General features: G+C 63.5%; 47 protein-coding genes (1 of these 47 running past the window's edge). 15 read left to right on the forward strand and 32 right to left on the reverse strand.

Features of this window, described 5'->3' with window-relative positions; genetic code table 11:
• Positions 1-7: 7 nt before the first annotated feature.
• Complete coding sequence (locus A6B35_RS36700; RefSeq protein ID WP_244425993.1) at positions 8-232, forward strand: methyltransferase family protein; 225 nt, start codon at positions 8-10, stop codon at positions 230-232.
• Position 233: 1 nt separating this feature from the next.
• Here the strand turns inward: A6B35_RS36700 and A6B35_RS23185 are convergent, their stop codons facing one another.
• From A6B35_RS23185 to ettA, 3 genes are all read right to left on the reverse strand, one after another.
• A complete protein-coding gene (locus A6B35_RS23185; protein WP_006204179.1) occupies positions 234-1,355 on the reverse strand; it encodes a beta-ketoacyl-ACP synthase III in 1,122 nt (373 codons plus the stop codon).
• 145 nt (positions 1,356-1,500) lie between these two features.
• A complete protein-coding gene (tam, locus tag A6B35_RS23190; protein ID WP_006204178.1) occupies positions 1,501-2,268 on the reverse strand; it encodes a trans-aconitate 2-methyltransferase in 768 nt (255 codons plus the stop codon).
• A gap of 46 nt (positions 2,269-2,314) precedes the next feature.
• Entirely contained in the window at positions 2,315-3,964 is a 1,650-nt protein-coding gene (gene ettA / locus A6B35_RS23195) for an energy-dependent translational throttle protein EttA (RefSeq protein ID WP_006204177.1), read from the reverse strand.
• Between the two features lie 40 nt (positions 3,965-4,004).
• Here ettA and A6B35_RS36275 point away from each other — a divergent pair, with 40 nt between their 5' ends.
• Positions 4,005-4,238 carry a hypothetical protein gene (locus A6B35_RS36275; RefSeq protein ID WP_006204176.1) on the forward strand — a complete coding sequence of 78 codons (234 nt, stop codon included), beginning with the start codon at positions 4,005-4,007 and terminating at the stop codon, positions 4,236-4,238.
• Positions 4,232-5,512, forward strand: a complete 1,281-nt coding sequence (locus A6B35_RS37215; RefSeq protein ID WP_006204175.1) for a GGDEF domain-containing protein — start codon at positions 4,232-4,234, stop codon at positions 5,510-5,512. Before A6B35_RS36275 ends, A6B35_RS37215 begins: the two co-directional genes overlap by 7 nt.
• Before the next feature lie 42 nt (positions 5,513-5,554).
• Here A6B35_RS37215 and A6B35_RS23210 read toward each other — a convergent pair whose 3' ends face one another.
• The gene (locus A6B35_RS23210) at positions 5,555-6,565 is read right to left on the reverse strand and encodes a ribonuclease T2 family protein (RefSeq protein WP_006204174.1); all 1,011 of its coding nucleotides are present in this window, start codon (positions 6,563-6,565) and stop codon (positions 5,555-5,557) included.
• 185 nt (positions 6,566-6,750) lie between these two features.
• Here A6B35_RS23210 and A6B35_RS23215 point away from each other — a divergent pair, with 185 nt between their 5' ends.
• The 3 genes from A6B35_RS23215 to A6B35_RS23225 all read left to right on the forward strand — a co-directional run bounded on the left by A6B35_RS23215 (position 6,751) and on the right by A6B35_RS23225 (position 10,585).
• Positions 6,751-7,683, forward strand: a complete 933-nt coding sequence (locus A6B35_RS23215) for an alpha/beta fold hydrolase (RefSeq protein ID WP_006204173.1) — start codon at positions 6,751-6,753, stop codon at positions 7,681-7,683.
• Positions 7,684-7,763: 80 nt separating this feature from the next.
• The gene (locus A6B35_RS23220; protein ID WP_006204172.1) at positions 7,764-8,939 is read left to right on the forward strand and encodes a CaiB/BaiF CoA transferase family protein; all 1,176 of its coding nucleotides are present in this window, start codon (positions 7,764-7,766) and stop codon (positions 8,937-8,939) included.
• Positions 8,936-10,585, forward strand: coding sequence for a thiamine pyrophosphate-binding protein (locus tag A6B35_RS23225; RefSeq protein WP_006204171.1), 1,650 nt, complete (start codon positions 8,936-8,938; stop codon positions 10,583-10,585). Before A6B35_RS23220 ends, A6B35_RS23225 begins: the two co-directional genes overlap by 4 nt.
• Before the next feature lie 36 nt (positions 10,586-10,621).
• Here the strand turns inward: A6B35_RS23225 and A6B35_RS23230 are convergent, their stop codons facing one another.
• Positions 10,622-11,074 (reverse strand): CHRD domain-containing protein, encoded by a 453-nt coding sequence (locus A6B35_RS23230; protein ID WP_006204170.1) that lies wholly within the window; start codon positions 11,072-11,074, stop codon positions 10,622-10,624.
• 151 nt (positions 11,075-11,225) lie between these two features.
• Positions 11,226-12,509, reverse strand: a complete 1,284-nt coding sequence (locus A6B35_RS23235; RefSeq protein ID WP_006204169.1) for a cystathionine gamma-synthase family protein — start codon at positions 12,507-12,509, stop codon at positions 11,226-11,228.
• 121 nt (positions 12,510-12,630) lie between these two features.
• Between A6B35_RS23235 and A6B35_RS23240 the strand changes: the two genes are divergently transcribed.
• Entirely contained in the window at positions 12,631-13,089 is a 459-nt protein-coding gene (locus A6B35_RS23240; protein ID WP_006204168.1) for an Lrp/AsnC family transcriptional regulator, read from the forward strand.
• Positions 13,090-13,140: 51 nt separating this feature from the next.
• Here A6B35_RS23240 and A6B35_RS23245 read toward each other — a convergent pair whose 3' ends face one another.
• From A6B35_RS23245 to A6B35_RS23260, 4 genes are read right to left on the reverse strand one after another with little or no spacing between them, the layout of a single operon-like run.
• Positions 13,141-14,112 carry an ABC transporter substrate-binding protein gene (locus A6B35_RS23245; protein ID WP_006204167.1) on the reverse strand — a complete coding sequence of 324 codons (972 nt, stop codon included), beginning with the start codon at positions 14,110-14,112 and terminating at the stop codon, positions 13,141-13,143.
• A gap of 41 nt (positions 14,113-14,153) precedes the next feature.
• Positions 14,154-15,308 carry an ABC transporter permease gene (locus tag A6B35_RS23250; protein ID WP_006204166.1) on the reverse strand — a complete coding sequence of 385 codons (1,155 nt, stop codon included), beginning with the start codon at positions 15,306-15,308 and terminating at the stop codon, positions 14,154-14,156.
• Positions 15,305-16,183: an ABC transporter permease gene (locus A6B35_RS23255; protein WP_006204165.1), complete on the reverse strand. Its 879-nt coding sequence runs from the start codon at positions 16,181-16,183 to the stop codon at positions 15,305-15,307. Before A6B35_RS23255 ends, A6B35_RS23250 begins: the two co-directional genes overlap by 4 nt.
• Positions 16,184-16,209: 26 nt before the next feature.
• Complete coding sequence (locus tag A6B35_RS23260) at positions 16,210-17,001, reverse strand: ABC transporter ATP-binding protein (protein ID WP_006204164.1); 792 nt, start codon at positions 16,999-17,001, stop codon at positions 16,210-16,212.
• A gap of 116 nt (positions 17,002-17,117) precedes the next feature.
• Between A6B35_RS23260 and A6B35_RS23265 the strand changes: the two genes are divergently transcribed.
• A complete protein-coding gene (locus tag A6B35_RS23265; RefSeq protein WP_006204163.1) occupies positions 17,118-17,522 on the forward strand; it encodes a cupin domain-containing protein in 405 nt (134 codons plus the stop codon).
• Between the two features lie 23 nt (positions 17,523-17,545).
• On the opposite strand, the gene A6B35_RS23270 is transcribed toward A6B35_RS23265, so the two are convergent.
• The 5 genes from A6B35_RS23270 to aptA all read right to left on the reverse strand — a co-directional run bounded on the left by A6B35_RS23270 (position 17,546) and on the right by aptA (position 22,471).
• Complete coding sequence (locus A6B35_RS23270) at positions 17,546-17,914, reverse strand: hypothetical protein (protein WP_006204162.1); 369 nt, start codon at positions 17,912-17,914, stop codon at positions 17,546-17,548.
• A gap of 20 nt (positions 17,915-17,934) precedes the next feature.
• Positions 17,935-18,306, reverse strand: a complete 372-nt coding sequence (locus A6B35_RS23275) for a hypothetical protein (RefSeq protein ID WP_040583356.1) — start codon at positions 18,304-18,306, stop codon at positions 17,935-17,937.
• A gap of 2 nt (positions 18,307-18,308) precedes the next feature.
• Positions 18,309-19,760, reverse strand: coding sequence for a dihydropyrimidinase (gene hydA, locus A6B35_RS23280; RefSeq protein ID WP_006204160.1), 1,452 nt, complete (start codon positions 19,758-19,760; stop codon positions 18,309-18,311).
• Positions 19,761-19,822: 62 nt separating this feature from the next.
• Positions 19,823-21,073, reverse strand: coding sequence for a Zn-dependent hydrolase (locus A6B35_RS23285; protein WP_006204159.1), 1,251 nt, complete (start codon positions 21,071-21,073; stop codon positions 19,823-19,825).
• A gap of 69 nt (positions 21,074-21,142) precedes the next feature.
• Positions 21,143-22,471, reverse strand: coding sequence for an omega-aminotransferase AptA (gene aptA, locus A6B35_RS23290; protein WP_006204158.1), 1,329 nt, complete (start codon positions 22,469-22,471; stop codon positions 21,143-21,145).
• A gap of 239 nt (positions 22,472-22,710) precedes the next feature.
• On the opposite strand from aptA, the gene A6B35_RS23295 reads away from it, so the two are divergent.
• Positions 22,711-23,340 carry a TetR family transcriptional regulator C-terminal domain-containing protein gene (locus tag A6B35_RS23295; protein WP_006204157.1) on the forward strand — a complete coding sequence of 210 codons (630 nt, stop codon included), beginning with the start codon at positions 22,711-22,713 and terminating at the stop codon, positions 23,338-23,340.
• 13 nt (positions 23,341-23,353) lie between these two features.
• On the opposite strand, the gene A6B35_RS23300 is transcribed toward A6B35_RS23295, so the two are convergent.
• Complete coding sequence (locus A6B35_RS23300) at positions 23,354-24,229, reverse strand: helix-turn-helix transcriptional regulator (protein ID WP_006204156.1); 876 nt, start codon at positions 24,227-24,229, stop codon at positions 23,354-23,356.
• A gap of 101 nt (positions 24,230-24,330) precedes the next feature.
• On the opposite strand from A6B35_RS23300, the gene A6B35_RS23305 reads away from it, so the two are divergent.
• Together A6B35_RS23305 and A6B35_RS23310 are read left to right on the forward strand one after the other, a co-directional pair.
• Positions 24,331-25,170 (forward strand): SDR family NAD(P)-dependent oxidoreductase, encoded by an 840-nt coding sequence (locus A6B35_RS23305; protein WP_006204155.1) that lies wholly within the window; start codon positions 24,331-24,333, stop codon positions 25,168-25,170.
• Positions 25,167-25,889, forward strand: coding sequence for an SDR family oxidoreductase (locus A6B35_RS23310; protein WP_006204154.1), 723 nt, complete (start codon positions 25,167-25,169; stop codon positions 25,887-25,889). Before A6B35_RS23305 ends, A6B35_RS23310 begins: the two co-directional genes overlap by 4 nt.
• A gap of 34 nt (positions 25,890-25,923) precedes the next feature.
• On the opposite strand, the gene A6B35_RS23315 is transcribed toward A6B35_RS23310, so the two are convergent.
• The 7 genes from A6B35_RS23315 to A6B35_RS23345 all read right to left on the reverse strand — a co-directional run bounded on the left by A6B35_RS23315 (position 25,924) and on the right by A6B35_RS23345 (position 31,696).
• The gene (locus A6B35_RS23315; RefSeq protein ID WP_006204153.1) at positions 25,924-26,418 is read right to left on the reverse strand and encodes a DUF3592 domain-containing protein; all 495 of its coding nucleotides are present in this window, start codon (positions 26,416-26,418) and stop codon (positions 25,924-25,926) included.
• 197 nt (positions 26,419-26,615) lie between these two features.
• A complete protein-coding gene (locus A6B35_RS23320; RefSeq protein ID WP_006204152.1) occupies positions 26,616-26,993 on the reverse strand; it encodes a DoxX family protein in 378 nt (125 codons plus the stop codon).
• Positions 26,994-27,052: 59 nt separating this feature from the next.
• Positions 27,053-27,511 carry a carboxymuconolactone decarboxylase family protein gene (locus tag A6B35_RS23325; protein WP_006204151.1) on the reverse strand — a complete coding sequence of 153 codons (459 nt, stop codon included), beginning with the start codon at positions 27,509-27,511 and terminating at the stop codon, positions 27,053-27,055.
• Positions 27,512-27,523: 12 nt separating this feature from the next.
• Positions 27,524-28,042, reverse strand: a complete 519-nt coding sequence (locus A6B35_RS23330; RefSeq protein ID WP_006204150.1) for an RrF2 family transcriptional regulator — start codon at positions 28,040-28,042, stop codon at positions 27,524-27,526.
• Positions 28,043-28,172: 130 nt separating this feature from the next.
• Positions 28,173-29,486, reverse strand: a complete 1,314-nt coding sequence (preA, locus tag A6B35_RS23335; RefSeq protein ID WP_006204149.1) for an NAD-dependent dihydropyrimidine dehydrogenase subunit PreA — start codon at positions 29,484-29,486, stop codon at positions 28,173-28,175.
• A 2-nt stretch (positions 29,487-29,488) separates the two neighbouring features.
• Positions 29,489-30,853 carry an NAD(P)-dependent oxidoreductase gene (locus A6B35_RS23340; protein ID WP_006204148.1) on the reverse strand — a complete coding sequence of 455 codons (1,365 nt, stop codon included), beginning with the start codon at positions 30,851-30,853 and terminating at the stop codon, positions 29,489-29,491.
• Between the two features lie 114 nt (positions 30,854-30,967).
• Positions 30,968-31,696: a gamma-glutamylcyclotransferase gene (locus A6B35_RS23345; RefSeq protein ID WP_006204147.1), complete on the reverse strand. Its 729-nt coding sequence runs from the start codon at positions 31,694-31,696 to the stop codon at positions 30,968-30,970.
• 174 nt (positions 31,697-31,870) lie between these two features.
• On the opposite strand from A6B35_RS23345, the gene A6B35_RS23350 reads away from it, so the two are divergent.
• Positions 31,871-32,647, forward strand: coding sequence for a VOC family protein (locus A6B35_RS23350; protein WP_006204146.1), 777 nt, complete (start codon positions 31,871-31,873; stop codon positions 32,645-32,647).
• Between the two features lie 115 nt (positions 32,648-32,762).
• Here the strand turns inward: A6B35_RS23350 and A6B35_RS23355 are convergent, their stop codons facing one another.
• Entirely contained in the window at positions 32,763-33,251 is a 489-nt protein-coding gene (locus tag A6B35_RS23355) for a hypothetical protein (protein WP_040583788.1), read from the reverse strand.
• Between the two features lie 205 nt (positions 33,252-33,456).
• Here A6B35_RS23355 and A6B35_RS23360 point away from each other — a divergent pair, with 205 nt between their 5' ends.
• Positions 33,457-33,849 (forward strand): DoxX family protein, encoded by a 393-nt coding sequence (locus A6B35_RS23360; protein WP_006205477.1) that lies wholly within the window; start codon positions 33,457-33,459, stop codon positions 33,847-33,849.
• 21 nt (positions 33,850-33,870) lie between these two features.
• On the opposite strand, the gene A6B35_RS23365 is transcribed toward A6B35_RS23360, so the two are convergent.
• Positions 33,871-36,312 carry a GcvT family protein gene (locus A6B35_RS23365; RefSeq protein WP_065518262.1) on the reverse strand — a complete coding sequence of 814 codons (2,442 nt, stop codon included), beginning with the start codon at positions 36,310-36,312 and terminating at the stop codon, positions 33,871-33,873.
• Between the two features lie 62 nt (positions 36,313-36,374).
• Complete coding sequence (locus tag A6B35_RS23370) at positions 36,375-37,913, reverse strand: trimethylamine methyltransferase family protein (protein ID WP_006202831.1); 1,539 nt, start codon at positions 37,911-37,913, stop codon at positions 36,375-36,377.
• 216 nt (positions 37,914-38,129) lie between these two features.
• On the opposite strand from A6B35_RS23370, the gene A6B35_RS23375 reads away from it, so the two are divergent.
• Positions 38,130-38,720 (forward strand): transglycosylase SLT domain-containing protein, encoded by a 591-nt coding sequence (locus tag A6B35_RS23375; protein WP_040582940.1) that lies wholly within the window; start codon positions 38,130-38,132, stop codon positions 38,718-38,720.
• A 114-nt stretch (positions 38,721-38,834) separates the two neighbouring features.
• Here A6B35_RS23375 and A6B35_RS23380 read toward each other — a convergent pair whose 3' ends face one another.
• The 6 genes from A6B35_RS23380 to A6B35_RS23405 all read right to left on the reverse strand — a co-directional run bounded on the left by A6B35_RS23380 (position 38,835) and on the right by A6B35_RS23405 (position 53,570).
• Positions 38,835-41,165 carry a dipeptide ABC transporter ATP-binding protein gene (locus A6B35_RS23380; protein ID WP_006202829.1) on the reverse strand — a complete coding sequence of 777 codons (2,331 nt, stop codon included), beginning with the start codon at positions 41,163-41,165 and terminating at the stop codon, positions 38,835-38,837.
• Positions 41,166-41,217: 52 nt separating this feature from the next.
• Positions 41,218-42,375 (reverse strand): ABC transporter permease, encoded by a 1,158-nt coding sequence (locus tag A6B35_RS23385; protein ID WP_006202828.1) that lies wholly within the window; start codon positions 42,373-42,375, stop codon positions 41,218-41,220.
• 12 nt (positions 42,376-42,387) lie between these two features.
• Complete coding sequence (locus A6B35_RS23390) at positions 42,388-43,422, reverse strand: ABC transporter permease (protein ID WP_081482161.1); 1,035 nt, start codon at positions 43,420-43,422, stop codon at positions 42,388-42,390.
• 226 nt (positions 43,423-43,648) lie between these two features.
• Positions 43,649-45,301, reverse strand: coding sequence for an ABC transporter substrate-binding protein (locus A6B35_RS23395; protein ID WP_006202826.1), 1,653 nt, complete (start codon positions 45,299-45,301; stop codon positions 43,649-43,651).
• 286 nt (positions 45,302-45,587) lie between these two features.
• Positions 45,588-51,638, reverse strand: a complete 6,051-nt coding sequence (locus tag A6B35_RS23400; protein ID WP_006202825.1) for a translocation/assembly module TamB domain-containing protein — start codon at positions 51,636-51,638, stop codon at positions 45,588-45,590.
• 3 nt (positions 51,639-51,641) lie between these two features.
• Positions 51,642-53,570 (reverse strand): autotransporter assembly complex protein TamA, encoded by a 1,929-nt coding sequence (locus tag A6B35_RS23405; protein WP_040582939.1) that lies wholly within the window; start codon positions 53,568-53,570, stop codon positions 51,642-51,644.
• A 280-nt stretch (positions 53,571-53,850) separates the two neighbouring features.
• Here A6B35_RS23405 and A6B35_RS23410 point away from each other — a divergent pair, with 280 nt between their 5' ends.
• Positions 53,851-57,671: the 5' portion of an alpha-2-macroglobulin family protein gene (locus A6B35_RS23410; protein WP_006202823.1), read on the forward strand. It continues 1,660 nt past the right edge of the window; only the first 3,821 of its 5,481 coding nucleotides appear in the window; its start codon is at positions 53,851-53,853; the stop codon falls past the right edge of the window.

Genomic DNA, 57,671 nt, shown 5'->3' on the forward strand with positions numbered 1-57,671 from the left:
GGTCCCTATGGACTGGTCCGCCCACCCGATCTATACCGGCCTGTTGCTGGCCGTCTTCGCCACCATGGCGGCCAAGGGGACGGTCTGGGGCATTGCCGGTGCCGCCCTGCTCACCATCGGTGTAGTCGTCAAGGCAAGGATGGAGGAGACCTTCCTGCGTGGAGAACTCGGAACGGCCTATGACGACTATGCCACGCGCGTTCCAATGCTGGTGCCGTTCGCGCCCGCCTAGATCACAGCATGCGCAGCAGCGCGCCGCCGATCGAATATCCCGCGCCGAAGGCGCAGAGCAGGCCGTAGTCGCCGGGCTTCATGTCGGCGTGGTTCTCGGATAGCGCGATGATGGCGCCGGCGCCGGCGGTGTTGCCGAGGCGCTCCAGCACCATCGGCGCGCGATCATGGTCGACCTCGTGGCCGAAGGCGAGTTTCAGGATCATGGCGTTCATGCGCGCATTGGCCTGATGCAGCCAGAAGCGGCGGATGCCTTGCGGCGTCTGCCCGTGCTCGGCGAGGAATTCGACGATGAATTTGTGGCCGGCGACGGTGACTTCCTTGAACACCTTGTTGCCGACCTGCTTGATCAGATTGCCTTCCAGGTTGATCATATAGGGATCGTCCTGGGCGGTGCGGGTATGGTAGCCGAGATTGGTGCGGATGTTGTTCGACATCTGCGTCCAGGTTCGCGTGTCGAGCACCTGGAAACGCCCCGGCCGCTTCTCGCCCTGCTCGAGCCCCTCGACCACCATCGACACCGAAGCGTCGCCGAAGATGAAATGCGTCTGCCGGTCGCGGAAGTTGAGATGACCCGTGATGATCTCCGGCGTCGTCACCAGCACGCGCTTGTGCGCGCCGGCCCGCACCAGATTGACCGCGATGTGCAGCGCCGCCGCGGCCGACGAGCAGCCAAGCCCCATATCGAAGCCGGCGCCCCTGGTGCCCAGGGCCTGCTGCATTTCGATGGCGATCGCCGGATAGGGCCGCTGGTGGTGCGAGGCCGAGCAGATCACCAGGTCGATATCGGACGGCTTCAACCCGGCATGGTCGAGCGCCTTCCTGGCCGAAGCGACGCCGAACTCGGCCTGCAGCGACAGGGCGTCGTCGGGCCGCGCCGGTATGCGTGGCGCCATCCGCGTCGGATCAAGGATGCCTTCCCGCTCGATCACATGGCGGGTCTGGACGCCCGAGGCATGGACGATGAAGGCGCTGTCCGACTTCTGCAGCAGCGTCTCGCCCGTAACGGAACGGCGCGCATTCTCCATGTCGACCCAGGCGTTGAAGCTGGCGACCAACTCTTCATTGGTGATCTTGGGTCCAGGGATTTCGACGCCGATGCCGCTGATGATGACGCGATGCATTTCCAATCCGTCCCATGCGCGGGCGTTGCGGGCTTGATGTGGGCGCATAGACGGCCCGGTGCAACCCTTTGTCGCATTTAGCCGGTTTATGCCAGCTTAAACCGCCATTTCCTGTTGCTATCGCGGTGAGTTGACCGACGCTCGGTCAGGCCCGCTTGGCGACGATGAAGATGCGCGGGAAGCGCAGCAGGACCTTGCCGTTCGCCGTCCTCGGATAGGCCTCTGCGATCTTGGCCGTGTAGTGGTCGAGGAACATGGTCTTCTCGTCCGCGTCGAGCGGATCGAGGAACGGCTTCAAGCCCGTCGACTTCACCCATTCGACGATCGCTTCAGCGTCGGCCAGCGGATGGTTGTAGATCGTGTGCCAGATATCGAGCCGGTCCGCGAGCGGCGACAGAAGATCGTAGTAGAACGAAACCGGCGGCAGTTGCCCGCGCGCCGCTCCTTTGATCTTTGCGGCAAACGGCATCTCGGCGGCCGTCTCCCGCATCAGGCGATGCGAGTCCTCGCCGAGATTGTCCGGCATCTGAATGGCAAGCGCGCCGCCCGGCGCCAGGAAACCCATCAGCCGCTGGAAGACGGCCGGATGCTCCGGCAGCCACTGGAACACCGCATTGGCGAAAATCACGTCGACCGGTTGCGCCGGTTGCCATGTTGCCGCGTCCGACAGTTCGAAGGTGGCATCGGGCAGCCGCGCCCTCGCCTTCTCGATCATGTCGGGCGAAGTGTCGAAGCCGCTGACTTGCGCGTCCGGCCAGCGCTCGACCAGAAGCTCGGTCGAATTGCCCGGCCCGCAGCCGATGTCGACCACACGGCGCGGGAAATCCACCGGAACCTGCTGGACGAGATCGCGCGCGGGCCGCGTGCGCTCGTCCTCGAATTTCAGATATTGGGCGGCGGACCAGTCAGCCATGTCAGCTCCTCAGATCATCTTGAGAATTCGCCGCCCCGACAATATCCTATCGCGTCAGCCTCTTATACGTCATCCGGTGCGGGTTGACGGCATCCGGTCCGAGGCGACGGATCTTGTCCTGCTCGTAATCCTCGAAATTGCCCTCGAACCATTCGACATGGCTGTCGCCCTCGAAGGCGAGGATGTGCGTCGCCAAGCGATCGAGGAACATACGATCGTGGGAGATGATGACGGCGCAGCCGGCGAAGCTTTCCAGCGCGTCTTCGAGCGCAGCCAGCGTTTCGGTGTCGAGGTCGTTGGTCGGTTCGTCGAGCAGCAGCACGTTGCCGCCGGTCTTCAGCATCTTGGCCAGATGCACGCGGTTGCGCTGACCGCCGGAGAGGTTGCCGACCTTCTGCTGCTGGTCCTGGCCGCGGAAGTTGAACGACGAGCAGTAGGCGCGCGTATTGGCTTCGTATTTGCCGAGCTTGACCACTTCGGCGCCGCCCGAAATCTCTTCCCACACGGTCTTCGACGGATCGAGCGCGTCGCGGCTCTGGTCGACATAGCCGAGCTTGACCGTCTCGCCGACGCGGATCGTGCCGGCGTCCGGCTTTTCCTGACCGGTGATCATCTTGAACAGCGTCGTCTTGCCGGCGCCGTTCGGGCCGATCACGCCGACGATGCCGCCCGGCGGCAGCTTGAACTCCAGGCCCTCGATCAACAGCGTGTCGCCAAAGCCCTTCGACAGGTCGGCGACCTCGATCACCACATTGCCGAGGCGCTCGCCATGCGGGATGACGATCTGCGTGTCGGTCGGGCGACGGCTGTCGGCGGCGACCAGCAGATCCTCGAACGCCTTGATACGCGCCTTGGACTTGGTCTGGCGGGCCTTCGGGCTGGACTGGATCCACTCGCGCTCGCGCCCGATGGCGCGCTGGCGGGCGTCGTCCTCGCGGCCTTCCTGCTTGAGCCGCTTGGCCTTGGCTTCGAGGTATTTGGTGTAGTTGCCCTCATAGGGAATGCCGCGGCCGCGATCGAGCTCGAGGATCCAGCCGGTGACATTGTCCAGGAAGTAACGGTCGTGGGTGATGATCATTACGGCGCCCGGATAGGCGCGCAGATGCTTTTCCAGCCACGCCGTGGTTTCGGCGTCGAGATGGTTGGTCGGTTCGTCGAGCAGCAGAAGGTCGGGCTGGCGCAGCAGAAGCTGGCAGAGCGCGACGCGGCGGCGCTCGCCGCCCGACAGCTTGGTGACTTCGGAATCCTTGGGCGGGCAGCCCAGCGCTTCCATCGCCATCTCGACCTGCTGTTCGAGGTCCCAGAGGTTCAGCCGGTCCATCTCGTCCTGGAGCTTGGCGGACTCGTCCGCCGTCTCGTCGGAATAGTTCATCATCAATTCGTTGTAGCGCTCGATGATGGCGGTCTTGGCGGCAACGCCTTCCATGACGTTCTCGAACACGGTCTTCTTCGCGTCGAGAGCCGGCTCCTGCGCCAGATAGCCGACGGTGGCACCTTCGGCCAGCCAGGCCTCGCCGTTCCAGTCCTTGTCGATGCCGGCCATGATCTTGAGGATCGTCGACTTGCCGGCGCCGTTGGGGCCGAGGATGCCGATCTTGGCGTCGGGATAGAAGGACAGATGGATATTCTCGAGCACCTTCTTGGTGCCGTAGGCCTTGTTGAGGCCGGCCATGTGATAGATGAACTGGCGTGCCACGCGCGCTTTCCCTGATAATTGACCGAAAATGTCGGATTGAATGGAGGTTGCGCGCTATGTAGGCGATGCCGGGCCGAACGGCAATCGCTTTCGGTGGCTTCAGACCGTTCCCGAAGCTTTCGCCAAGCCGGCGAACTCACCGGGCATCGACGTTTCGGTGCGTTGCACCACCTCACGAAAGCACCGGTTAATCATTCCGCGTCAAAACGGTATCGAATGGAAATCGCCAGAAAGTCGCGATTTCCAAAGCGAGATCGGATCGACGGATTGCTGAACGGTTTCCTGCTCCTTACCGAGGCGGTTCTCTACTTCGGCGTCATGGTCACGCTGTTCCGCTTGCGGCATCGCATCGGCCTCGGCGTCTTCGTCTGCGCGCTCGGCGTCATGCACTTCCTCGAGACCTATCTCGCCAGCGTCTTCTACGTCGCCCTGCCCTTCGGCATGGTTTCACCGGGTTCGGCCGTGCTGTTTTCCGGCAAGCTGGTGATGCTGCTTCTGCTCTACATCAAGGAAGACGCGGCTACGGTGCGGCAGCCCATCTATGGCCTGCTGCTCGGCAACGCGCTGATGATCGGCCTGGTGCTGATCCTGCGCCTGCATGCGATTTCACCGCTTCCCGACGGCAAGCTTCCCGACATCGGCTTCATCGACCAGATGGGCTGGCTGATGGTGTGGGGCACGTCGCTTTTGTTCGTCGACGCCATATTGATCATCCTGCTCTACGAAAAGCTCGGCCGCTATCTGCGCAATGCGCCCTTTGCCCGCATCCTGGTCTGCGTCGCCTGCGTGCTGACCTTCGACCAGGCGGGTTTCTTCACCGCGCTGCATTTCGTCGCCGGCGCGCCGATCGCGGTCTTCTTCGGCGGCTGGTTCGCCAAGATGGGCGCCGCCCTTGTCTACAGCGTGATGCTGGTTGCCTATCTCAAATGGTTTGAGGCGCGCCCGATCGCCGTGCCGCGCGGCCTGTCCGACATCTTCGACACGCTGACCTATCGCGAGCGCTACGAAGCCCTGGTCAAGCATGTCGGCCGTGACGGGCTGACCGGTCTCCTACATCGCGGCAGCTTCGAAACCGATGGCGAAGCCGCCATCGCGGCCAGTCTGCCAACCGCCAGGCCGCTCAGCCTGCTGATCGTCGATGTCGACCATTTCAAATCGATCAACGACCGCTTCGGCCATGCCGAGGGCGACAAGGTGCTGAAGTCGATCGCCGCCGTGCTGACCGAGGCCGCCGGCGCCGAACACAAGGTGTTCCGCATCGGCGGCGAGGAATTCGCCATCCTTTGCGCGCAGCCGCATGCTGTCGCAAGGCTGCTCGGCGAAAGCATCCGGCATGCCGTCAAGGCCTCGGCCGGCACCAGCAAGTTCGACCTTACCGTCAGCGTCGGTATCTCCAGCCTGAGCGAGACGACCCGCTGCCTTGCCGATGTCTTCGCCCTGGCCGACCAGCGTCTCTACAAGGCGAAAGCGACCGGTCGCGATCGCGTCGTCGGCGGGCTGGGCGACGCTCAAGTCGAAAGCCTCGACGCCTGGACACGGTCGGCGTAGCGCATCAGTCGCTGTCGCCAGCGCCGGCGAAAGCCCGCGCGCTTACTGGAACCCGATCGGGTCGACGGTGCCTTTCGGGCAGCCGGCCTTGGTCGTTGGCGCCGAAGCCTGCATCAGATCGCCGAGCGAGCTGGTCGCGCCGATCGGGCCCGCCAGGCCGAGCGTCAGCTCGCCGATCAGGCGCCTGCCGCTCGACGGGTCGACCAGGCAGGACACCCGGACCCGTTCGCCTGCTCCGGCGCCGAAGGCGCTGTCGAAGGCTTTGCGGATCTGGTCTGACGTCACCTGCTTGCCGACATTCTTGGTGAAGAGCTCGCGCACCGGCGAGGCATTCACCGCGCGCATCAGGTTCAACGCATCGGTAAAATACTCCTGCTGGCTCTTGCCGTAGCAGGTGCCATGCTTGATCCATTCATGTCTATCGAGATCGGACTTGGTGCCCGGCATCACCCGATCGAGTTCCGATCGCGTATCCGCATCGAGATTGACCGGCGGCAGATCCCGCCAATGGGCCGGATTGTCGTTGGCCTTGTCGCTGGCCGCCACCTGACAATAGAAATTGCCGTTCGGCTGCGGCCACAAGCCATGCAAGGTGAAATGCGTCGCTTCGAACCCGGCCGGCGCCTGCGCCTGGCATTCGGTCTTGTTGGACTTGGTTTCGCAGAAGGCCGGCTGCCAGCTCAGCGCGAAGACATATTCAGGCTTTCCCGAGGCCGGCGCCGGCGGCTTGGTCTGATCGGCCGGTGCGGGCGCGGTGGCGGCACTGCCGCCGGTGACGTGGCCGCAGCTGATCTTCACCCAGCGGCGTTCCGGGTCGGCGCCCGGCACCAGGATGAGATAATGCGTCGGGGTATCCTTGTTGCCGGCAAGCAGCTGGTAGCTTTGCCCGGCCTCGGTCGAGACATTGCCGGGGTTCTTGCCGCTCTTGATTGCTTGCGTCGCCGGACAGGCGGCGTCGGACACGAAGGCGCCGCTCATCTTCACGTCGGCTCGCGCCGCACCGGCCACCGAGGCGACCAAGAGCGCCAAAACGAAAGCAAAAACTGTCCGCATACCCTTGCCCCGGCTGGAAGATACTGCGCCACACACTGCATTGGTCTCCGTGTCAGAATTGCGATAGCGCGCCACAAGATCAGAAACATTCACAACTCGGAATCGTCGTGCCGGATTGACGCAAAACCGGCGCCGGCGCAAACAAAACTCTTGTGAGCGCGCAAGCGCGGGGGGACCAAGAGACAATGCCGTTCAGCCAACAGCGCATGGTCAAATCGCCGACCGGCGCGGAGCTCAACCTTTATGTGAAGCACGCTGGCGGCCATCCGCGCGCCGTCATCCAGATCAACCATGGGCTGGCCGAGCACGCCGCGCGCTACGCCCGCTTCGCCGATTTCCTCAGCGAGCGCGGTTTTCACGTCTACGCCCACGACCATCGCGGCCACGGCGCCACCAGGGCGCCCGATGCCCCGCTGGGCCGGTTCGCGGACAGGGATGGCGTTGCCAAGGTCGTCGCCGATGTCAACGCCATCCACGACCTCATCGCCACAGAGCAACCCGGCCTGCCGGTCATCGTCTTTGGCCATTCGATGGGCGCCTCGGTGGCGCTCAATTTTGTCCTGGCGCACTCAGCCCGTATCCATGCCGCCGCGATCTGGAACGGCAATTTCTCGCAAGGCCTGCTCGGCCAGCTGGCGCTCGCCATCCTGGCCTGGGAGCGGTTCCGGCTCGGTTCCGACGTGCCGTCGCGCCTGTTGCCGAGGCTGACCTTCCAGGCCTGGGGCAAGGCGGTGCCCAATCACAAGACACCGTTCGACTGGCTGTCGCGCGACGAAGCCGAGGTGGCGAAATACATCGCCGACCCACTGTGCGGCTGGGACGCGTCGGTGTCGATGTGGCGCGACTTGGTCAACATGACGCAGCACGGCGGCAAGGACTCGAGCTTTGCCGGCGTGCGCCGCGACCTCTTTGTAAACCTGGTCGGCGGCGAGAAAGATCCTGCATCCGACTACGGCAAGGCGGTCGGCCACCTCGCGAAACGCATGCGCGCGATGGGTTTTTCGAATCTGGTTTCAAAGGTTTACACCGGGACCCGCCACGAAAGCCTGAACGAGATAAATCGGGACATCGTCATGAATGACTTCGCGGCATGGGCCGAAACTGTCCTGAAGCGATGAAGGCTTGGCCCAGCGCAAGGCTCGTGACAGCGGCGATAGGGGTTGATAGAGGCTGCGGTTCCGACCAATTCTGGTGATCCATGACTGAGCCTCCCCTGAAAGGCATCCGCGTAATCGAACTCGCCCGCATCCTTGCCGGGCCGTGGGCCGGGCAATTGCTGGCCGATCTCGGCGCCGATGTCATCAAGGTCGAGAGCCCGGAAGGTGGCGACGACACCCGCAAATGGGGGCCGCCCTTCGTCATGAGCCATGACGGCGAGAATCTGTCGGCCGCCTACTACCATTCCTGCAATCGCGGCAAACGCTCCATCGCCGTCGACTTCTCCACGCCCGAAGGCGCCGAGACCGTGCGCCGGCTGGTCGCGACCGCGGACGTGATGATCGAAAACTTCAAGCTTGGCGGCCTCAGGAAATACGGGCTCGACTATGACAGCCTGAAGAAGATCAATCCTCGCCTCGTCTACTGCTCGATCACCGGCTTCGGCCAGGACGGACCTTACGCGCCGCGCGCCGGCTACGACTTCATCATCCAGGCCATGGCCGGCATGATGTCGATCACCGGCGAGGCCGGCCGCGAGCCGCAGAAGGCCGGCGTTGCCATCTCGGATCTCTTCACCGGACTTTATTCGGTGATCGCCATCCAGGCAGCGCTTCGCCATGCCGAAAAAACCGGCGAAGGCCAGCATATCGACATGGCGCTGTTCGACAGCCAGATCTCGGCGCTCGGCAACCAGAACCTCAACTATCTGGTGTCCGGCAAATCGCCGGTGCAGATGGGCAACGCGCATATGAACATCGCGCCCTACGAGGTTGTGCCGGTCAGGGATGGCCACATCATCCTGGCGGTCGGCAATGACGGCCAGTTCCAAAAATTCTGTGCCGCCGTCGGCCTCGACGATTTGCCTGCCAATCCCGATTTCGCCACCAACCCCGCCCGCGTCGCCAATCGGGCGAAACTGCGCGAGCGCATGATCGAGGTGCTGAAGGATATCGACCGCGATCCGCTGCTGGCGAAGCTGGAAGCCGCAAGCGTGCCGGCCAGCCCGATCAACACCATCGGCCAGATGTTTGACGATCCGCAGACCATCGCACGCGGCATGCGCCTCGACCTGGACGATGGTCATGGCAATCTTCTGCCCTCGGTGCGGGCGCCGATGGTCATGTCCGGTACGCCGCTGGTCTATGAGCGCCCCTCGCCGCGCCTAGGCGAACACACCGAAGAGATCCTTGCCGAACTGGAGAAGTCGGGACAATGAAGACAGGCGGACAACTGATCGTCGACGCGCTCGAAGCCAACGGCACCGATCGCATCTATTGCGTGCCGGGCGAATCCTATCTGGCGGTGCTCGACGCCCTGCACGATTCGCCGATCCGCACCATCGTCTGCCGCCAGGAAGGCGGCGCCGCGATGATGGCCGACTGCCACGGCCGCCTGACCGGCAAACCCGGCATTTGCTTCGTCACCCGCGGCCCCGGCGCCACCAATGCGTCGGCCGGTATCCACATTGCCATGCAGGATTCAGTTCCCGTCATCCTGTTCATCGGCCAGGTCGCCAGCCACGCCAAGGAGCGCGAGGCTTTCCAGGAAGTCGACTACAAGCGCTTCTTCGGCGATATCGCCAAATGGGTAGTCGAGATCGACGACGCCGCGCGCATTCCCGAATTCGTCACCCGCGCCTTTGCCGTGGCGACCTCCGGCCGACCCGGCCCGGTCGTCATCTCGCTGCCAGAGGACATGCTGACCAGCCTTGTAGAGGCGCCCGCGGCCTTGCCGCACACACCAGTTGAAACCCGCCCCGGTGAAGCCGAGCTCGACGCGCTGGAGAAACTTCTTGGTAACGCCAAGCGCCCCTTCGTCATCCTTGGCGGCACGCGCTGGGATGCCGAGGCGGTGGCGCGGATGCGAGCAATCGCCGAAGCCTGGTCGCTGCCGGTCGGCTGCTCCTTCCGCCGCCAGATGCTGTTCGACCATCTGCACCCCAACTATGCCGGTGACGTCGGTATCGGCATCAACCCGAAGCTGGCGACGGCGATCAAGCAGGCCGACCTCGTACTTCTGATCGGCGGCCGCATGGGCGAAATGCCCTCCTCCGACTACACGCTGCTGAAAAGCCCCTACCCCGACCAGACGCTGGTCCATGTCCACGCCGATGCCGGCGAGCTTGGTCGCGTCTACCGGCCGGCGCTTGCGATCAACGCCTCGCCTTCGGCCTTCGTCGAGGCCTTCGCCAAACGCAAGCCCACTGCCACGCCGGCATGGGCAGACGAGACGCCGAAGCTGCATGCCGCCTATCTCGATTGGTCGACGCCGCCGGAAAGCGGCCCCGGCTCGGTCCAGATGGGGCCGATCATGAATTATCTGGAAAAGGTCCTGCCAGACGACGCCATCCTCACCAATGGCGCCGGCAACTACGCCACCTGGGTGCACCGCTTCCACCGTTTCCGCCGCTTTGCCACGCAGGCGGCTCCGACCTCCGGCTCGATGGGCTACGGCACCCCTGCAGCGGTCGCCGCCAAGGAACTTTATCCGGACCGCACCGTGATCGCCTTTGCCGGCGACGGCTGCTTCCTGATGAACGGACAGGAATTCGCCACCGCAGTGCAATACGACCTGCCGATCGTCGTGGTCGTCGTCAACAACGGCATCTACGGCACCATCCGCATGCATCAGGAACGCGAATACCCGGGCCGCGTTGTCGCCACCGATCTGAAGAATCCGGACTTCGCCGCTCTCGCCCGCGCCTATGGCGGCCATGGCGAGACGGTCGAGAAGACCGCCGATTTCGCCCTGGCCTTCGAGCGCGCCCGCGCCAGCGGCAAGCCGGCGATCGTCGAGATCAGGCTCGATCCCGAGGCGATCACACCGACCCGCACGATGACCCAGATCCGCGACAAGGCCTAAGCAGCAAACGGGGCGGTCGCCCGCCTGCCGACAGAACTACATCGCCGCCGCCGCTTTTTCGATCTGCCCGCGGATCTCGCCGTCCTTGTTGGCGGCGGTGTGGACGTTGATGTAGTCCTTGCCGGCCATCAGATCAGCAGCCTGGGCGTCGGTCAGGACGGCCGACCCCTTGATCGGGCTCTTTAGCTTGCCCTTGAACGGAATTGCCACGCCTGCGTTCTCGCCCATGGCGGCAGGACCATGGATGTGCGCCGCCGTCGCCGCGCCGCTGAGACCGGAATATTTCACGTTCCAACTGAGCTTCTTGCTGGTCGTGTCGAACGTCAGCGTCGCCGTGCCCTTGCCCCTCGTGGTCACCGCCGGGTTCTGCTGACCACCGTCGAGCGTCGCTTTCATCTTCACCGTCTCGGCCATGGCTGGCGATGCGAACAGGAAAGCCGTCGAAACGGCGAGCGCCGACAATGTCGGCGCGAGGGACTGGATGCGCATGAAAAATCTCCGTTGGGCAGTATCATCCTTGAACTGGATGCACCGGCATAACGGATTGGCGAGCGAATGTTTCCCGAGGTAACGCCGATGTGACGTCGCAGCAAAAAGGGGCGGTCGCCCGCCCCTTTTTGAGTCTTCGTGAAGGCAAGAATCAGACGGCCGCCAGCGCCTGCGTCAGGTCGGCGATCAGGTCATCGGGGTGTTCGACACCGATGGACAGCCTGACCGTGGTCTCAAGCACGCCGATGCGCTGGCGCACGTCGAAGGGAATGCCCGAATGGGTCATGGCCGCCGGATGGCTGGCCAGCGATTCCGTTCCGCCGAGGCTTACCGCCAGCTTGAAGATCTGCAGGCCGTTCAGAAAGGCGAAAGCCGCCTTCTGGCCGCCTCTGATATCGAAGGAGAATGTCGAGCCGGCGCCGCTGCATTGCACCCGATAGGCGCGGCCTGCAGGCGTGTCCTCGCCCAGGAACGGCAGATAATGCACCTTCTCGACCTTGGCATGGTCGCGCAGGAATTCGGCGACCAGGCGCGCATTGTCGTTGGCCCGCTCCATGCGGATCGACAGCGTCTCCAGCGAGCGGCCGAGCATCCAGCAGGAATGTGGGTCGAGCTGCGTGCCGATCGCGCCGCGCAGCGCCTTGATCGGCTTGGTAACCGCCTTGCCGCCCATAGCGGCACCCGCGATCAGGTCGGAATGGCCGCCGACATACTTGGTCAGCGAATAGACGGAAACATCGGCGCCATGTTCGATCGGCCGCTGGAACACCGGGCCGAGCAGCGTGTTGTCGCACACGATGATCGGCGCCGACCCTTGGCCCGCGCCGATCTCGTCGGCGATCCTCCGCATCAGCGCGATATCGACCAGGCTGTTGGTCGGATTCGATGGCGTTTCGATCAGGATGACCGAGACACGGCCCTTCGCGACCGCTGCGTCGGCAGCGGCCCGCACCGCCGTTTCGTCGACACCGTCCGCAAAACCGACAGCGCCGATGCCGAAGCCGGCAAGCGTGCGCGTCAGAAGCGTCTCGGTGCCGCCATAGAGCGGCTGCGAATGCAGGATGACGTCGCCCGGACGAGCATAGGCCAGCAGCGTCGTCGCGATCGCCGACATGCCGGACGAGAACAGGATGCACGCCTCCGTCCCCTCATAGACCGCAAGGCGGTCCTCGACGATCTCGCTGTTGGGGTGATTGAAACGCGAATAGACCAGACCGGAAGCCGTGCCGCTCGGCGGCTCCTTGCGGCCGGAGGTGTAGTCGAAGAAGTCGCGCCCCTCTTCCGCCGATTTGAACACGAAGGTCGAGGTGAGGAACACCGGTGGCTTGACGGCACCCTCCGAAAGCTGCGGATCGAAGCCGTAGCTCAGCATCAGCGTCTCCGGGTGGAGCTTGTGGTTGCCGATATGGGTTTTCGACGGGCGCGGCGCGGTCATTGTTTTTCTGCCTTTTGAGGAGTGTCTCGCGGCAATTTATGCCATCCCGATCGTGCAGTCCTTGCTATTTTTGGACTGGTATGGCTGCACTCTCGCAAGAAATTGCCTCAGGAGACGCAGAGTGCAGCAGAAGATAGCCGACGATTTCGACCGCAAGATCCTGCGTGAGTTGCAGACCGACGCTCGCATCACCAACAACGAGCTTGCCGAGCGGATCGGTCTGTCGCCGTCGCCTTGCCTGCGGCGTGTGAGGCGCCTGGAGGAAACCGGCGTCATCAGAGGCTACACCACGCTGGTCGATCCGGCCGCCTTCGGCTGGACCATGGTTGCCATCGCCACCGTCCGGCTCAGCCGCCAGAACGAGGACGAGATCGTCATGTTCGAGGACGCGATCCGCGGCTGGGAAGAGGTGCTGGAATGCCACCTCGTGACCGGTTCGCGCGATTATGTGCTGAAGGTGGTGACAGGTGGCCTCGACCAGTACGAACGTTTCATCAAGGAAAAGATTGCACGGCTGAAATGCGTCGCCTCGATCGAGACCAGCTTCGTCATGAACACCATAAAGGAACGGCGCCTCTGACACTTGACCAGAGGCGCCGCTTTAAAGATCAGTATCCTTGCTTAGGCAGGCCTACTTGATCGCCTTGTCGGTGATCGCGGTCGTGTAGGCGCCGCTGGGCTCCTTGGTGATGATCTTCTGGTCAAGCAGTGCCTTGGCGGTGCGCTCATAGGTCGCCGGATCGAGCTTGCCGTCGGCATTGTCGATCAGCTTGGCAACCTCGCCCATCATCCGCTTCTGGTGGTTTTCGTCCTGACCGCCATTGTCCATGACGATGCCGGCCGCCTCGTCGGAATTGTCGACGGCGTATTTCCAGCCCTTCATCGAAGCACGCACGAACCGCACCATCTTGTCTTCGAAGGCCGGATCCTTGAGCTTGTCCTCGGAGGCATAGAGCCCGTCCTCGAGCAGGTCGTTGCCCATGGCCGAGTAGTTGAACACGGTCAGCTGGTCCGGCTTGTAGCCGGCGTCGATCAGCTGCCAGTACTCGTTGTAGGTCATGACCGAAATGCAATCCGCCTGCTTCTGGATCAGTGGCTGCACGTCAAAGCTCTGCTTCAGCACGGTGACACCATCCGGACCGCCTTCGGTCTTCAGTCCGAGCTTGTTCATCCAGGCGTAGAACGGATACTCGTTGCCGAAGAACCAGACGCCCAGCGTGTGGCCCTTGAAGTCGGCCTCGGTCTTGATCGGGCCGTCCTTCGGGCAGACCAGCTCCATCCCGGCCTTCTTGAACGGCTGGGCGATGTTGACCAGCGGCACGCCCTTTTCGCGCGCGGCCAGTGCGCCGCCCATCCAGTCGACGATGACGTCGGCGCCGCCGCCGGCGATAACCTGCTCAGGCGCGATATCGGGGCCGCCCGGCTTGATATCGACGTCGAGGCCTTCCGCCTCATAGAAGCCCTTGGCCTTGGCGACATAGTAGCCGGCGAACTGCGCCTGCGTGACCCATTTCAGCTGCAGCGTCACCTTGTCGGCGGCCATCGCCTGGAAAGCGGCCAGCGACATCGCGCCGGCCAGAACGGGAATAATCAGTCTTTTCATGTTTCTACCCTCTGAAGTTAGTGCCCTTAAACCCACCGCCCCTATCCACCACGGACAGAGGGATGCCAAAACGTGACGGCTCTCTCGAAAAGAGCGACCACGCCATAAAAGACCGAACCCGCAAGTGCTGCAACTGCGATTTCGGCCCAGACCATGTCGATGTTCATCCGCCCGACCTCGGTCGAAATGCGGAATCCCATGCCGACGACAGGCGTGCCGAAGAACTCGGCGACGATGGCGCCGATCAGCGCCAGCGTCGAATTGATCTTCAGCGCGTTGAAGATGAAGGGTGCGGCCGCCGGCAGCCGCAGCTTGAACAGTGTCTGCCAGTAGCCCGACGCATAGGTGCGCATCAGGTCGCGCTCCATATGACTGGAGGCGGTGAGCCCGGCCACCGTGTTCACCAGCATCGGGAAGAAGGTCATGATGATGACGACCGCCGCCTTGGACTCCCAGCCGAAGCCAAACCACATCACCATGATCGGCGCGACCCCGATGATCGGCAGCGCAGAAACCATGTTGCCGATCGGCAAGAGGCCGCGCCGCAGGAAAAGCACACGGTCGGCGGCGATGGCCGCGAGAAAGCCGGCGCCACTGCCGACGACATAGCCGAAGATCACCGCTTTGAAGATAGTCTGCTGCACATCGGCGCCGAGTATCGGCAGCGAATTGGCGATGCGGACGCCGATCGCGCTCGGCGGCGGCAACAGGATGAAGGGAATGCCGGCGCCGCGCGTGATCGCTTCCCAGAGGATCAGGATCCAGGCGCCGAAGATCGCCGGGATGATCAGGCGAAGGGCGGTCCTGGCCCAATTCGCGACGGGGCGCAGGGAAGACAGCACCGCCACGCAACGCCATCCCAGAAGCCACGCAGCGGCGAGGAGCAGGAAATACGGCGCCAGTGCCGTGCCTTCGAACCCGTTTATTCCCGTGATCAATAGCCAGGCTGCGAGATGCGCGCCAACGAACAGAACAAGAGCTTCAACGATGGTTGGTAGCTTGGTCATCGAGACTAAAGCTGCGATCACAAGCAGGCCAAACATCAGCCCCTTCGTCACAAGGTAGGGGTAGTCGAAGGATGCTTCGGGTTGCGCCAACGCCGCTGCTTCCGGCTTCGACATTGCGCCCAGCGCAAACGCGATCAGGCAAAGCAGAACTACCAGCACTGCCTGCCAGGAGGGCTTCAGCCAGGTCATGCCGGCCTCCCGCCCATGGCGCGGTCGACCAGGCGCCCGGCGATGCCAACCACCATGACCAGCAGCGCCGCCACGATGGAGCCTGCCACCAGCGCCGACCAGATGTCGATGGATTGGCTGTAATAGGCGCCGGACAAGAGCTTGGCGCCGATGCCGGCGACCGCGCCCGTCGGCAGCTCGCCGACGATGGCGCCGACAAGGCTCGCCGCGACCGCGACTTTCATCGAGGTGAACAGGAACGGTACGGATGCCGGCACTCTGAGCTTCCAGAAGATCTGCGAGCGGCTGGCATAGTAGGTGTGCATGAGGTCGAGATGCGTAAGTTCAGGCGAGCGCAGGCCTTTCACCATTCCGACGGCAACCGGGAAGAACGACAGATAGGTTGAGATCAGCGCCTTGGGGATCAGGCCGGTGATGCCGACCGCCGCCAGCACCACGATGATCATCGGCGCCACCGCCAGGATCGGAATGGTCTGCGAGGCTATGATCCACGGCATAAGGCTGCGATCGAGTGAAGCTACATGGACGATGCCGACGGCGATGATGATGCCGAGCGCGGTGCCGAAGGCGAAACCCAGCAGCGTCGAGGACAGCGTCACCCAGGCATTGTAGACGAGGCTGCGGTTCGAAGTGACGGACCGCAGGAAGGTGTTCTCGAAGAAATTCACCGCCACCTGATGCGGCGCCGGCAATGTCGGCTTCGGCTGTGACAGCGTCTTGCCGATGAATTCGACGGTGCCCGGCGTCTCGTCGGCACGGCGGTCGAGGTCGCGCTGGAACGGCGCGTTGAGGATGACGGCAAAGACATACCAGACCACCACCAAGCCGGCGAGAATTGTGGTCACCGGAACGATCTTCTCGCGAAAGCTATCCATGGGCTCCCCGCGCGGTTGGCATCGCCTCAATCTTCATAGCTGTGCCCTGCCCTGAGGCCATCGCGCACGCGCGCCGCGATCGCCAGGAATTCCGGCGTCTCGCGTATGTGAAGCGGCCGCTTCCTCGGCAAGGTCGATTCGATGACGTCGGTGACCCGGCCGGGTCGCGGCGACATGACAACGATGCGCGTCGAGAGATAGACCGCCTCGGGGATCGAATGGGTGACGAAGCAGATCGTCTTGTTGGTCGAATCCCAGAGTTCCAGAAGCTGCTTGTTCAAATGGTCGCGCACGATCTCGTCCAGCGCACCGAACGGCTCGTCCATCAAAAGCAGGTCGGCGTCGAAGGCCAGCGCGCGCGCGATCGAGGCACGCTGCTGCATGCCGCCGGAAAGCTGCCAGGGATATTTCTTCTCGAAGCCGGAAAGGTTGACGAGTTCCAACGTGCGCTTGATGCGCTCCGCCTGTTCGGCCTTTGAGAGGCCTATGATTTCCAGAGGCAGCGCGACATTGCGCTCGATGGTGCGCCATGGAAAGAGTGCCGCAGCCTGGAAGACATAGCCGTAGGCGCGCTTCTCACGCGCCTCCTCCGGCGACATGCCGTTGACCGAGATCATTCCCGAGGTCGGTTTCTCCAGATCGGCGATGACACGCAGCAGAGTCGTCTTTCCGCAACCGGACGGACCGATAAAGGAGATGAACTCGCCCTTGCCAATTGTGAGGTCGACATCCGTCAGGGCCTGCACCGGACCGTCATTGGTCTGGAAGGTGAGGCCGAGTTTGCTTGCCGAAACGACGGCTGGCGAAGTCCCCGTCATCGGCTGCAACCTGCCTCGCCGCATCGCTGCTGCGCTGGCTGGAATTCGGTTGATTTTGTGATTGCGTTGTTTTCCACTCGTCCTGTCCCATCAGATCGACGCCCGGAGTTTCCCCGATGTCGCCTAAACCCACTTGTCATCTTATCCGCCCGGAAAGCTCTTATGAAGGCAAGCAGGGGCTGAGCTACTTCGCCGGCATCGCCGCCGAGACCGTCGGCTCCTCCGGCATCTGCATGCATCTTCTCACCATGCCGCCCGGCGCCCGCGCCAAGGCGCATCTGCATGAAAGCCATGAAACGGCGATCTACGTGCTCTCCGGCGAAGTCCACACCTGGTACGGCGACAAGCTCGAGCAGCAAATCCTGGTCAAGGCCGGCGACCTCTTCTACATCCCCGCCGGCGTCCCGCATTTGCCGGCCAATCTGAGCGGCAGTCCGGCTTCGGCGGTCATCGCCCGCACCGACCCCAACGAACAGGAAAGCGTCGTCCTGTTGCCGGAACTGGATGCGCTGGTCGCCTGACCCCAACGGAAGGGATCTCGCCGTCATCGGCACCGGGAGATTTCTCCCATGACGTTGCCGTCCTCGTCAGTGATCACCAGCTTCTTAGCGCTGCGCTTTATGGTGAACTGCACTGGCGACTGCCCCTCCTCGCCTTCCGCCGCGCACATGGATTTGACCACCAGTGACCCGTCGGCCTGTGCCTTCTTTTCGATGAAGGAGCAGGCGCTGGCCGCGGTGATGAATTCCGTGTCGGTCAGGAGCAGCATATCCTCGGCATAGACCTCCTGGCCGTTCTTGTTGATGCAGCCTGACTTGTTGCCATAGGGTTTCGACAGGTCGATCGCAGCGGCCGAAGCCTGCCCGGCGGCCAGAACGACCGCCGTGCCAAGAGCCAGACCAAAACCGCGCATGCTCAACCCCCAGCCCAACATCACGAACACGACTGCAGCGGCCCCAACTCTTCGAGACCGGGAATGGTCACGAAGAAACCGTCCGATCCCTTGTTGGTGACCACCACGGTTTCGACAGTCGTCCCATCCTCACCCTCGGCGGAACAGGTCGAGCCGAGCGATTGCGTACCCGGCGCCGAGATCAATTGCTGCGCGAACCGGCAACCGCTGCCATAGGTCTCGATGCCCTCGGCGGTCAGCACGATGTAGTCGTCGCCGTCTTGATAACCGGCCTTGACGCCGGCACAACCGGCATCATTGCCCCAGGAGCCGACCAGCACGCCGGCCGCTGTTGCCGGACCGGCGATGACGGTCGCCACGACCAACGAGATGAGCGCTGCCGAATTCGCCAAGCTCAAACTCCGGTCGCCGGAATGCCAGTGCGTTCCACCTTGCGTGGCGCAGAAATTTCCTTCCACGTTGACAGCGCCCGGTTGACTGCCGCGTTCGGCTCGCGCGCGACGAACTCGCCATGGCCGGGCTTTGCCTTGACGTCCGACTCCTCGATCGACAACTCGCCTCTCGAGAAGACGAAGCGCGGCAGGCCGGTCACCTCGAAACCTTCGAAGACATTGTAGTCGATCACCGACTGCTGCTTCTTCGAGGTGATCTTCTTCTTGCGCTTCGGATCCCACACCACGATGTCGGCGTCAGCGCCTTCAACGATGGCGCCCTTCTTCGGGTACATGTTGAGGATCTTGGCGATGTTGGTCGAGGTCACCGCGACGAACTCGTTCATCGTCAGCCGTCCGGTGTTGACGCCTGTGGTCCACAGCATCGGCATGCGATCCTCGAGGCCGCCTGTCCCGTTCGGGATCTTGGTGAAATCGCCGACGCCGTTGCGCTTCTGTTTGGTGGTGAAGGCGCAATGGTCGGTCGCCACCACTTGCAGCGATCCGGCCTGAAGGCCAGCCCACAGCGAATCCTGGTGCAGCTTGTTGCGGAAGGGCGGGCTCATCACACGGCGTGCGGCATGGTCCCAGTCCTTGTTGAAATATTCGCTCTCATCCAGCGTCAGGTGCTGGATCAGCGGCTCGCCGAACACGCGCATGCCTTTCTGGCGCGCCCGGCGGATGGCCTCATGCGCCTGCTCGCAGGAGACGTGCACGACATAGAGCGGCACGCCGGCCATGTCGGCGATCATGATGGCGCGGTTGGTCGCCTCGCCTTCCACTTCCGGCGGGCGAGAATAGGCATGCCCCTCGGGACCATTGTTGCCGGCGGCGAGCAGCTTTTGCGACAGCGCGGCAACCACGTCGCCATTCTCGGCATGCACCAGCGGCAGCGCGCCGAGATCGGCGCAGCGCTGGAACGACGCATACATCTCGTCGTCGTCGACCATCAGCGCGCCCTTGTAGGCCATGAAATGCTTGAACGAGGTGATGCCCTTGTCGACGACGGTCGCCATCTCGTCGAACACCTGCTTGCCCCACCAGGTGATTGCCATATGGAAGGAATAATCGCAGGACGCCTTCGACGTCTTGTTGTCCCACATCTGCAAGGCTTCGAGCAGCGACTGCTTCGGCGACGGCAGGCAGAAATCGACCACCATCGTCGTACCGCCGGACAGGGCCGCCCGGGTGCCGGATTCGAAATCGTCGGCCGAGTAGGTGCCCATGAACGGCATTTCGAGATGGGTGTGCGGATCGACGCCGCCGGGCATCACATAGCAGCCCGTGGCGTCGAACTCATGGTCGCCGTGAAGGTTCGAGCCGATGGCGACGATCTTGCCGTGCTGCATCAGCACGTCGGCCTTCCAGGTGCGGTCGGCCGTGACGATGGTTCCGTTCCGGATGACTTTGGTCATTTTTGTTCCCCTGTTCTCTTCGCGCTTCTTGGTGAGCAGCGTTGAATTCTAGATTTCTGACCTCACTCCACGATGACAGCCGTCTCCACCACCGCGTGGAACAGCACGTCGGCGCCGGCCGCAGCCCATTCCTTGGTGATTTCCTCGGCCTCGTTGTGGCTGAGGCCGTCGACGCAGGGGCACATCACCATGGCGGTCGGCGCAACGCGGTTGATCCAGCAGGCGTCGTGGCCGGCGCCGGAGACGATGTTGCGATGCGTGTAGCCAAGCCGGTCGGCGGCATCGCGGATCGCCTTGACGCAGCCCTTGTCGAAGGTGACCGGGTCGAAATGGCCGACCTGCTCGATCTGATATTTGATGTCGAGCGCATCGCAGATCGTGTCGATGCCCTCGCGGACGCGGGCATCCATCGTGTCCAGCACCTCTTTTTCCGGCGAGCGGATGTCGATGGTGAAGACGGTGCGCCCGGCAATGATGTTGCGCGAGTTCGGATAGACCTGCATGTGGCCGACCGCACCGACGGCGTCGGGCTGGTAGTCCATGGCGACCTCGTGCACCAGTTCGATCACGCGCGCCATGCCGAGCCCGGCATTGCGGCGTTTCGGCATCGGCGTCGAGCCGGTATGCGCCTCCTTGCCGGTCAGCGTCACCTGCAGCCATTTCAGCCCCTGGCCATGGGTGACGACGCCGATGTCGATGCCCTCGTCCTCGAGGATCGGCCCCTGCTCGATATGCAGTTCGAAGAAGGCGTGGATCTTGCGGTCGCCGACCTTCTCGGAGCCTTTCCAGCCGATGCGTTCGAGCTCCTCGCCGAACTTCTTGCCGTCCTTGTCGACATGTTCGTAGACGTCGGCCTGGTCGAGCACGCCGGCGAAAACGCCTGACGCCATCATGGCGGGCGCGAAGCGCGCGCCTTCTTCGTTGGTCCAGTTGGTGACGACGATCGGATGCTTGGTCTTGATGCCAAGATCGTTGAGGGAGCGCACGACTTCCAGCCCACCGAGCACGCCGAGCACGCCGTCATACTTGCCGCCGGTCGGCTGGGTGTCGAGATGGCTGCCGACATAGACTGGCGGCAGGCTGGGATCGGTGCCTTCGCGGCGGGCAAACATCGTGCCCATCTCGTCGAGGCCCATTTCGAGCCCGGCCGCCTCGCACCAGCGCTTGAACAGATGCCGGCCCTCGCCGTCCTCGTCGGTCACGGTCTGGCGATTGTTGCCGCCGGCAATGCCAGGGCCGATCTTCGCCATCTCCATGATGGAATCCCACAAACGGTCTGAATTCACGCGCAGATTCTCGCCGGGGGCGGCCATTCAAAGTCCTCTCATTTCGATGTCCGGTCGGGCGGCGGTTCCCGACGCCGCCCGACCGGTTCAATCAGCTTAGTCTATAGAGCGCAGCACGTCGCGCACATGGTCGATCAACTCGTTGATCTGGCCCTTGGTGATGATCAGCGGCGGCGACAGTGCGATGATGTCGCCGGTGGTGCGGATCAGCGCGCCGCGTTCGAATGCCTTGACGAATGCGGAGAAGGCCCGCTTCGTCGGCTGCCCGGCGATCGGCGCCAGCTCAATCGCGCCGATCAGGCCGATGTTTCTGATATCGATGACATTCGGCTCGCCCTTCAGCGAATGCAATGCGTCTTCCCAATAGGGCGCCAGTTCCTCGCCGCGGGTCAAAAGCCCCTCTTCCTTATAAGTGTCGAGCGTGCCGAGTGCCGCCGCACAGGCGATCGGATTGCCCGAATAGGTATAGCCGTGGAAGAACTCGATCATATGGTCGGGGCCGGTCATGAAAGCGTCGTGGATCTCCTTCTTGACGAACACCGCGCCCATCGGGATGACACCGTTGGAGACACCCTTGGCCGTCGTCATGATGTCAGGCGTAACGCCGAAATAGTCGGCGGCGAACGGCGTACCGAGGCGGCCGAAACCGGTGATGACCTCGTCGAAGATCAAAAGGATGCCGTGTTTGGTGCAGATCTCGCGCAGTTTCTGGAGATAGCCCTTCGGCGGCAGGATGACGCCGGTCGAACCAGCGACCGGCTCGACGATGACGGCGGCGATGGTCGAGGCATCATGCAACGTGACGATGCGCTCCAGCTCATTCGCCAGTTCCGCGCCGTGCTCCGGCACGCCCTTTGAGAAGGCATTCTTTTCCGGCAGATGCGTGTGCGGCATGTGGTCGACGCCGCCGAGCAGCGTGCCGAACATCTTGCGGTTGCTGACGATGCCGCCGACCGAGATGCCGCCGAAATTGACGCCGTGATAGCCGCGCTCCCGGCCGATCAGGCGGGTGCGCGCGCCCTCGCCTTTGGCGCGATGATAGGCGATCGCCATCTTCAACGCCGTGTCAACCGATTCCGAGCCGGAATTGGTGAAGAAGACATGGTCCATGCCCTTCGGCGCGATGTCGACCAGGCGGTTCGCCAGCTCGAAGACGATCGGATGGCCCATCTGGAAGGCCGGCGCATAGTCGAGTTCGGCCGCCTGGTGCTGGATCGCCTCGGTGATCTTCGGCCGGCAATGGCCGGCATTGACGCACCAGAGACCGGCGGTGCCGTCGAGCACCTTGCGGCCGTCGCTGGTCGTGTAATGCATGTCCTTGGCGGACACGAACATGCGTGGCGCCTGCTTGAACTGGCGGTTTGCCGTGAACGGCATCCAGAATGCGCTGAGATCGTTCGGCGTGACTTTCAGCCGGTTGGACATGACCAAGACTTCCCCTTGTAACCTGTTTCGGTGCGGCCAACGCTTGGTCTTTGCTGCATTTTCGTGCTACGCAAATTTTTGACCGATTGGACAAACGTTAGCACCGCCCTGTCGGCGGTCAAGGGATTACTAGCGGAAATGCGGTATCGGAAGCGCGCTCCACAGGCTGGGGAAAAACTGGTCCAGAGAATTGGTCCAGAGGGCCCGCGCGACCGCGGCCGGCAAGGATGACGGAGACAATGGAAGGCTCAGCTCCCCGCCGCACCCGCATCCAGCAGGAAAAGCGCGAACTGATCCTGGAGGCCGCGCTCGAAGTCTTCTCCGCCAACGGTTTTCGCGGCTCGACCATCGACCAGATCGCCGAAGCCGCCGGCATGTCGAAACCGAACCTGCTCTACTATTTCCGCCGCAAGGAGGACATTCACGAAACGCTAATGGAGCGGCTGCTCGCGACCTGGCTGGCGCCGCTGCGCGAACTCGACGATATCGGCGATCCCCTGACCGAACTGCGGAGCTACATCCGGCGCAAACTTGAAATGGCGCGCGACTTCCCGCGCGAGAGCCGGCTGTTCGCCAACGAGATCCTGCAGGGCGCGCCGCGCATCATGCCGCTGCTGGAAGGCGAACTGAAGACGCTGGTCGACGAGAAGGCGGCCATCATCAAGGGCTGGATGCGCGCCGGCAAGATTGTCCGCACCGATCCCTGGCACCTGATCTTCTCGATCTGGGCGACGACGCAGCACTATGCCGATTTCGATGTCCAGGTCCGCGCCGTGCTCGGCGCTGACCGCGGCGGCGACGGCCGCTTCGAGGACGCCGCCAGGTTCCTGGAGCAGCTGTTCATCGAAGGGCTGAAGCCGAAAGGCTAGCCTCGGGCGGAAATCAGGCGCTGCGCCGCTCGGCCGGCAGCGCCTCCAGCAGCAGTTGCTGCAGCTTGGCGATCGAGTTCTGCTCGGCGAGCGGCGTGTAGACGATCAGCCTCATGTCCGAGCCGTCGTCGATCGAAAGGCTCATATGCTCGAAGGCCATCGCGCCGGCGATCGAGTGCCGGACATGCTTCACCCCCGATAATTTCCTCGCCACATCGCGCTGCGGCCACCACGCCCGGAATTCCGGACTTGAGCGTGTCATCAACTCGATCAGCCGTTCGAAATCCGGATCGCCGACATATTTCGCACTCTCGGCTCGGAACGAGGCAAGCACCGAGCGCGCCAGTTGCTCCCAGTCGACAAGCAGGCGGCGATGGTGCGGGTTGGTGAACACCATGTGGACGATGTTGCGGGCATCACCGTCCAGCATGCCATAGTCACCGAAAACGGCGACGGCCGCCGGATTCCAGGCCAGCACGTCCCAGCGTCGCCCCACGACATAGGCCGGCTGCAGAACGAGGCTCTGCAGCATGTGCAGCAGGGGGCCATCCACTTTTTCCGGCGTCACGGCACGACGCTCAGGCTGCTGGCGGCCGGCAAGCGTGAACAAATGCCGCGTCTCGGCGGCATCGAGCCGCAGCGCCTCGCACAGCGCGGTCAGCACCTCCACGGAAGGACGCACGTCCCTGCCCTGCTCCAGCCAGGTGTACCAGGTCGTGCCGACGCCGGCGATCATCGCCACCTCCTCGCGGCGCAGGCCAGGCGTGCGCCGCCTCTGGCCAGCAGCGATGCCGGTGGCCGACGGCGACAGCCTTTCGCGGCGCGAACGCAGAAAGGCGCCAAGCTCGCGCCGGCGACTGTCTTCGGGAGACTGTGCGGGAGCATCCATGGGCCCATTATAGCAGTATCGATACCAGGATAAAGTTTGAACTGTTTGCGCCGCGCCCAGTGCCCCATCTTGCGTTCAGAGCAAGCGTGGAGGCTCCAGGCATGGAACTGAAAGACAAGACTGTCCTCATTACAGGTTCGACAGACGGCGTCGGACGCGTCGTCGCGGAGAGGCTGGGCGCTGCACGCGCCCGCGTTCTGGTGCACGGCCGCGATGCGGCGCGCGGCAAGGCGTTGGTCGCCGAAATCGAAGCCGCCGGCGGCAAGGCCGAGTTTCTTGCCGCCGACCTCGCCTCGCTGGCTGAGGTCCGCCGTCTCGCTGAAGCGGTGCGCGCCAGGACCGACCGGCTCGACATCTTCATCAACAATGCCGGCATCGGCACCGCCGGCGCGAAACGACAGATCAGCGCCGATGGCTACGAATTGCGCTTTGCCGTCAACTACCTCGCCGGCTTCCTGCTGACCACAGAGCTTTTGCCGCTGCTTAAAGCGAGCGCGCCTTCGCGCATCATCAACGTCGCATCGGCCGGCCAGCAGGCAATCGACTTCGGCGATGTCATGCTGACCCGCGCCTATGACGGCGTGCGCGCCTACTGCCAGAGCAAGCTGGCGCAGATCCTGTTCACCGTCGATCTCGCCGAGCAGCTGAAAGGCACAGGCGTCACCGTCAACGCCTTGCATCCGGCGAGCTACATGAACACGACCATGGTCCGGCAGGCAGGCGTCACACCGTGGAGCTCGGTCGAAACCGGCGCTGAAGCCATCCTCAACCTCGCGACATCGCGTGATCTCAAAGGCAGAAGCGGCCTCTATTTCGATGGCATGCGGGAATCCCGCGCCGATGCGCAAGCCTATGACGTGAAGGCAAGACAGCAATTGCGGGAACTGAGCCTCGACCTCGTCGGCCTCGCTTCCACAACTTCGAAGGAAAAGCAGTCATGAGCGAGAAGAATGAACGTGTCGTGATCATCGGCGGCTCTTCCGGCATCGGCCTCGCCACGGCGCAGAAGCTGCTTGGCCCGAACATGAGGGTGACCATCACGGGGCGCAACCAGGGAAGGCTCAACAGCGCCTGGCAAAGCCTTGGCGGCGCTGTCGACAAGGCTGCCTTCGATGCCTCCAAACCCGACGAGGTTCGCCAATTCTTCGATCGTACCGGTCCCTTCGATCATCTTGTCCTGGCCGCCAGCGGCGGCAAGGGACTCGGCCCGTTCGAAACGCTCGACCTTGCCGACATCGGCGGCGGCGTCGACGAGAAAGTCCGGCCGCAACTCTCATGCCTGCAGGCGGCCCTGCCGACCCTGAACAAGAACGGCTCGGTCACGTTCATCTCGGCGGTCTCGGCACAATTGTCGGCGCCGGGAGTCGCCTGCATCGCCGCCGTCAACGGCATGCTGTTGACGGTGGTGCCGATCCTGGCCGTGGAGCTCAAGCCGCTGCGCGTCAACGTCGTGGCGCCGGGCGTCATCGATACGCCCTGGTGGCATTTCCTGCCTGACGAGCAGCGGCAGGCGGTGTTCACCGAGTATGCCGTGAAAACGCCGGTCGGACGCATCGGCCGCGCCGAAGACGTTGCCGGCGCGATCGCCTTCCTCGTCTCCAACGGCTTCGTCACCGGCCAGGTGCTGACCTGCGACGGCGGGTTGCGATATGCCGCGTGAGCGGCAGGGCGAGGATGCTTCCTGAGAGCGGGGCTCAGTTGGCTGTAAGGCCTGGCCAGAAGGCTAGCGCCATCAGGCCTGCCACGATCGTATACCAGAGCGCCGTGTGAGCCGCCTTCATGACCGGCCGCCCGGCTTCGCGCGCACGGTTCGGACGCAGGGGATCATACATCACCTTGACCACCGCCCCGACCGAACCGGTCGCGTCATTGACCGGCAGGTTCGAGTCGAAGCGCCAGATGTGCCCCTGGCGATCGGTGAATTCTATGGTCGGGGTGTTGGGCGCGTCGTCCGACATGTCGATCTTCACCACCTTGCCGGTCGCATAGGCGCGGCGGCGGCGCAGCACCAGATCGCCATAGGTGTGGGGGACGACGAGCACGAGGACAAATACGCCGCACAGGAAGCACCAGATCTGGATGTCGCTCGGAGCATAGCCGAACACCTCGGCGAGCGCCCGAAACGGCGACAGCGCGTGGTGGAAGGCCTGCGAAACGCTCCCCCAGAAGCTGTTCCAGCTTTGCTCCATAAAGGCTCCAACAGCGAAACTGCGCCAATCCTACCAGCCATTCGCGACGAAGCGATTAATGCGGCCGGCGATTGATCCGGCAGCGCCGCCAACTAGAGCAATTCCAGGAAAAGTGTGAAACGGTTTTCCGTCCGGAATTGCGTAAACAAAGGAGATGGAGCGGTTCCGCGTTTCCGTGAAATGATGAACCGCTCTAGTCAAAGCGGCTGCGCCATCAACGACAGGAAACCGCCGGTCAGGGCGACATTGGCGACAAAGCCGTTGATGCGAGCCGCTCGCTCGGGTCCCTGATGATCCCAGAAATTGTCGAACATGATCGTGGCGACAACCAGGAACAGGATCAGGCCTGCGGCAGCAGGTGCGGTCCAGATGCCCACCACGACCAGTCCGCCGGCAACGACCTGCAGGGCGATGCCGGTCCACAGCGCCAGCCCCGCCTGCGGTACGCCGCGGTCTGTCATCAATTGGGTCAGGAAGGCCGCGTTCACGATGTTGCGCAGGCCGGCAAAAACGAAGGCGCCGCCAAGCAGCAGGCGGGCGGCGACCAGAATCTCATTCTGAAAACTTGCGAGCATGGTGCTGATCCTCAAACGAAAAAGGCACGCGGGCCTTGCGGCCCGCGCGCCGGCTTGGCTCAGGCGGCCTTCGCTGCTGGCATCGGATGAACGGCATGGAACGGCACGCAAAGCCGGTTCCAGGTATTGATCATGCCGATCGCGACAGACAGCTTGACCAGTTCCTCTTCAGAAAAATGCTCGAGCGTCCGGGCATAGAGCTCATCCGAGACACCGTTTTCGGCGATCTTGGTCACCGCTTCGGTCCAGGCGAAGGCGGCGCGTTCGCGCTCGGAAAATAGCGGCGATTCCTTCCAGGCTGAGACCAGATAGAGCCGCTGCTCGGTCTCGCCATCCCGCCGCGCCTCGCGGCTGTGCATCTCGACGCAATAGGAACAGCCATTGATCTGCGACGCCCTGAGCTTGATCAAGTGCAGAAGGCTTACCTCCAGCCCACATTCGTCGACCGCCTTGTTGAGCGCCGACACCGCCTTCATGATCTCCGGCGCCTTGGCGAAGAATTGCAGCCTCTGTTTCATCGTCTTACCCTTTCACGCTTGCTTGGTTGAACTGGATTTTTGCGGTCGCTGATGCCGCGCCACGAAGGCGCAACCCGCCGCAACCGAACGCGGATCGGCATCGCTCTGATAGGCAGCGACAATATCGGACAGCCGGGCCTCGGCGAGCGCGGCGCGATAGGCGCGCTCGGCCTTGAGCATCGCGGCATTGATGCCGCACGGCTTCACATAGGCGGAGGCATCGAGCCTGACCGGGCCGCGCTGGCGGATCTCGCCGCAGCGGAAGGCCGGCTCGCGACCCTCCACTGCCAGTACGATGTCGAGCAGCGTGATCCGTTCCGCCGGCCGCGCCAGCCGGTAGCCGCCGGCCGGTCCAGGCACCGATTCAAGAATGCCCTGCGCCGTCAGCATGTTGAGATGCTTCAGAAGATAGCTCGGCGACAGGCCGAAAGCCTCCGCCATCGCGGCGCCCGGCATGGTCGCCGCGCCATCCACGCCGGCGAGCATCGCGGCACAGTGGATCGCCGCCTCAACGCCCTCACCCAGCTTCATCGTGCCGATCTCCTATTCATGGATATACTTTATCATGGATAACTATTATCCGCAATAGCAGACCAAAAAAGCAGCGGCGCCCGCAAGCGCCGCTGCCTCTTTGCCCTCGCCTTATGACGTTGAGGCGCCTTTACTCCGCCGCCACCTTGGCCATCGGATTGTTCGGATGCGTCGTCCAGTTGGCATAGACCGGCGACACCGGCTTGCCGGTGCGCTGGTCCATCGCGCCAGCCGCCAGCGGCTCCATGGTGATGCAGTTTTCCACGGGGCAGACATTGACGCACAGATTGCAGCCGACGCATTCGGCCTCGATCACCTCGAAGTGCCGCTTGCCGTCGACCATGCTGGTGATCGCCTGGTGCGAGGTGTCCTCGCAGGCGATGTGGCAGCGGCCGCACTTGATGCAGGCGTCCTGGTCGATATGCGCCTTGGCGACATAGTTGAGGTTGAGATACTGCCAGTCGGTGACATTGGGCGTGGCCCGGCCGACAATGTCGTCGAGCGAGGCATGGCCCTTCTCATCCATCCAGTTCTCGAGGCCGGCAATCATTTCCTGCACGATCTTGAAGCCGTAGGTCATCGCCGCCGTGCATACTTGCACATTGCCGGCGCCGAGCGCCATGAATTCGGCCGCGTCGCGCCAGGTGGTGATGCCGCCAATGCCAGAGATCGGCAAGCCGCGCGTTTCAGGATCGCGCGCGATCTCGGCCACCATGTTCATGGCGATCGGCTTCACCGCCGGGCCGCAATAGCCGCCATGCGAACCCTTGCCGTCGATGGTCGGCTGCGGCGCGAAGCTGTCGAGATCGACGCCGGTGATCGAATTGATGGTGTTGATCAGCGACACCGCGTCGGTGCCGCCGGACAGCGCCGCCCGCGCCGGCTTGCGCACATCGGTGATATTGGGCGTCAGCTTGGTGATGACCGGCATGCGGGTGTTTTGCTTGCACCAGCGCACCACCATCTCGATATATTCCGGCACCTGGCCGACAGCCGCGCCCATGCCGCGTTCCGACATGCCGTGCGGACAACCGAAATTGAGCTCGATGCCGTCGGCCTCCGTCTCCTCGACCACCGGCAGGATCGCCTTCCAGGCGTCTTCGACGCATGGCACCATCAGCGAGACGACGATGGCGCGGTCGGGCCAGTCCTTCTTGACCTGCTTGATCTCGCGCAGATTGACCTGCAGGTCGCGGTCGGTGATCAGCTCGATGTTGTTGAGGCCGAGCAGGCGGCGGTCCGCACCCCAGATCGCGCCATAGCGCGGCCCGTTGACATTGACCACCGGCGGCCCCTCTTCGCCGAGCGTCTTCCAGACGACGCCACCCCAGCCGGCCTTGAAGGCACGGATGACATTGTAAGCCTTGTCGGTCGGCGGCGCCGAAGCCAGCCAGAACGGATTTGGCGATTTGATGCCGACGAAATTGTTACGGATGTCTGCCATGCTCATGCCCTCCCGTTCGAGGTCAGTGCCCGGTTGATGCTTTCCGCCGCGTCGCGGCCTTGCGCCACGGCCGAGACGGTGAGGTCGTCACCGCCGAAGATGCAGTCGCCGCCGGCCCAGACCTTGGCCAGCGAGGTGCGGCCTTCCGCATCGACCTTTATGCGGCCGGCTTCGAGTTCGATCGATGCCTCGCTGCCGTTGAGCGCGGCCGGGACAAAACTCTGGCCGATTGCCTTGAACACCTGGTCGGCGACGAGCGTCAGCATCTCGCCGGTCCCGGCGAGCTTGTCGTCGTTCATTGCCGTGTATTCGAGCTCGATGCCCGACACCTTGCCACCTTCGGCAATGACGCGCTTCGGCTGCAGCCAGTGGCGGATGGTGACGCCGTTGGCCGCGGCCAGATCCTGTTCAAAACCTGAAGCATTCATATGCTCCTGGCCGCGCCGGTAGCAGATCGTCACCTCCTCGGCGCCGAGCAGCTTCGACTGCACCGCGGCATCGATCGCCGTCATGCCGCCGCCGATGACGACGACGCGCCGGCCGACCGGCAGGCCGGAAAGATCGCTGGCCTGGCGCAGTTCGGCGATGAACTCGACGGCGTTGGTGACGCCTGCCGCATCCTCGCCATCGGCACGCAGCGCGTTGACGCCGACAAGCCCCATGCCGAGGAAAACTGCATCGTAATTCCTGATCAGGTCCGACAGCTGATAGTCACGACCGAGCGCCTTGCCGTTCTGGATGTCGATGCCGCCGATCGAGGTCACATAATCGACCTCGGCCTGCGCGAAATTGTCGACGCTCTTGTAAGCCGCGATGCCATATTCATTAAGCCCGCCGGCCTTCGGGCGCGCCTCCAGGATGGTCACGTCATGGCCATGCCGGGCAAGCCGGTGTGCGGCTGCCAGTCCCGCCGGTCCGGCACCGACCACGGCAATGCTCCTTCCGGTCGGTTCCGGGCGCGGATAGAATTGCTTGTTCTCGCTCATCGCGACATCGGTGGCATAGCGCTGCAGGCGGCCGATCTGCACCGGCTTGCCTTCCGCCACCTCGCGCACGCAGACTTCCTCGCACAGCGTCTCGGTCGGGCAGACGCGGGCGCACATGCCGCCCAGAATGTTCTGGTCGAAGATCGTCTTGGCCGAACCGATCGGATTGCCGGTCGAGATCTGGCGGATGAACAGCGGGATGTCGATCGAGGTCGGACACGCGTTCATGCACGGCGCGTCGTAGCAGAAATAGCAGCGATCGGATTCGACCAGCGCCTCGTGATGATCAAGCGGCGGATGCAGGTCGGAAAAATTGTCGGCATATTGCTCGGATGACAGCCGGCCACCGGCTATGCCTTCCTTGAAATGACCAGTCGCCATTCCGGTTCCCCTTGTTTTCGTTTTGGGGAAGGCTAGCACGTTTTATTTTTTTATCAATTGGTCAATTTTCAGTCAAGGTACTGAAATCTTTCGATAAAAACATGATAATTATAGTCATGTTATGGGAACTGCCGACACGGACTGAGCACCGGTCTCAACATGGCCATGGATCGACCTGATCTCATCCGCGACCAGCCGCTGAAGCCGCCACAGATTGCGGTCGCGAATGCCGAATTCTTCGAGGTGGCTGACCGTGTTGTAGAGGTACTCCGCTCCGGAGCCGACATGCCCGCAGGCGCGCGCCAGCACCTTTGCCACCGTCTCCAACGGCTGGTTGAGCGAGGTGCCCCTGCCGGTCACCCCGACCCAGAAGCCCAGCGCCCGCAACGTCGCTTGTGCCGTGCGCACCGGAACCCATCGCACCGAGCCGGTGCTCTCGTGATCGTCGATCTCGCGCCGCAGCAGCCTTTCGATCTGCGCAGGCTTCTCACCGTCGGGCAGACGGTAGATCACACCATCGCATCGCCCGCCCCGTTCGAGCGCCAACATCAGGCCCGGCTGCGCGGCGCTGCCGCGCCAGCGGACCATGTCGAGGCAGAAGGACCGATGCCAGCCATAGGCGGTGGCACGTTGCCGCTCGACGGACTCGAAGGCCGGCTTCCAGATCAGCGAGCCATAGGCAAACACCCATAACGGCCCCTCGTCGGCTTCATCAGACAGACGCAAGGCCAGAGTCCGGAAATCGTCATCGTTCAGCTGCGTCCAACTGCCATCAGGGCCGGGATCGGCCTCCTCCCGATGGCACAGTGCGACAAGGTCCGGCGTGAGCGACATCTGGCGCATGGACAACCCCTCAATGACGGGCAAGCAAAGTCGAAAACCGCAAGGCGCGCAAGATTGCGAAGTGCCGCGTCTTGCCGTCCTCGATTTCTGGCCCAGATGTCGGATTTCTGTCGCGAGGATCGTCCTAAGATGGATCGGCCGCGATCGACGCATGAAACGGTGAGGAGACCGACAATGCCCAAATCCCCCCTGCCATTCTTCTGGTACGAGTTGATGACCACCGACCTCGACGCCGCCGAGGCCTTCTACACCGCAGTCGTAGGCTGGACCGCGCAACCTTTCGACATGGCGCCCGGTATGCCGCCCTACATCGTCATGAATGTCGGCGAGCGCGGCGTCAGCGGGCTGATGACCTTGCCGGAGGACGCCGCCAAGATGGGCATGCCGCCGGCCTGGCTCGGTTACATCCACACCAAAGATGTCGACGCCGCGACGAAATCGCTGAAGGACGCCGGCGGCGCGGTTCACCGCGCGCCCGACGACATTCCGCGCGTCGGCCGCTTTGCCGTGGTTGCCGACCCGCAGGGTGCCACCTTCATGCTCCTGCAACCCAACGGTCCCGATCAGCCGCCGGTGCCAGCCAGCACGCCCGGCCACATAGGCTGGCACGAACTCTATGCGTCGGACTGGAAGGCCGCCTTCGATTTCTATTCCGGTCAGTTCGGTTGGACCAAGGGCGATTCGATGGATATGGGGCCGATGGGCACTTACCAGACTTTTGGGGCCGGCCCCGAATCCGGCGGCGGCATGATGAACAAGCCGCAGCAGATCCCGGTGCCGGTCTGGCAGTTCTATTTCAACGTGCCTGCCATCGATGCGGCGGCCAAGCGCGTCACCGACAATGGCGGCAAGATCCTGATGGGTCCGATGGAAGTGCCCGGCGGCAGCTGGATCGTGCAGTGCCAGGATCCGCAAGGCGCACATTTCGCGCTGATGGCGCCGGTTCGATAGCAGCGTCGCGCCGAGATTTGACGAAACCGGCAGCGACGCCGATCTCCCCCCAAGTGGGGGAGATGTCCGGCAGGACAGAGGGGACGCCGTCCCGCCGGCCCTGCGCTCTTTGAGGCTACTCCGGCGCCAACACCGCAACCTTTAGGTTCGCCTGCTTCGCACCGCTGAGCTGGATTGTGGCCGGACCGGCGGACAGCTTGAAGCGCAGGCTCTTGCGGATGCCCGGGCAGGTCTTTACGCCGCTGAAGCCCACCGACTTCATGGCACGGCCGTCCTGAATGACATCGATCCAGGCCTCGTCGGAGAGGGTTATCTGGATTGTCCCTTCGGGCGGGACAACCAGGCTGGCGGTCGCGCCAAAGGTGCCAGACGCCGGAGGCCGTTCAGGCGCAACCTCGAAGGCAACAGTGTCGATCGGCTCCAGAGAAAGGTCCGCGGCCGCTTCGGTCTCCAGCGTCGCGCCTGGCCGTGCTGCCGGCGCTGCCGGAAACAGCGCCTGCTCGCGTGTCACCGGCCATTTGAAGGCAGCACAGCCGGCGTCGTCGGCCATGGCGACGCTGGTCCCTGCAAGGATGGCGAATAGGCTTATGGCGACTTTTTTCATGGCAAAGGGAACCCCACAAGTTTGGAATACCCACACAATACAACCATTGCGATAATAATGCAACCATAGAGAGAAAAACACGAACGGCCAGATTGGCGAACATTTCCAATCACCGATTGTTGATGGCAGGCCGTGGGAAGTGAATGGTCCGTTGCCGGGCGATAATCTATGGCCGGGCCGAAGGGTTGGAAAAATGGAGTTTTAGATGAAGCTTTTTGAAAGTCTTGCCGGATTTCAGCCGCAGGCGCTGGGCGTGCTGCGCATCATGACCGCGCTGCAGTTCATCGAGCACGGCTCGCAAAAACTGTTCAACTTTCCCGTCGGCGAGCACGCCGGCACCTTGACCGGGCTGATGCTGGCCGCCGCCATCCTTGAATTCGTCGGCGGCATCCTGCTGGCGCTTGGGCTGTTGACCCGGCCGGTGGCGTTCCTGCTCTGCGGCGAGATGGCGGTCGCCTATTTCATGGCGCATTATCCGCGCGACTTCTTCCCGGTCAACAACGGCGGCGATGCGGCCATCTCGTTCTGCTTCATCTTCCTCTATCTGGTGTTTGCCGGCGCCGGCGCCTTCGCGCTGGACAACCGCCGCAGCGCCTGACGCGCAGGAGGATGCGTGCCGTCAGGCGCGCATCCTTTCGAAATTCGCATCGAACAGCGGCACAGGTTGCATGCGTGCGGCATGGCGCTTGCCCAGCAATTCGATCTCGAAACCGTCGCTCTCGTCGGCAATCTCCTTCGGCACATAGCCGATGGCGACGGACTTTTTCGAATGATGCGCGTAGCCTCCCGAGGTGACCCAGCCGCGCACAGCGCCGTCGAACCAGATCGGCTCGTCGCCGATGACATCGGCATCGTCGGCTTCGACGATGAAGGTTCGCAAACGCAGCCTGCCGCCTTGCTTGCGCTCGGCAAGCGCCGCTTGCTTGCCGATGAAATTGGCCTCCTTGCCGTAGGCGACGAAGCGATCGAGCCCGGCCTCCAGCGGTCCGTAGATCGGTCGGTATTCGCGCGCCCATGAGCCGTAATTCTTCTCCAGCCTGAGCGAATTGAGCGCACGCGAACCGAACAGGCCTATGCCGAATTCCTCGCCCGCCGCCATCAGCGCCTGGAACGCCGCCCGCTGGTATTCCGGCGCCACCCACATCTCGTAGCCGAGATCGCCCGTATAGCTGACACGGCCCACAAGGCACGGCGCCATGCCGATGTCCATCCTGGCAATCGCCATGAACGGAAAAGCGGTATTGGAGACATCCGCCCGCGTCACCTTTGCCAGCAAGTCCCGCGCCATCGGCCCGGCGACGGCCAGGCCTGTCAGCTTCGGCCCCAGCGCCTCGATGCGCACCGACCCATCTTCGGGCAGATGCGCCTCGAACCAGCGCATGTGGTACTGCTCGGCAATGCCGGAGCCGGCGACGAACCATTCACCCCTGTTGGAATTCGGGGCGCCAATGTTGGCGAGCGTGAAATCGCCGATCAGCCTGCCGTCATCTTTCAGCATCGGCGCCAGCGTCATGCGGCCGAGTTTCGGCAGCTTGCAGGCAAGCAGGCGGTCGAGCCAGCTGGCTGCCCCCTCGCCCGTGACCTTGTATTTGGCAAAGTTCGAAATCTCCGCCAGCCCGACGCTGCCACGAACCGACGCGACCTCGCGGGCAACGTGGGAAAAATCGCTCGAACGCCGCCACGAGAACTCATCCTTGACGCCCTCAGGCGCATACCAGAGCGGCACCTCCAGCCCATAGGAGACACCCCACTGCGCGCCTTTGGCTGACAAAAGGTCGTAGACCGGCGTCGTCTTCAGCGGCCGCCCGGCCGGCAATTCCTCATTGGGGAAGCGGATCGAGAAACGGCGCGAATAGTTCTGGCGCACCTTGGCATTGGTGTAGGCCATCGTCGCCCAGTCACCATAGCGCGAAACGTCCATCGCCCAGATGTCGGCGCCCGGATCGCCCTCGATCATCCAGTTCGACAGAGCGAGGCCGACGCCGCCGCCCTGCGAGAATCCCGCCATGACGCCGCAGGCGACCCAAAAACGCGGCAGGCCGCGCACAGGACCGACCAGCGGATTGCCGTCAGGCGCAAAGGTGAAGGGCCCGTTGATGATCTGCTTGATGCCGGTGTTCTGGAAGGCCGGGAAATGCCGGAAGCCGACTTCGAGCGACGGCGCGATGCGGTCGATGTCCGGCTCCAGCAATTCATGGCCGAAATTCCACGGCGTCTGGAATTCGGACCATGGCTTGTTGGCCTTTTCATAGGTGCCCATCAGCATGCCGCCGCGCTCCTGGCGCAGATACAGCTCGCCGTCGAAATCGACCGCGTGGATGATCTCGGCTCCTGTTTTCTGGTTCCAGGCGGCGACCTCCGGCATGTCCTCGGTGATCAGATACATGTGCTCCATCGCCAGCACCGGCAATTCGAGCCCAACCATGCGGCCGACCTCGCGCGCCCAGAGACCGCCGGCGTTGACGACATGCTCGGCCACCACCTCGCCCTTGTTGGTGATGACGCGCCACAGCCCATCGGGGCGGCGCACAATGTCTTCGACCTTGGTGAAGCGTTCCACTTCCGCCCCAAGCTTCCTCGCGGCCTTGGCATAGGCATGCGTGACGCCCGACGGATCGAGATGGCCGTCTTCCCTATTGCGCACCGCGCCGACGAACTGGCTGGGGTCAAGCAGCGGCATTAGTTCGGCCGCCTCTTTCGCCGAGATCTCCTCGAGGTCGATGCCGAGATAGCGGCCCTTGGCGACGACGCCGCGCAGCCAGTCGAGCCGCGCCTCGGTGGCCGCCAGCAGCACGCCACCGGTCAAATGCACGCCGGTCGCCTGCCCCGACAGTTCCTCGATCTCCTTGTAGAGCGAGATCGTGTACTTCTGCAGCTTGGCGACGTTGGGGTCGCCATTGATCGTGTGCATGCCGCCGGCCGCATGCCAGGTCGAGCCCGAGGTCAGCTCATCGCGCTCGAGAAGCACGACATCAGTCCAGCCATGGCGGGCGAGGTGGAACAGCACGGAACATCCGACGACGCCACCGCCAATGACCACGACCTTTGCATGCGATTTCATGGTTTTCTCGTCATTTCAGTGAGTTGGACGAATGAAGTGAATCAGGATTGGAAGATCGGACATCACGGTTCGCCCTGCCCGATCGCTTCCTTGCGCTTGGCCACATAGGTTTCCAGCGCCTCGCGCACCGCGACATCCATGACCGGCTCGACGTAATCTTCCAGCGCCTTCTTCCATAGGCGCGTCGCTCGCGCCGTGGCGTCGAGCCCGCCGGCCTCCTGCCAGGCCTCGTAATTTTGCCAGTTGGACAGCATCGGCTGGTAGAAAGCGGTGGCGTAGCGTTCCAGCGTGTGCGGCTCGCCGAAGAAATGGCCGCCGGTCGGCACCGCCCCCAGCGCCTCGACTGCCAATTCGGCCTCATCGACCACGATCGGGCGCAAAAACTCCATCATGTGCTGGATCATCTCGACATCGATGATGAGCTTCTCGAACGATGCCGTCAGCCCGCCCTCCTGCCAGCCGGCGGCGTGGTAGACGAGGTTGCCGTGGCCGAGCACCGCGCCCCACAAAGCCATCAGCGTCTCATAGGCGCCTTGCGCGTCGGCGGCATTGGAGGCCGAGCCCGGCGTGGTGCGGTAGGGCAGGTTGTAGCGCCTGGCCAGTTGCCCTGAGGCGATGTTGGCTTTGGTGTTCTCCGGCGTGCCGAAAGCCGGGGCGCCCGACTTCATGTCGACATTGGAGGTGAAGGCGCCATACATCACCGGCGCGCCCGGTCGCACAAGCTGCGTCAGCGCCACGCCGAAAAGCGCCTCCGCATTCTGCTGCGCCAATGCGCCGGCCAGCGTCACCGGGCTCATCGCTCCCATGAGCGTGAACGGCGTCACCGCCACCGACTGCCCGAACTCGGCCATGGTCATCAGCCCCTCGGCCATCATCTCGTCGAAGCGGCGCGGCGAGTTGACCGAGATGATGGTGGTGATGCCGGGATCGTCGCGCATTTGGTCCAGAGTCAAGCCCCGCGCAATCGCCATCATTTCGATGCCGTCCAGCGCCCTGCCCCGGCCGATCGCCGAGACATGGAAGCTTTTGTCGGTCAGTGTCAGATTGGTGAAGTAGGTGTCGAGGTGGCGGGCATTGGCCGGCAGTTCCACCGGCGCGCAGACCTGGTTGCCGAGCATGTGGATGCAGTTGAAATGCTGCGCCAGCCGGGTGAGATCAGAATAGTCGCGCAGATTGCCGGCGCGGCGGCCGCGCTCCATGTCGTGCACGTTGGGCGGTCCGGCGACCAGCGTGAAATTGATCGTGTTGCCACCGAGATGGATGGCCTGGGCCGGATTGCGTGGCGTCAGCGTATAGGTAGAACGCGTCGTCTTCAGCGCTTCGTCGACCATGCCGCGATCGATGCGGACATTCGCCGTCGCGTGATCGACCTTGGCCCCGGCCTCCTCGAACAGCGACAGCGCCCGCGGGCTCATCACCTCGATACCGAAATTTTCCAGGATGTGCATCGACGCCTGATGGATCGCCTCGATCTGGTCGGCCGAGAGCATGGCCATCGGCGGATAGGGATTGGTCACTCGTCTCAGCGGCAGTTGCGGGATGGCGGCCGGGCCCCTGTTGCTGGTTCGCTCGGCGCCGCGTTTGCGTCTTGGTTCGGTCATAGGCCCATCAAAGCGCCGGCGCGGCGATAGCGATGTCAGAAATCCGCCGTTTGCAGGCGAGATTTTAGCCAAGGCGGCATTTTCGAAATTGCATGGAGATAAAAGCGACAGAGCAGGTCGAAATATCGATACCGATCCAGATGGGCGCACGGGAGCCGCGGGCCGTTAAGAAACGCTGCAAGAATCCCTTTATGTTTTCCGCCTATTCGTCTGCCAATGCGTAGATCGAGTTTTAGTAAAATTTTAGCCGTTACCGTGCTGCTGGCGCTTTCCGCCTGCGCGACGCCGCCGAACCATATCAACGATGTCTGCGCCGTCTTCGACCAGAATGACGGCTGGTTCGACAACTGGCAGGCAGCGGCCGAGCGTGCCGAGCAGAAATACGGCATACCGGTTCCAGTGCTGATGGCGACGGTGCGCAAGGAATCCGGCTTCAAGAGCAATGCCAGGCCACCGCGCACCAAACTGCTTGGCTTCATCCCGTGGAAGCATGTCTCCTCGGCCACCGGATTCTCGCAGGCGCTCGACGGGACCTGGTCGCAATACCAGAGCGAGACCGGCAACTGGGCGGCGCGCCGGACCAAGTTTGCCGACGCCGTCGATTTCGTCGGCTGGTATCACTCAAAAACCGCCGACACGTTCGGCGTCGCGCGCAATGACACCTACAATCTCTATCTGGCCTACTATCTCGGCTGGACCGCCTATGGCCGCGGCAACCGTGGCGATGCCGGCGTTCAGGGCTATGCGCGGGCAACCGAAAAGATGGCCCGCGACTATGCCGTCCAGCTGCAGCAATGCGGGAGCTAGAGCGTTTCACCGTTTCGCGGAAACGGCGAACCGCTCTATCTCTTTGTTTTGACGCAATTCCCAAGGGGAAAAGCGCTCACACTTTTCCTGGAATTGCTCTAACACCTTCCCGGTTTAGTGCCGCCTTGTCGTATCTTTCGGCTTTTTGACACCGGTTTCGGAAGCCTCGTCGACTACTTTGTGGCGACGGGCTCGCATTCCAGCCTGACCCTGCTCCACGGCATCCCCGATCTGGTCGGCCTCCGCGCTGCCCGTTTTGCCTCGCGGCCGGTTGGGCGCTTTTCCGGTCGAACCCGGCCCGGTGCTGGGCGCATCCTCCGGCACGCCCTCATGCGCGGCGTGCTCCTTGTCGAACTTGATCACCGGCTCCATCGTCGAAAGCACGTCGTCCGACAGCCAGCACAGGCTCATATGGCCGTCGCCGAGGTTCTTCACCGGCGGCACCTTGGTCTCGCAGAGCTTGTCAGGCACCAGCTTCTTGTAGCCGCAGCGCGTCTGGAACGGGCACCCGCTCGGCGGGTTCATTGCCGACGGGATGTCGCCCTCGAGCACGATGTGCTTCTTGACCACGCTGGTGTCGGCAATCGGGATCGCCGAAAGGAGCGCCTCGGTATAGGGGTGATAGGGCGGCGCGAAGATCTGGTCGGTCGTGCCCTGCTCGACGATATAGCCGAGATACATGACGACGACGCGGTCGGCGATGTAGCGCACGACAGACAGGTCGTGGCTGATGAACAGCATCGTCGTCTTGTTCTTGCGCTGGATGTCCATCAAGAGTTCGGTCACCGCCGCCTGCACCGAGACGTCGAGGGCCGAGACCGGCTCGTCGGCCACCACCACCTTGGCGTCGCCGGCAAAGGCGCGCGCCACGCCGATACGCTGCTTCTGCCCGCCTGACAGCTGGCGCGGCTTGCGGGTCTCGAACGCTCGCGGCAGCTTCACCAGGTCGAGCAGTTCCAGCATCCGCTTGCGACGCTCGGCGACATTGGTGCCGACATTGAATTTTTCCAACGTACGGATGATCTGCGAGCCGACCGTGTGGCTGGGATTGAGCGTATCGAACGGATTCTGGAACACCATCTGGATCGACGACACGGTCTCGACACTGCGCTTCTCGATGCCCGTCGACTGGATTTCCTTGTTGCCGAGTGTCACGCTGCCGGAACTCGCAGTTTCCAGGCCGAGCAGCACCTTGGCCAGCGTCGACTTTCCGCAACCGGATTCACCGACGATCGCAACCGTCTCGGATTCGCGCGCCATGAAGGAGATCGTTTCGTTGGCCTTGACGACGCGGCCTTCGCTCGAACCGAACACCTCACTGCCGCCGACCTTGTAGTATTTCCTCAGATCCTCGATCTTGAGCACCGGCGCGCCGGGCACGACGCGCTCGTTGACCTTCTTGGCGCCCGGAGGCAGCGCTTCCCAGTCGATCTCGTTGAAGCGCACGCAGCGCGAAAAATGCCCTTCGTGACCCTCGACCTCGATCATCGGAATCTCGGCGGCGTTGCAGACGCCTTCGACGAAATGGTGGCAGCGCGGGCCGAAATTGCAGCCCTTGGGCCGCTCGTGCGGCAGCGGCAATTGCCCGGGGATCGAGATCAGCGGCCGCGAATTCTTGTCGGCACCGGGCAGCGGGATCGAGCGGAACAACCCCTGCGTATAGGGATGGCGCATCCGGTCGAACACGTCCTTGATCTTGCCGGTCTCGACCGCCTCGCCCGAATACATCACCGTGATGCGGTCGCAGGTCTCGAGGATCAGGCCGAGATTGTGCGACACGAAGATCATCGACGTGCCAAACTTCTCGCCGAGCCCCTTGACCAGGTCGACGATGCCGGCCTCAACCGTCACGTCGAGCGCCGTCGTCGGCTCGTCGAGCAGAAGCAGCGCCGGCTTCGACAGCAGCGCCATGGCGATGACGATGCGTTGCTGCTGGCCGCCGGAAAGCTGGTGCGGATAGGACCGCATCATGCGCTCGGGATCGGGCAGCCTGACCGAGCGCACCATGTCGAGCGCCCGGCTGTAAGCCTCTTCCTTCGACACCTTGTCGTGGATCAGCGGCACTTCCATCAATTGCTGGCCGACCTTCATCGCCGGATTGAGGCTCGCCATCGGCTCCTGGTAGATCATCGCGATCTTGTTGCCGCGGATGGCGCGCAGTTCCTCGTCGGACAGTTCGCCCATGTCCTTGCCCTGGAACTTGATCTTGCCGCCGACGATCTTTCCGATGTTGGAGAGGTCGCGCATGATGCCGAGCGACACGGTCGACTTGCCGCAACCGGATTCGCCGACGATGCCCATGGCTTCCCCCGGCATGACCGTGCAGGAGAAATCCATGACGGCCGGTATCTCGCCCTTGCGGGTGAAGAAGGAGATCGACAGGTTCTCGATCTCGATGATCGGCCCACCGGTCGGCTTGCCGGGATTTCGAACTGCCTCGTTCATGGGTCGCTCCAATCCTTGTTCTTCCAGTCAGGCCGGGCCGAAGACCCGTCCGTCAGTCTTTCATCGACTGTTCGCGCAGCGAGTCGGCCAACAGGTTGAGCCCCAGCACGAACGACATCAGCGCGATCGTCGGCGGCAAGGCCGGATGGATGAAGGACCGCAGCAGGCGGCTGGCGTCCTTGATCGCGGTGCCCCAGTCCGGGCTTTCCGGCGCCAGTCCGAGGCCGAAGTAACCCAGCGTGCCAAGCAGGATCGTGGTGTAGCCGATGCGCAGGCAGGCATCGACGATAAGCGGTCCGCGTGCATTGGGCAGGATCTCCCACAGCATGATGTACCAGGGTGATTCACCGCGCGTCTGCGCCGCCGCCACATAGTCGCGCGTCTTGATGTCCATGGTCAGGCCACGCACGATGCGGAACACGCCGGGGCTGGAGGCGAACACCACAGCCACGAAGATGTTGAGCTGGTTGGGATCGATATGGACGATCTTGAGCGGATCGGCATCGAAGACGAGGCCGGCATAGACCCAGCCACCGATGACGAGCGTCAATCCGAGCAGGATGTAGAGGCGGTCGGGCCGGTTCTTGTAGCGCGTCCAGAACAGCACGCTGAAGAAGATGATCGGGAACAGGAAGAACAGCCCGGCCATGGCATAGGGGATCGGCGTGTCCATGATGCCCGGCGTCACCAGCAGGTAGAACAGCAGGATGACCGGGAAGGCCAGCACCAGATTGGCGAGGAACGACAGCACAGTATCGATCTTGCCGCCATAGTAGCCGGCCGGCAGGCCGAGCGTGATGCCGACCATCAGCGCAAAGCCGGTCGCCGCCGGCGCGATGATCAGCACGATCTGGCTGCCAAAGACCATGCGGGAAAACACGTCGCGGGCCAGCTTGTCGCCGCCGAAATAGTAGACGAGCTTCGATACCGGTTCGATCCCGCCCGGCAGCGCGTCCTTCATGATCGGCACCTGGGCGAGCGGGTCGAAGGGCGCGACGGTCGAGGCGAAGATCGCCGTGAACAGCCAGAACAGGCAGATGCCGACGCCGACAACCCCGACGCCGGTATCGAACAGCTGACCGTAGAGGCCGAGCTTCTTCTTGTAGGCGAAGCTCGCGCCCATGACGATGGCAAGGGCGATCCAAACCGGCCAGAACCGCCCGATCACACCGAGGATGACATTGAAGGCGCTGATATATTCGACCTGCATCCGCCCGATCCCCTACTGCACTCTGATACGCGGATTGAGAAACGCGTAGCCGACATCTGAAATGAGCTGCGTGATCAGCACGATGAATACCGAGACCAGCGAACAGCCGAGCAAAAGGTCGATATCATTGTTGCCGGCGGCCTCGACCAGCGTGTAGCCGAAGCCCTGGTAGCGGAACATCACCTCGACGATGACGACGCCGGTGAGCAGCCAGGGAAACTGCAGCATGATGACGGTGAACGGCGCAATCAGCGCGTTGCGCAGCGCGTGCTTGACCACGACGCTGCCGAAGGAAAGGCCCTTCAGCCGTGCGGTGCGGATATATTGCTGCGTCATCACCTCGACCATCGAGGCGCGTGTCATGCGCGCGATATAGCCGATGCCGTAGATCGCCAGCGTCATCACCGGCAGCGTGAAATTGTAGAAGGTGATGCCTTGGCTGGCCGAGGCCGCCGAACCGTTCAGCCAGCCGAGCCAGGAGGCGAAGATGACGGTGAAGATGACGCCCGACACATATTCGGGCGTCGCCGTCGAGGCAATCGAAGCGACCGATAGCGTCCGGTCCGTTCGCGACCCCTCACGCATTCCGGCAAGGATGCCGATCAGCAGCGAGATCGGTATCATTACCAGCAGCACGCAGAGCATCAGGATGCCGGTGGCACTGAGTGCTGGGAACAGCTTCGACGCCACGGTGGTCTTGAACTTGGTTGAACAGCCGAAATCGCCCTGCAGGATACCGGAGTAAGTCGGCACAAGCGGATCGTTGCAGAAGGAAAACCGCTGGGCCGGCTTGCCCGTCGCGGCATCGGTCACCGGCTGCTTGGGCAACACGCCGAGCCACTGACCATAGCGGACGAAGAAATTCTGACGATAGCCGTGTCCCGCCAGCCAGCTCTCGAGCTGCTCGGCCGATGTATGCATTTCAGTTTGGCTGATCGCCAGCTTCTTCAAATTCGGATCGAGGTTGATCAGGAAGAAGACGATGATCGTCAGGCACAGCATCGTCAATGCCATGGTGCCCAAGCGCCTGAGAACGAAAGATAGCATGGCGGTCCCCTGCCGGTCTGGTTGGGGTTGTAGCCAGCTTCGAAACCAGCCCTACCGTTGCCGGCAGAGTTGGCTGTCAAACCGGCCCTCGGATGCGATCAACCCTGTTTTATTGCACGATCTTTCCCGAAGAGTCCGCAACTTTTTTGCTGCGCCGGCTTCCGGTTCTGGAACCATGCAACGAGTGATGGGGAAGGGGCAAACGCCCCCTCCCCGATCGGTCCGATCATGCCTGCTCGAGCCAGACCTTGCCGTAGTCGCGTTCGAAGGTCGGGTGCATCTTGTAGTTCTGCACCGCCTTGACCGAGTGGCTGTAGAGCTTGCGCCAGAAGGGCTGGATGATGATGCCGGAATCCTGCAGGATCTGCTCGATATCCTTCATCATGTCCTTGCGCTTTGCGGCGTCTGCAACGGCCATCGCAGCGTTGAGCTTGGCGTCCCAGTCGGGATTCGACCAGGCTGTCTCGTTCCAGGATTCGCCGGTGCGGTAACCCAGGGACAGAACCTGGACCCCCAGCGGCCGCATGTTCCAGGTGGTCATGGACAGCGGATACTTGGTCCAGTCGTTCCAGAACGTCGAGCCCGGCAGCACCGTACGCTTGACCTTGATGCCGGCGTCGCGCAATTGCGCGGCGATTGAATCGCCGGTATTCTTCTGCCAGTCCTCGTCGACCGTGATCAACTCGTGCTCGAAGTCGGCTTGGCCGGCTTCCGCCATCAGCGCTTTCGCCTTGGCGGGATCACGGGCGATTTTCGGCAGCTCGTAATATTCCGGATGAATCGGGCAGACATGGTGGTTCTCGGCGACGGTGCCGGCATTGCCGTAGCCGAGTTGAAGGACGACAGCATTGTCGACGCCGAGCTGCAGCGCCTGACGCACCTTCTGGTCGTCGTAAGGCTTGTTGGTGACGTTGGTGCGGCAGACGACGGTCCCGGCGGTAACCACTTCGGACTTCACCAGATCCAGACCGTCGAGGATTGACACGTAGTCGGCCGTGGTTTCGTAGTTGGCGTGCACTTCGCCCGCTTCGAAGGCGCTGACCATCGCCGCTGGATCGGTGCCGTAGTCGATGAACTCGACGCCGTCGAGAAAGACTTCGCCGTCCCACCACTTGTTGTCTTCGCGGCGCTTGTAGACCACCTTCTGGCCGACATCGTAGGAAACGAGTTCGAAAGGACCGGTACCGATCGGACAGGCTTTGAAGTCGCCGCCTTTTTCATCGAAGGTCTTGTGGACGATCAGGGCCGGATAGTCGCAGACATTGGGAATGATCGAAATGTCCGGCGAGCCAAGCTTCAGCTTGATGGTGTGATCGTCGACCTTGGTGACGGCGCTTTCATCGAGCTTGTCGTCCTTGACCAGCGTGCCGAGGCGGCCGGGCATCGAATTGCCTTCGGCTTTCTTGTCGGCCCAGCGCTTGAGGTTGAAGATGACGTCATCGGCGTTGAATGCATCGCCGTTCGACCAGGTCACGCCCTTGCGCACATGCAATGTGTATTCAGTGGCGTCGTCGTTGATCTCCCAGCTTTCGAGCAGATAGGGGCGGAACGTGTATTCGGTCGTGTACTTGACCAGCGGCTCGAGCGCCTGGCGCTCCGCATTGGCGATTTCGGACCAGTCGGCCTTGCGTGGATCCTTGGGGTCCTTGATCCACTGCGCGACCTTCAGGATGCCACCCTTCTTGCCCTGTACTTCTTCCGCCTTGGCCGGCGTCGGATCGGCGAGACCGAGCATGCCGTAGGCCATCGCCGTGGACGCGCCGAAGACGCTGGCCAAAGCGAGAAATTCGCGGCGATCCATCTTGCCTGCCTTGGCTTCTTCGGCCATTGCCAGGATATGATCCGGAACGCGGTCACCGTTGCTTTTGTAGATTGCCATGACTGACTCCCATTGTTGGCTTTCTGCCTTTTAACATTCCGCATCCGCGCCGTGATGTCAAAGACCGACACGGACTGGGAACATGTTAGCGAATGTGCAACTTTGGAAGGAGGGCAGTTCGCGTGATAGCGACAGTCTTGACGCAAAATTGCTACTGCCCGGAAGATTCCGTTCGAATCCCGGCGCCCGATTAAGATGAGACATTCAGGCGGGATAGGACAGCGCCAGCCGATCCGTGAGTTTGCGCCAGGACGAGACCTCCCGACGCCCGCGATCGTCGCCGATTTCAGTATTCGCGCTCGTAGAAGATGCCGCCCTTGGCTTCCCCCGCATCGTTGGCTTCGCCGCGCAATTTGACGCCGCGCCCGACATTGAGATCGATGGTCGCCTTGCCCGAACCCGGCTTGTCGCCCTTCTGGATCGTCACATAGGTGCGGTCGTTGAGGTATTTGCCGGCCGAAACGGCCGTACCGCCCTTCTCGTCCGTCGTGACGTCGAGGTCGTCGACGCCGATCGCGCTGCGCAGGTTTTCGAGCAGCGATGTCGAGCCGCCGACGCCAGCCAGTTGCCCGGCGGCCTCGGCGAGCTGGGCGATCTGCAGCGGCGACAGGTTCGACATCGAGCGCCCGAAGATGAGCTGCGCCAGCACCTCGTCCTCCGGCAGCGCCGGCACCGACGAGAAGGTGAATTTCGGATTGGTCGCCTCGCCCGAGACAACGATGGTGACGGTGGCGCTGCTTGTCGTCGAGGTAGCCGTCAGATTGAGATAAGGCACCAGCGAGCCGGAGAACCCGACCGTGCCTTCGGTGAAGGTCAGTCGCTTGGCGAGGATCGACAGCCGCCCGCGCTGCAGGGTGAAGGTGCCGACCGCATGCGGCGACGATGCGGGGCCAGTCAGCTTCAGCGAACCGCCAAGCTCGGCATCGACGCCCCTGCCCTGGATGAAGATCTGGTTCGGCGCGTTGATCGTGACGTCGAGGGCAAGCCCGCTGCCGCCACCACCGCCACTTGTGGTTGGCGGGCGCAGCGCCTTGTCCTGCGCCCGCACGGCGCCGGGCGCATTCTTGTGCTTGACGTCGAGTGCCGACAGCGACCCCGGCAGCTTCTCGGGGACAGTGATGACGGTCTTGGCCAGGTTGATGGTTCCAGAAATCACCGGCGCCGAGACGAGCGGCCCCTTGATGGTCAGGTCGCCGCCGAGATTGGCGGTCACCACCCGACCGTCGGTGTAGCGGCCGTCGATGAGCTTGACCGACAGGTCGGCCGGGAACCCCTGCGCCGGGTTGATGCCGACCGTGCCGCTGGCCGACAGGCTGCCGCGCGTCGACAGCGTGCCGGTCAGGCGATTGATCCGGGCAACACCGGCGCCGATCGAGACGTCGGCGGCGATGTCGTTGACGGCAAGGCCGGAGCGCGCATCGACCAGACGGGCGCCCGACGTGCTGACCGTGCCGCCGATCACTGGTGACGTCGCCGGGCCGCGCACTTGCACATTGACATTGGCGGTGCCGTTCAACGACAGGCCCTGCGCGGCAAGCTTGGCGGCAAGGAAGGAAAACGGCACCTTGCCGGAAAAGTCGAGCGCCAGGGCTGGCGCGCCCGCAATGGTCACCGTGCCGCCGCCCTTGAGGCCGAGACCCGCCCCATCGCTGATGTTGGCGTCAAAGGCGAGCTTCTTGCTGGCGAATGTCCCCGACGAGGAGATGTTCATGCCGCCAAGGCCGGCGCCGCGGGTCTGCGCGGTCTGCACCCCGGCGGCATCGATTTTGAACGCGATGCTTGGATTGGCGGGGGCGCCCGTCACCTTGACCGTGCCCGAAATGGAACCGGCGGCATCGAGACCGCGCGAGAAACTGTTGGCGAGCGAGATTGGCACCTTGGCCAGTGCGGCATTGATGTCGAGGGCCTGCCCGACCTTGCCGGTCACCGTCGCCGTGCCGCCTCCGAGGTTGAGCACCAGCCTGTCCAGCGTCGTCGTTCCATTGGCGATGCTCACGGTCGAGGCTTGCGCGATCGCCGCCTTTATCCCTTGCACCGTCGCCTGACCGGAGGCGAGCTCGATGGTCGTCGTGCCGTTGGCCACCTTGACCCGGCCGGCGGCCCTGGCCGGAATGTCCTTGACGGTGGCGCCGCCGGAAAAGCCGGTCCAGTCGCCGTCGCGCTTCAAGTCGACATCGATGCCGCGGATAATGGTGCCGCCCGAGGTGACGCTGTCGGCGCGGACCTTGCCGGAGATCACCGGCGCGGCAAGATAGTTGGCGATCAGTGCGTCGATGGAAACGGTTTTCGCCACCAGGTCGCCACGCGAAAGCGAACCGGTTGTCGCCTTGATGGCAACTTGCGGCGCGTTGCCGCTCTTCGAGAAGGCGATCGTGCCGCGCACATCGCCCTCGGCCTTTTCCAGCGCCAGCGCGGCCAGCGGCCCGATATCGGGCAGGTCGAGGGCGACCGTGCCTTCGGGCACGAAGGCCTGGTCGAGCGCAAGGTCGCCGGAGATCCGGTTCTTGCCCAACGACAGCAGCAGCCCGTTGATCGCGCTCCTGCCGTCCGTCGTCGCCAGCACCGCGCTGCCTTGCAGTGCCTGCCCGGCGACATTGCCGGTCAGTTGCACATTGGCCGCCGGATTGGCGGCGTCAGCCTTGCCGGTGGCGGTCAACTTCAGGCCGGTGATCTCGCGCTCCGCCACCGAAAGCCGGTCGCTATCGACCGTCAGCGACAGGTCCGGCGCCAGGCTCGCGCCTTGCGCATTCAGCGCGAAAGCGATGGCGCCCTTGGCGTCTTTCGACAGCAGCGAAATATCCGCCAACGCGCCCTTGATGTCGGCGCTGAGCTTGTTGTCGGCGAGGCTTGCCTGCCCATTTGCAGTCAGTGCACCCGACGCCAGCGTGACCGGGCTCGCACTGACATTGCCATGCGCATCGCGCTTCAGCGTCGCACTGAGTTGCGTCCGCTCCGCCAGCACGCCACGCGCCGCCGCCGGCAACGCCGCCGAAAGGGCGTCCGCCTTGACGTTGAGGTCGATGGCGCCGTCGGCCAGGGAAACCCGACCGTTGAAAGCGCTGTCGAGTGCTGCGCCCTGCACCGAGCCACTGTCGATGGTGATGGCATCGGCGGCAAGGCTGCCGGCGACTTTTGCGATGATCTTGCCGGCGATCAGCGGCGCGATGGTCGGGTCGTCCAGCCCTATCTTGTCCGCTGTCACCGAGCCCGAGATCGGTCCGGTACGGCTCTTGACGTCGAAGGCGTCGGAATGCAGCGCCAGCGCGATGCCTTCGACCTTGGCGTGGTTGGTGGCGACCGAGGGCAGCGCCGCGGAAATATCCAGCTTCGGCTTCATGCCTTGCCCCGCCGCCTTCACCGACAAGGCCTGCAGCTCGAGCTTGATCGGGCTTTCGGTGCTGCCGAGCGACAGCGGCAGGCTGGGGCCTGTCGAAACGAGGTCGAGCGCGAAATCGCTGGCGCCGTTCGGGTTGATCGTGCCGGCGGCCTTGCCGGAGATCCTTTGACCGGAGAGCGTCGCCTGCTCGAGAACGACGCCACCGGCTGTCGAAAAACTGCCGGCGGCATTGAGATCGAGCGGCCCGAGCCCCGCCTGGCGGGTCTGGCTGGTTTCGGCGCCAGCCAGCTTTGCATTGAAGCGAATGTCGGGGCTTGCCGGCGATCCCGTCACCTGCGCAGTCCCGTCGAGTGTCCCCACCGCGTCCAGGCCCGGCGAGAAATCATTGGCAAGCGTGGCCGGCAGCGCCGAGAAAATTGCCGCCAGGTTGAGCGTCTGACCTGCAGTACCGGAGAGCGTCACGGCGCCACCGCCGACATCGACCACCAGTCGCTCGATGGTGGTCACGCCATTGGCAATAGTGACACTCGACGACCCGGCGATGGCGGCCTTGATGCCGCGAACGGTCGCCTCGCCCGAGGCGACCTCGATGCTGGTCGTGCCGCCGGCGATCTTCGCCCGACCGGCCGCCTTGGCTGGAATGCCCGCAATCGTGGCGCCGCCGGTGAAATTGGTCCAGTCGCCGTCGCGCTTCAAGTCGACGCCTATGCCGCTGATGACAGTCGTTCCCGATGTCACACTGTCGGCCTTGATCGTACCGGAGATCGCCGGGCTCTTGAGATAGTTGGCGATCAGCGCATTGACGGTGATTGCCTTCGCCGCCATCTCGCCGCGCGAGATCGATGCACTTGCCGCATTGATGGTGACGGTCGGAGCTTCACCATCCTTGGCGAAGGCAATGGCTCCGCCGATATCACCGGCCACCGCCTGACCGGCAAGCGAAGCCAGCGGCGCGATATCGGGGGCAGCGAGCGTCAGCGTGCCGAGCGGCAGCAATTTGTCGTCGAGCACAAGGTCGCCCGAAACCTTGTTGTCACCCAGCGACAGGCTAAGCCCCTTGATCGAACGCTTGCCGTCGCTGGTCACCAGTGCCGCCTTGATGTCGAGCGGCTGGCCGTCGACCGACCCGGTCAGCGAAACATCCGCCGCGGGACTGGCGATATCGGCCTTCCCCGATGCGCTGAGCTTGATGTCCTTGACCGTGCGGCCCGACGCCGTCAGGCTCTCGCTGTCGGCCGAAACGGAAAAGTCCGGCGCTGAGCGCGCGCCGCTTGCCGTCAGCGCGAAATCGACGCCGCCAGCGAGAGGCACGCCGGCCAGCTGCGACAGCACCGAAACGTCGCCGAGCGTACCCTTGATGTCGGCCTGGATGTCACTGCCTTGCGCGCTGGCGGTGCCGCTGGCTTTGAGCGAACCGGAGGTCAGTTCGAGTGAATTGGCGGCGAACGAGCCTTGCGGGTCGCGGGTCGCGGTCGCCGAGAACGTCACGCGCTCGCCGAGCACGGAGCTGATCTGCGGCGGCAGCGCCGATGAAACCGCATCGGCGTTCATCTTCAGCTTCATCGCCAGGTCGGTCAGCGATAGAGTGGCCGTGAGCGAGGCATTGAGCGCATCGCTGCGCAGCGTTCCCTGGTCGAGCGAAATCTCGTCCTTGCTGATCTTGCCGGCGAGATCGGCCGCCACCTTGCCGGTCACCAGCGGCGTCAGCGTCGCGACATCGGTCTTCAGGCCGCCGGCCGAAAGCTTGATGCTGACCGGGCCGCTGCGGTTCTCAATGTCGAAACCGTCGGAATGGATCTGCGCCGCCAGATCGTTGAGCTGCGTGCCGCCTGCCGCCACCGAAACCAGCGACGCGCCGATATCGACCATCGGCGCCTTGCCGTCGCCAAAGGCGCGGGCGGACGCGTCTTTCACCGCCACAGTAACTGGCTGCGCCTTGGTGCCGACGTCGAGCACCACGGGCTCGCCTTTGGCGGCGATCTCCACCGAAAGGTCGCTCGCGCCCTTGGGATCGACAGTGCCCGCGGCAGTGCCATGCACGGCGTCGCTCTCGATCGTGGCGCGCTCGATGGCGACGCCGCCGGCCGGCGTCGCGGTGCCGGCAAGGTCAAAGCTGGTCTTGCCGGCAAACAGCGGCTTCAGCTTCTCCGGCAGGAAGCGCCCGAAATCGCCGTCACCCTTGGCCTCGACGTAGTTTCCTTTGTCGCTGAGCTGGTGGCGGCCGGTAAGTTGGGTGACGATCTGGCCGTCGACGACGAAGGTACCGATGCCGCTCCAGTTGGCCAGTGGCCCCGTCCCCGAGACAATGATGTCGACCGGTGGCGCGTCAGGCAGTTTGAGCAGATTGGCGATGATGCCGCCCGCCGGCTCGGATGCCTTGAGATCGAGGTCGAGCTTGTTGTCGGCGGGCGCGAAATGGACCTTGGCGTCGACATTGCCCTGTTTGCCGTCATGGCGGGTGACGTTGAGCACCGTTTCGACCGCCAGCGGCGAGGCATCGACCTTGGCCGATCCCTTGGCGGCAAGCTCGGCAATGCCACTCCCGGCCAGTTGCTCGCCAAGCGCAATCTCGGGCATATCGATCTGTTTTATGTCGATCGAAACCGGCAGCGTCGTTGCACCACTCTCCGCCGGCTGGGTGCTCGCAGCCGGCAAGCGGGCGAGTTCGATGCGCTCGGCACCGATGCGCTCGGCGTCAAAGCTCTTCGACAGAAGCGCAAGCGGCGACCAGTCGACGGCGACCTTGCGGGCCACCAGCCAGGCGCCGTTGCGGTCTTCCAGCACGACATGGTCGAGCCTGAGCGCACCCGACCAGATGCCGTCTATGCCGCTGACGGTGACCTTTCGGTCATCGCTCGATGCCAGATGCGAGATGATGCCGGCAAGGTTGTCGCGGCCGCGCTCGGTCTTGGTCAGCACGACCAGCGCGCCGACCGTCGCCGCCACCACGATGAGCAGCGTGTAAAGAACAATGCGGAAGATGCGCCAGAACGTCTTCATGGCTCAGAACGCCTGGCCGATGCCGGCATAGATGCCGAAACGCGGGTCGCCCGGATCGCGGTTGAGGGGGAGCGCCGCGTCGACCCGCAGCGGCCCGAATGGCGTCAGATAGCGCACGCCGACGCCGGCGCCGACCTTCATGTCGGAAAAGTCCGGGAAAGATTGCGTCGAGACGGTGCCGGCATCGACGAACGGCACGATGCCGACCGTGTCGGTGACGGCAATGCGCATCTCGACCGAAGTTTCGAAGAAGGAAAGGCCGCCGATCGGCTGCCCGTCGATGTCCTTCGGTCCGATGCCCTGGTAGGCATAGCCGCGCACCGAACCGCCGCCGCCGGAATAGAAGCGCCGGTCGGCCGGGACATGCTCCAGGCTGGTGCCGACGATGGAGCCGATGGCAACGCGCTCGGCGAGCACGAATTTTGAGGCAGAGTCGATTGATTGGTAGGCCGACCCTTCGCCCTTCAGCTTGAGGAAGGCAGCGCCGCTCAAAATGTCGTAGCTCGGTTCGGCATAGGCCAGCACCCTGAAGCCTTTTGTCGGATTGAGCCTGACGTCGCGATTGTCATAGACATATTGCAGCGGAATGCTGGCGATCAGATAGGTGTGTTTGCCGAAGGCATCGGTGATTTTCGAATAATCGAGCGCGACTTCGGCCGACACCCTCTGCTTCTTGTCGATGTCATAGGAAAGCCCGGTGCTGCCCTTGATCGAGAAATGGTCATAGGCGTCGGGATGCTCGAGCACGGTCTTGACGCTGGCGAAGAATTTCGACGCCGGCCCGACCACGCCAGGCTTTTCGAACATGATGCCGGCATTGTAGTTGAGCTCGCCGAGATCGTTGCTGCCGATGCCGCTGATGGCGCCGTCGATGCGCAGCTTCTCGGCCTGGCCGAACAGATTGCGGTGGCCCCAATAGCCTTCGAGGCCGAGCCCCTCGGTGTTGGAGAAAGTGCCGCCCAAGCCGAAATAGCGCGGCTTGCGTTCGCTGACCTGGACGTCGATCGGGATGTTGCCGTCGGCGTCGAGGCCGTCGCCTTCCTTCAGCGTCACGCTGTTGAACACTTCCAGCCCAAGCAGCCGGTCGCGCGCATCGTCGATCTCGTCGGGCGAATACTGGCGGCCGCGCTTCAGGCCGGTCATGTATTCGGTGAAATCGCGGTCGACCTTCTCGGTGCCCTCCACCGTCGTGTCGCCATAGCCGGCGACCGGTCCGGCCGCCACGGTCAGCGTGACGTCGAGCGTCGAGGTCGCATGGTCGGCGACGATATGGCTGCCCGTGACCTTGGCAAGCGGCCGGCCTTCCTGCTTCAGCGCCCGGACGATCAGCGCTTCGGCCTTGAGCACTGCGCCGGAACCGGCATCGCCGCCGGCGATCAGCCCGAAATCGGCGCTTGCCAGCCCGGCCGCATCGCCCTCCAGCCTAATATTGCCCAGCGTGAATTTTGGCCCGGGCGTCACGGTGACCACCACAGGGATCGGCTGCGGCCCGGTGAATTCGGCGTCCGGCGGCAATTCGTCGAGCGGCTTGCCCTGGATGGTGATGGTGACGATACCTTCGTAGCGGGCATCCGCATAAAGCGCGGCAACCAGTTGTTCGCGGTCGCTGCGCGCCTTGGCCAGCAGGCCGAGCGAACCGGACACCGGGCGTTCTTCGTCGGCCTTCAGCGTCGAGGCGTTTTCGAGTTTCTTGACCAGATCCTTGTCGGCGTCGGTCGCTTCGATGGTCACGGCGTAGCGCAGCGGGTCGACGATATCGGCGTCCTCGTCGTTCGACGAGCCCCACAATTTGATGCCGAAAATCTCGAAAGCGGCCGCATTCCGGCTTTCCGCGGCGAGCATGGTGGAACACATCAGCACGAAAAGCAGGGCGCGCGGAAGCCCGCGCATTCGCGCGATTCTTCCCGACATATGCCTTTCATGCGCCGACATTACAAATCTAACCTAGCTTGCAATGCTAAAATTGGAATGAAGTTCTGAAGTGCTCGTAAAGGGGCCACAATCCAATTGTCTGAAATAGACAGGGCTTGGAATTCACACCTTCTGCGTCGCCGCAAGAATGCGTGATCCCCTGTCCTATGGAGGTTCTATCCGATACCGGCTCTCGGCCGGAAAGGAAACCGTTGGCAGGCGGAACCTGCCGCGTCCTTGTGTTGACAAGCTTGACTGAAGCTTGATCATGCCGGGACGTAAGCACTGTCTGGAGGGTGTTATGGCAATGCGCGCGGCTCGTGGTCTGTCTTTTCTTCTCCTTCTTTTCTTTGCCTTGGGAAGCGTCGCGCAAGCGGCCGAAGCCCGGCGAATCGTGACGACCGACAATTCCGACTATTTCGGTTTCGATCTCCGCTCCGACCAGAATGTCAGCCTCGACCAGTGCAAGACGACCTGCCTTGGCGATCCGGCCTGCCGCGCCTTCACCTACAACACCAAGGCCAAATGGTGTTTTCTCAAATCCGACTATAACCAGCTGAAAACCTTCAACGGCGCCATCGCCGGCAAGGTCGCCAATGTCGATGGCGATCCCGATATCGGAGCGCCGCCGGAGCTTGCCTTCTTCCCCAACTGGATGGCCGACCAGGCCCAGCAGTACCGCAACAAGCTGACCGATCCGGCCTATGACAAGCCGGCCGAAGGGCTGGAAGCGCTCAAAGCAGCGGCCGAGCAGTCGTCGCTGACCGGCGACCATCGCTCCGCCATGCAGAAATACGAGGCCGCGGTTTCGGTATTGCCCGATGACGGCCACCTCTGGTTCGAACTGGCGCGCGAGACACTTGCGGTGCAGCCGGCCTCCAACACCTCCGAAGCATCGACTTTGCCGGCAAACGCCACCTCCGCCGGCTTCAACGCCTACAAGCTCCTGCGCACCACCAGGACGCGCGCCGAAGTGCTGGCGCTGCTCGGCGCCGGGCTTGACCGCCGCGACCTCTACCGGCCGGCACTCCAGGCCTATGAAGCCAGCCTCGCGCTGGTCGCATCGCCTTCGGTCCAGGCCGACTATGCGGACCTGAAGTCACGCAGGGGCTTCCGCGTCATCGATCACACGGTCGACGCCGACACCAGCGCGCCACGCATCTGCGCGCAGTTTTCCGAGGACCTGGTCAAGACGGGCGTCGACTATGCCCAGTTCGTCACTGTCGACAATGCGCCGCCGAAGGGCGTCGAGGCCAAGGACAAGCAAATCTGCGTCGAAGGGCTGGAACACGGCCAGCACTATGAAGTGACCTTCCGCACCGGCCTGCCGGCCGCCATCGGCGAGGTGATTTCCGTACCCGTGGTGCTGTCGATCTATGTGCAGGACCGCGCGCCGTCGGCCCGCTTTACCGGCGACAGCTTCGTGCTGCCGGCCGGCGCGCGCCGCGGCATTCCGGTCGTCACCGTCAACATGGCCGCCGCCGAGATGAAGCTTTACCGCATCGGCGACCGCTCGCTGGCGCAGCTTCTGTCCGGCTATCAGTTCCTCAAGCAACTCGACGGCTACGACCTTTCCAACATCTCGGACCAGATGGGCGAGCCTGTCTGGGAAGGCCAGCTCGACATCGCCAACGATCTTAACAAGGAGGTCACCACCTCCTTCCCGGTCGATGAGGCCCTGCCGCAGCGCAAGCCGGGCGTCTATGTGCTGACCGCGCAGGCGGTGGACGACAAGAGCGACGAGTATAATTCACGGGCCACGCAATGGTTCGTTGTCTCCGACATCGGCCTGTCGACCTATACGGGGCAGGACGGGCTCAACGTCTTTGCCCGGTCGCTCGGAACCGCCAAGCCGATATCGGGCGCCGAGCTCACGCTGCTCGCCCGCAACAACGAGATCCTCGGCAACGCCACAACCGACGCCGAAGGCCGTGCCGTCTTCAATCCCGGCCTGACGCGCGGCGACGGCGGCATGGTGCCGGCCGTCCTGATGGCCAAGCAGGGCGACAACGACTTCGTCTTCCTCGACATGGGCCGGGCAGGCTTCGACCTGTCCGACCGCGGCGTCTCCGGGCGACCGGCGCCGGGCGCGCTCGACGTCTATGCCTGGACCGAGCGCGGCATCTACCGCGCCGGTGAGGATGTCCATGTCGCGGCGCTCGCCCGCGACGGCGCCGCCAAGGCGGTCGAGAACCTGCCGCTGACCTTCATCTTCACGCGCCCCGACGGCGTCGAGAACCGCCGTATCGTCAGCGACGGCGCATCGGCCGGCGGCCATGCCGTCGACCTGCCGCTCGAACCCAACGCTATGCGCGGCACCTGGACCGTGTCTATCTACACCGATCCCAAGCAGGCGGCGGTCGCCAGCCAGATGTTCCTGGTCGAGGATTTCGTACCGGATCGCATCGAGTTCGACCTCTCCGCCGACAAGAAGGAGATCGCGCAGGGTGAGACCGCCAACGTCACCGTCGACGGCCGCTTCCTCTATGGTGCGCCGGCGGCGGGCCTGGCACTCGAAGGTGAGTTGACGCTGTCCACCGCCCGCGACTGGGACCGCTTCAAGGGCTATTCCTTCGGTCTCGCCGACGAGCAGTCGGCCGAACCCTCGGTGGCCCCGCTCACCGGCCTGCCCGTGGTCGGCGAAGACGGCAAGGCGATCTTCCCGGTCTCCGTCGACCAATTGCCCTCGACCACCAAGCTGGTCGACGCCAAGGTCACGGTCAGGATGCGCGAAACCGGCGGCCGCGCCGTCGAGCGCTCGCTCGAGATCGGCATCCGCCCGCAAGGCCACATGATCGGCATCCGGCCGGATTTCGACAATGACGAGGTGCCGCAAGGCGGCACGGCCAAGTTCAGCCTGATTGCTGTCGATCCCGACGGCAAGCGCGAGGCGCTGAAAGGCGCCCTGTGGTCGCTGGTCAAGGTCGAGCGCAATTACCAATGGTACCGCTCCAACAATTCCTGGAACTATGAGCCGGTGACCTTCACCAAGTCGGTGGCCAACGGCCAGGTCGACCTCAGCGCCGACGGCGAAGCGACGGTGTCGCTGCCGGTCGACTGGGGTCGCTACCGGCTGCAGGTCGAAACCGCCGATCCCGAGGGACCGGCGACCAGCTATGAGTTCGACGGCGGCTGGTATGTCTCCTCCACCACCACCGAAACACCCGACGGCCTTGAGATCGCTCTCGACAAGGACACTTATGCAGCAGGCGAAGTGGCCAGGCTCAAGGTCTCGCCGCACTTTGCCGGCGAACTGCTGGTCACCATCGGCGCCGACAAGCTGCTGAAGACCGTGACAGCCACGGTGCCGGTCGGCGGCAGCACCGTCGACATCCCGGTCGGCGACGACTGGGGCGCCGGCGCCTACATCACCGCTACGCTGTTCAGGCCGGGCGATGCGCAGGAAACGCGCATGCCGGCGCGCGCCATCGGCGTCAAATGGCTGAACGTCGATCCGGGCTCGAAGAAGCTCGCCGTCACCCTGACGCCGCCCGACAAGACGATGCCGCGCCAGCAGCTGTCGATCCCGGTCTCCGTCGCCGGCGTGCAGCCCGGCAGCAATGCCTATGTCATGGTCGCCGCCGTCGATGTCGGCATCCTCAACCTCACCAACTACAAGGCGCCGGACCCGGAGAACTGGTTCTTCGGCCAGCGCATGCTCGGGCTTGAGATCCGCGACCTCTATGGCCGCCTGATCGACGGTTCGCTCGGCACCACCGGCAAGTTGCGCACCGGCGGCGACGGCTCCAACCTGCAGGCGCAAGGCAGTCCGCCGACCGAAAAGCTGGTCGCCTTCTTCTCCGGCGTGGTCCAGCTCGATGCCGACGGCAAGGCCAGGGTCGACTTCGACATTCCGCAGTTCAACGGCACCGTGCGCGTCATGGCCGTCGCCTGGACCAAGGAAGCGGTCGGCCATGCCCAGTCCGACGTCATCGTGCGTGATCCGATCGTGATCACCGCCGGCCTGCCGCGCTTCCTGGCGCCCGGCGATGCCGCCGTCATGCGGCTCGACATTGCGGACACCGACGGTCCGGCCGGCGACTATGCCCTGTCGATCGACACGACAGGCGATCTGTCGACCGGCGACAAACCGTTGCCCCAGAGGCTGACGCTCGCCCAGGG

Source organism: Mesorhizobium amorphae CCNWGS0123 (assembly GCF_001686985.1).
In the GTDB taxonomy this organism is placed as follows: Bacteria; Pseudomonadota; Alphaproteobacteria; order Rhizobiales; family Rhizobiaceae; genus Mesorhizobium; species Mesorhizobium amorphae.

Excerpts from the sequence above, each read along its gene's own strand:
- A6B35_RS23355 (WP_040583788.1), bottom strand. The coding sequence starts at position 33,251 with ATGAAAAAAGTCGCCATAAGCCTATTCGCCATCCTTGCAGGGACCAGC.
- A6B35_RS23340 (WP_006204148.1), bottom strand. The coding sequence starts at position 30,853 with ATGGCGACTGGTCATTTCAAGGAAGGCATAGCCGGTGGCCGGCTGTCA.
- A6B35_RS23260 (WP_006204164.1), bottom strand. The coding sequence starts at position 17,001 with ATGACGGGGACTTCGCCAGCCGTCGTTTCGGCAAGCAAACTCGGCCTC.
- A6B35_RS23405 (WP_040582939.1), bottom strand. The coding sequence starts at position 53,570 with ATGTCGGCGCATGAAAGGCATATGTCGGGAAGAATCGCGCGAATGCGC.
- A6B35_RS23225 (WP_006204171.1), top strand. The coding sequence starts at position 8,936 with ATGAAGACAGGCGGACAACTGATCGTCGACGCGCTCGAAGCCAACGGC.
- A6B35_RS23330 (WP_006204150.1), bottom strand. The coding sequence starts at position 28,042 with ATGAAGCTGGGTGAGGGCGTTGAGGCGGCGATCCACTGTGCCGCGATG.
- A6B35_RS23370 (WP_006202831.1), bottom strand. The coding sequence starts at position 37,913 with ATGACCGAACCAAGACGCAAACGCGGCGCCGAGCGAACCAGCAACAGG.
- A6B35_RS23215 (WP_006204173.1), top strand. The coding sequence starts at position 6,751 with ATGCCGTTCAGCCAACAGCGCATGGTCAAATCGCCGACCGGCGCGGAG.
- A6B35_RS23265 (WP_006204163.1), top strand. The coding sequence starts at position 17,118 with ATGTCGCCTAAACCCACTTGTCATCTTATCCGCCCGGAAAGCTCTTAT.
- A6B35_RS36275 (WP_006204176.1), top strand. The coding sequence starts at position 4,005 with ATGGAGGTTGCGCGCTATGTAGGCGATGCCGGGCCGAACGGCAATCGC.
- preA (WP_006204149.1), bottom strand. The coding sequence starts at position 29,486 with ATGGCAGACATCCGTAACAATTTCGTCGGCATCAAATCGCCAAATCCG.
- A6B35_RS23220 (WP_006204172.1), top strand. The coding sequence starts at position 7,764 with ATGACTGAGCCTCCCCTGAAAGGCATCCGCGTAATCGAACTCGCCCGC.
- A6B35_RS23400 (WP_006202825.1), bottom strand. The coding sequence starts at position 51,638 with ATGAAGACGTTCTGGCGCATCTTCCGCATTGTTCTTTACACGCTGCTC.
- A6B35_RS23230 (WP_006204170.1), bottom strand. The coding sequence starts at position 11,074 with ATGCGCATCCAGTCCCTCGCGCCGACATTGTCGGCGCTCGCCGTTTCG.
- aptA (WP_006204158.1), bottom strand. The coding sequence starts at position 22,471 with ATGTCCAACCGGCTGAAAGTCACGCCGAACGATCTCAGCGCATTCTGG.
- A6B35_RS23185 (WP_006204179.1), bottom strand. The coding sequence starts at position 1,355 with ATGCATCGCGTCATCATCAGCGGCATCGGCGTCGAAATCCCTGGACCC.
- A6B35_RS23210 (WP_006204174.1), bottom strand. The coding sequence starts at position 6,565 with ATGCGGACAGTTTTTGCTTTCGTTTTGGCGCTCTTGGTCGCCTCGGTG.
- A6B35_RS23385 (WP_006202828.1), bottom strand. The coding sequence starts at position 42,375 with ATGCAGGTCGAATATATCAGCGCCTTCAATGTCATCCTCGGTGTGATC.
- A6B35_RS23250 (WP_006204166.1), bottom strand. The coding sequence starts at position 15,308 with ATGACCTGGCTGAAGCCCTCCTGGCAGGCAGTGCTGGTAGTTCTGCTT.
- A6B35_RS23320 (WP_006204152.1), bottom strand. The coding sequence starts at position 26,993 with ATGCTCGCAAGTTTTCAGAATGAGATTCTGGTCGCCGCCCGCCTGCTG.
- A6B35_RS23245 (WP_006204167.1), bottom strand. The coding sequence starts at position 14,112 with ATGAAAAGACTGATTATTCCCGTTCTGGCCGGCGCGATGTCGCTGGCC.
- A6B35_RS23305 (WP_006204155.1), top strand. The coding sequence starts at position 24,331 with ATGGAACTGAAAGACAAGACTGTCCTCATTACAGGTTCGACAGACGGC.
- A6B35_RS23395 (WP_006202826.1), bottom strand. The coding sequence starts at position 45,301 with ATGGCAATCTACAAAAGCAACGGTGACCGCGTTCCGGATCATATCCTG.
- A6B35_RS23300 (WP_006204156.1), bottom strand. The coding sequence starts at position 24,229 with ATGGATGCTCCCGCACAGTCTCCCGAAGACAGTCGCCGGCGCGAGCTT.
- A6B35_RS23390 (WP_081482161.1), bottom strand. The coding sequence starts at position 43,422 with ATGCTATCTTTCGTTCTCAGGCGCTTGGGCACCATGGCATTGACGATG.
- A6B35_RS23315 (WP_006204153.1), bottom strand. The coding sequence starts at position 26,418 with ATGGAGCAAAGCTGGAACAGCTTCTGGGGGAGCGTTTCGCAGGCCTTC.
- A6B35_RS23360 (WP_006205477.1), top strand. The coding sequence starts at position 33,457 with ATGAAGCTTTTTGAAAGTCTTGCCGGATTTCAGCCGCAGGCGCTGGGC.
- A6B35_RS23285 (WP_006204159.1), bottom strand. The coding sequence starts at position 21,073 with ATGGCCGCCCCCGGCGAGAATCTGCGCGTGAATTCAGACCGTTTGTGG.
- A6B35_RS23365 (WP_065518262.1), bottom strand. The coding sequence starts at position 36,312 with ATGAAATCGCATGCAAAGGTCGTGGTCATTGGCGGTGGCGTCGTCGGA.
- A6B35_RS23380 (WP_006202829.1), bottom strand. The coding sequence starts at position 41,165 with ATGAACGAGGCAGTTCGAAATCCCGGCAAGCCGACCGGTGGGCCGATC.
- A6B35_RS23270 (WP_006204162.1), bottom strand. The coding sequence starts at position 17,914 with ATGCGCGGTTTTGGTCTGGCTCTTGGCACGGCGGTCGTTCTGGCCGCC.
- A6B35_RS36700 (WP_244425993.1), top strand. The coding sequence starts at position 8 with ATGGACTGGTCCGCCCACCCGATCTATACCGGCCTGTTGCTGGCCGTC.
- hydA (WP_006204160.1), bottom strand. The coding sequence starts at position 19,760 with ATGACCAAAGTCATCCGGAACGGAACCATCGTCACGGCCGACCGCACC.
- A6B35_RS23295 (WP_006204157.1), top strand. The coding sequence starts at position 22,711 with ATGGAAGGCTCAGCTCCCCGCCGCACCCGCATCCAGCAGGAAAAGCGC.
- tam (WP_006204178.1), bottom strand. The coding sequence starts at position 2,268 with ATGGCTGACTGGTCCGCCGCCCAATATCTGAAATTCGAGGACGAGCGC.
- A6B35_RS23310 (WP_006204154.1), top strand. The coding sequence starts at position 25,167 with ATGAGCGAGAAGAATGAACGTGTCGTGATCATCGGCGGCTCTTCCGGC.
- A6B35_RS23325 (WP_006204151.1), bottom strand. The coding sequence starts at position 27,511 with ATGAAACAGAGGCTGCAATTCTTCGCCAAGGCGCCGGAGATCATGAAG.
- A6B35_RS23235 (WP_006204169.1), bottom strand. The coding sequence starts at position 12,509 with ATGACCGCGCCGCGCCCGTCGAAAACCCATATCGGCAACCACAAGCTC.
- A6B35_RS23255 (WP_006204165.1), bottom strand. The coding sequence starts at position 16,183 with ATGGATAGCTTTCGCGAGAAGATCGTTCCGGTGACCACAATTCTCGCC.
- A6B35_RS23350 (WP_006204146.1), top strand. The coding sequence starts at position 31,871 with ATGCCCAAATCCCCCCTGCCATTCTTCTGGTACGAGTTGATGACCACC.
- A6B35_RS23345 (WP_006204147.1), bottom strand. The coding sequence starts at position 31,696 with ATGCGCCAGATGTCGCTCACGCCGGACCTTGTCGCACTGTGCCATCGG.
- A6B35_RS23375 (WP_040582940.1), top strand. The coding sequence starts at position 38,130 with ATGCGTAGATCGAGTTTTAGTAAAATTTTAGCCGTTACCGTGCTGCTG.